General features: G+C 71.0%; 47 protein-coding genes (1 of these 47 cut by a window edge). 31 read left to right on the top strand and 16 right to left on the bottom strand.

The features are described 5' to 3' along the window. A protein-coding gene (gene rpsA / locus AAC944_RS10265) for a 30S ribosomal protein S1 (RefSeq protein ID WP_030624669.1) crosses the window boundary here: on the top strand, positions 1 to 675 show its 3' portion. Its footprint begins 837 nt before the window's first position; only the last 675 of its 1,512 coding nucleotides appear in the window; its start codon lies beyond the left edge, outside the window; it ends in the stop codon at positions 673 to 675. A gap of 159 nt (positions 676 to 834) precedes the next feature. Here the strand turns inward: rpsA and AAC944_RS10260 are convergent, their stop codons facing one another. Then, positions 835 to 1,878: a right-handed parallel beta-helix repeat-containing protein gene (locus AAC944_RS10260; RefSeq protein WP_030624666.1), complete on the bottom strand. Its 1,044-nt coding sequence runs from the start codon at positions 1,876 to 1,878 to the stop codon at positions 835 to 837. Positions 1,879 to 2,304: 426 nt separating this feature from the next. On the opposite strand from AAC944_RS10260, the gene AAC944_RS10255 reads away from it, so the two are divergent. The 4 genes from AAC944_RS10255 (at position 2,305) to AAC944_RS10240 (ending at position 5,168) form a co-directional block, all read left to right on the top strand. Next, a complete protein-coding gene (locus AAC944_RS10255) occupies positions 2,305 to 3,258 on the top strand; it encodes a PAC2 family protein (RefSeq protein ID WP_030624664.1) in 954 nt (317 codons plus the stop codon). Positions 3,259 to 3,316: 58 nt separating this feature from the next. After that, on the top strand, positions 3,317 to 3,907 hold the full coding sequence (coaE, locus tag AAC944_RS10250; protein ID WP_030624661.1) for a dephospho-CoA kinase: 591 nt from the start codon (positions 3,317 to 3,319) through the stop codon (positions 3,905 to 3,907). Between the two features lie 22 nt (positions 3,908 to 3,929). Beyond that, the gene (locus AAC944_RS10245; RefSeq protein ID WP_030624658.1) at positions 3,930 to 4,301 is read left to right on the top strand and encodes a cupin domain-containing protein; all 372 of its coding nucleotides are present in this window, start codon (positions 3,930 to 3,932) and stop codon (positions 4,299 to 4,301) included. Between the two features lie 483 nt (positions 4,302 to 4,784). Next, the gene (locus AAC944_RS10240; RefSeq protein WP_030624656.1) at positions 4,785 to 5,168 is read left to right on the top strand and encodes a tetratricopeptide repeat protein; all 384 of its coding nucleotides are present in this window, start codon (positions 4,785 to 4,787) and stop codon (positions 5,166 to 5,168) included. A 154-nt stretch (positions 5,169 to 5,322) separates the two neighbouring features. Here AAC944_RS10240 and AAC944_RS10235 read toward each other — a convergent pair whose 3' ends face one another. Continuing rightward, positions 5,323 to 5,625, bottom strand: a complete 303-nt coding sequence (locus AAC944_RS10235) for a DUF6343 family protein (RefSeq protein WP_037772788.1) — start codon at positions 5,623 to 5,625, stop codon at positions 5,323 to 5,325. Positions 5,626 to 5,865: 240 nt separating this feature from the next. Then, on the bottom strand, positions 5,866 to 7,350 hold the full coding sequence (locus AAC944_RS10230) for a UvrD-helicase domain-containing protein (protein WP_051872066.1): 1,485 nt from the start codon (positions 7,348 to 7,350) through the stop codon (positions 5,866 to 5,868). A 591-nt stretch (positions 7,351 to 7,941) separates the two neighbouring features. Between AAC944_RS10230 and AAC944_RS10225 the strand changes: the two genes are divergently transcribed. The 5 genes from AAC944_RS10225 to AAC944_RS10205 all read left to right on the top strand — a co-directional run bounded on the left by AAC944_RS10225 (position 7,942) and on the right by AAC944_RS10205 (position 16,859). Continuing rightward, positions 7,942 to 10,977: an SCO1167/SCO6262 family helicase gene (locus AAC944_RS10225; RefSeq protein ID WP_078888756.1), complete on the top strand. Its 3,036-nt coding sequence runs from the start codon at positions 7,942 to 7,944 to the stop codon at positions 10,975 to 10,977. 1,145 nt (positions 10,978 to 12,122) lie between these two features. Continuing rightward, positions 12,123 to 13,472, top strand: coding sequence for an SWIM zinc finger family protein (locus AAC944_RS10220; protein WP_051872064.1), 1,350 nt, complete (start codon positions 12,123 to 12,125; stop codon positions 13,470 to 13,472). Between the two features lie 9 nt (positions 13,473 to 13,481). Next, positions 13,482 to 15,404 (top strand): helicase-associated domain-containing protein, encoded by a 1,923-nt coding sequence (locus AAC944_RS10215; RefSeq protein ID WP_037772786.1) that lies wholly within the window; start codon positions 13,482 to 13,484, stop codon positions 15,402 to 15,404. A gap of 189 nt (positions 15,405 to 15,593) precedes the next feature. Then, positions 15,594 to 16,247 (top strand): nucleoside/nucleotide kinase family protein, encoded by a 654-nt coding sequence (locus AAC944_RS10210; protein ID WP_030619283.1) that lies wholly within the window; start codon positions 15,594 to 15,596, stop codon positions 16,245 to 16,247. Positions 16,248 to 16,406: 159 nt separating this feature from the next. Then, entirely contained in the window at positions 16,407 to 16,859 is a 453-nt protein-coding gene (locus tag AAC944_RS10205; RefSeq protein ID WP_030619280.1) for a type II toxin-antitoxin system PemK/MazF family toxin, read from the top strand. Between the two features lie 69 nt (positions 16,860 to 16,928). Here the strand turns inward: AAC944_RS10205 and AAC944_RS10200 are convergent, their stop codons facing one another. The 3 genes from AAC944_RS10200 to AAC944_RS10190 form a co-directional block, all read right to left on the bottom strand. After that, positions 16,929 to 17,477 (bottom strand): DUF1697 domain-containing protein, encoded by a 549-nt coding sequence (locus AAC944_RS10200; RefSeq protein WP_030619277.1) that lies wholly within the window; start codon positions 17,475 to 17,477, stop codon positions 16,929 to 16,931. A gap of 106 nt (positions 17,478 to 17,583) precedes the next feature. Then, positions 17,584 to 18,090 (bottom strand): methylated-DNA--[protein]-cysteine S-methyltransferase, encoded by a 507-nt coding sequence (locus AAC944_RS10195; RefSeq protein ID WP_030619274.1) that lies wholly within the window; start codon positions 18,088 to 18,090, stop codon positions 17,584 to 17,586. 229 nt (positions 18,091 to 18,319) lie between these two features. Then, complete coding sequence (locus AAC944_RS10190; RefSeq protein ID WP_030619271.1) at positions 18,320 to 19,216, bottom strand: glycerophosphodiester phosphodiesterase; 897 nt, start codon at positions 19,214 to 19,216, stop codon at positions 18,320 to 18,322. 429 nt (positions 19,217 to 19,645) lie between these two features. Between AAC944_RS10190 and uvrB the strand changes: the two genes are divergently transcribed. After that, positions 19,646 to 21,787 carry an excinuclease ABC subunit UvrB gene (gene uvrB, locus AAC944_RS10185; protein WP_030619264.1) on the top strand — a complete coding sequence of 714 codons (2,142 nt, stop codon included), beginning with the start codon at positions 19,646 to 19,648 and terminating at the stop codon, positions 21,785 to 21,787. 321 nt (positions 21,788 to 22,108) lie between these two features. Next, entirely contained in the window at positions 22,109 to 23,113 is a 1,005-nt protein-coding gene (locus AAC944_RS10180) for a TerC family protein (RefSeq protein ID WP_030619261.1), read from the top strand. Between the two features lie 99 nt (positions 23,114 to 23,212). On the opposite strand, the gene AAC944_RS10175 is transcribed toward AAC944_RS10180, so the two are convergent. Together AAC944_RS10175 and AAC944_RS10170 are read right to left on the bottom strand one after the other, a co-directional pair. After that, complete coding sequence (locus AAC944_RS10175; protein WP_030619259.1) at positions 23,213 to 23,869, bottom strand: MBL fold metallo-hydrolase; 657 nt, start codon at positions 23,867 to 23,869, stop codon at positions 23,213 to 23,215. Between the two features lie 88 nt (positions 23,870 to 23,957). Further along, complete coding sequence (locus AAC944_RS10170) at positions 23,958 to 24,686, bottom strand: maleylpyruvate isomerase family mycothiol-dependent enzyme (RefSeq protein WP_030619256.1); 729 nt, start codon at positions 24,684 to 24,686, stop codon at positions 23,958 to 23,960. 570 nt (positions 24,687 to 25,256) lie between these two features. On the opposite strand from AAC944_RS10170, the gene uvrA reads away from it, so the two are divergent. Next, positions 25,257 to 28,364 (top strand): excinuclease ABC subunit UvrA, encoded by a 3,108-nt coding sequence (gene uvrA, locus AAC944_RS10165; protein WP_030619252.1) that lies wholly within the window; start codon positions 25,257 to 25,259, stop codon positions 28,362 to 28,364. 701 nt (positions 28,365 to 29,065) lie between these two features. After that, entirely contained in the window at positions 29,066 to 29,335 is a 270-nt protein-coding gene (locus tag AAC944_RS10160) for a metal-sensitive transcriptional regulator (protein ID WP_438272818.1), read from the top strand. A gap of 105 nt (positions 29,336 to 29,440) precedes the next feature. On the opposite strand, the gene AAC944_RS10155 is transcribed toward AAC944_RS10160, so the two are convergent. Then, a complete protein-coding gene (locus tag AAC944_RS10155) occupies positions 29,441 to 30,424 on the bottom strand; it encodes a carbohydrate kinase family protein (RefSeq protein WP_030619248.1) in 984 nt (327 codons plus the stop codon). 434 nt (positions 30,425 to 30,858) lie between these two features. Then, positions 30,859 to 31,857, bottom strand: a complete 999-nt coding sequence (locus tag AAC944_RS10150) for a LacI family DNA-binding transcriptional regulator (RefSeq protein ID WP_030619246.1) — start codon at positions 31,855 to 31,857, stop codon at positions 30,859 to 30,861. A 397-nt stretch (positions 31,858 to 32,254) separates the two neighbouring features. Between AAC944_RS10150 and AAC944_RS10145 the strand changes: the two genes are divergently transcribed. The 3 genes from AAC944_RS10145 (at position 32,255) to AAC944_RS10135 (ending at position 35,185) form a co-directional block, all read left to right on the top strand. Beyond that, entirely contained in the window at positions 32,255 to 33,262 is a 1,008-nt protein-coding gene (locus AAC944_RS10145) for a zinc-dependent alcohol dehydrogenase family protein (RefSeq protein WP_030619244.1), read from the top strand. 5 nt (positions 33,263 to 33,267) lie between these two features. After that, the gene (locus tag AAC944_RS10140) at positions 33,268 to 34,683 is read left to right on the top strand and encodes a sugar porter family MFS transporter (protein ID WP_030619243.1); all 1,416 of its coding nucleotides are present in this window, start codon (positions 33,268 to 33,270) and stop codon (positions 34,681 to 34,683) included. A gap of 73 nt (positions 34,684 to 34,756) precedes the next feature. Continuing rightward, positions 34,757 to 35,185: a Rieske (2Fe-2S) protein gene (locus AAC944_RS10135; protein ID WP_030619241.1), complete on the top strand. Its 429-nt coding sequence runs from the start codon at positions 34,757 to 34,759 to the stop codon at positions 35,183 to 35,185. Between the two features lie 86 nt (positions 35,186 to 35,271). Here the strand turns inward: AAC944_RS10135 and AAC944_RS10130 are convergent, their stop codons facing one another. Then, positions 35,272 to 36,210, bottom strand: coding sequence for a hypothetical protein (locus AAC944_RS10130; protein WP_030619239.1), 939 nt, complete (start codon positions 36,208 to 36,210; stop codon positions 35,272 to 35,274). A gap of 238 nt (positions 36,211 to 36,448) precedes the next feature. Here AAC944_RS10130 and AAC944_RS10125 point away from each other — a divergent pair, with 238 nt between their 5' ends. The 14 genes from AAC944_RS10125 to AAC944_RS10060 all read left to right on the top strand — a co-directional run bounded on the left by AAC944_RS10125 (position 36,449) and on the right by AAC944_RS10060 (position 50,774). Continuing rightward, positions 36,449 to 37,066, top strand: coding sequence for a papain-like cysteine protease family protein (locus tag AAC944_RS10125; RefSeq protein ID WP_030619237.1), 618 nt, complete (start codon positions 36,449 to 36,451; stop codon positions 37,064 to 37,066). 4 nt (positions 37,067 to 37,070) lie between these two features. Then, the gene (locus AAC944_RS10120) at positions 37,071 to 37,919 is read left to right on the top strand and encodes a hypothetical protein (RefSeq protein WP_030619233.1); all 849 of its coding nucleotides are present in this window, start codon (positions 37,071 to 37,073) and stop codon (positions 37,917 to 37,919) included. A gap of 171 nt (positions 37,920 to 38,090) precedes the next feature. Further along, positions 38,091 to 40,187, top strand: coding sequence for an excinuclease ABC subunit UvrC (gene uvrC / locus AAC944_RS10115; RefSeq protein WP_030619229.1), 2,097 nt, complete (start codon positions 38,091 to 38,093; stop codon positions 40,185 to 40,187). Then, a complete protein-coding gene (gene rapZ / locus AAC944_RS10110; RefSeq protein WP_368397097.1) occupies positions 40,184 to 41,131 on the top strand; it encodes an RNase adapter RapZ in 948 nt (315 codons plus the stop codon). Before uvrC ends, rapZ begins: the two co-directional genes overlap by 4 nt. Beyond that, entirely contained in the window at positions 41,128 to 42,183 is a 1,056-nt protein-coding gene (locus tag AAC944_RS10105; protein ID WP_030619223.1) for a gluconeogenesis factor YvcK family protein, read from the top strand. Before rapZ ends, AAC944_RS10105 begins: the two co-directional genes overlap by 4 nt. Further along, complete coding sequence (whiA, locus tag AAC944_RS10100) at positions 42,174 to 43,163, top strand: DNA-binding protein WhiA (RefSeq protein ID WP_030264446.1); 990 nt, start codon at positions 42,174 to 42,176, stop codon at positions 43,161 to 43,163. Before AAC944_RS10105 ends, whiA begins: the two co-directional genes overlap by 10 nt. A gap of 325 nt (positions 43,164 to 43,488) precedes the next feature. Beyond that, positions 43,489 to 44,493 (top strand): type I glyceraldehyde-3-phosphate dehydrogenase, encoded by a 1,005-nt coding sequence (gap, locus tag AAC944_RS10095; protein WP_030619220.1) that lies wholly within the window; start codon positions 43,489 to 43,491, stop codon positions 44,491 to 44,493. Between the two features lie 122 nt (positions 44,494 to 44,615). Continuing rightward, entirely contained in the window at positions 44,616 to 45,827 is a 1,212-nt protein-coding gene (locus AAC944_RS10090; RefSeq protein ID WP_030619218.1) for a phosphoglycerate kinase, read from the top strand. 6 nt (positions 45,828 to 45,833) lie between these two features. Further along, the gene (tpiA, locus tag AAC944_RS10085) at positions 45,834 to 46,610 is read left to right on the top strand and encodes a triose-phosphate isomerase (protein WP_030619215.1); all 777 of its coding nucleotides are present in this window, start codon (positions 45,834 to 45,836) and stop codon (positions 46,608 to 46,610) included. Positions 46,611 to 46,783: 173 nt separating this feature from the next. Beyond that, positions 46,784 to 47,014, top strand: a complete 231-nt coding sequence (gene secG / locus AAC944_RS10080) for a preprotein translocase subunit SecG (RefSeq protein ID WP_196943149.1) — start codon at positions 46,784 to 46,786, stop codon at positions 47,012 to 47,014. Positions 47,015 to 47,218: 204 nt separating this feature from the next. Next, on the top strand, positions 47,219 to 47,554 hold the full coding sequence (locus AAC944_RS10075; protein ID WP_078600932.1) for an RNA polymerase-binding protein RbpA: 336 nt from the start codon (positions 47,219 to 47,221) through the stop codon (positions 47,552 to 47,554). Between the two features lie 276 nt (positions 47,555 to 47,830). Continuing rightward, a complete protein-coding gene (gene pgi / locus AAC944_RS10070; RefSeq protein ID WP_030619207.1) occupies positions 47,831 to 49,483 on the top strand; it encodes a glucose-6-phosphate isomerase in 1,653 nt (550 codons plus the stop codon). Positions 49,484 to 49,488: 5 nt separating this feature from the next. Further along, on the top strand, positions 49,489 to 49,746 hold the full coding sequence (locus AAC944_RS10065) for a hypothetical protein (protein ID WP_030619204.1): 258 nt from the start codon (positions 49,489 to 49,491) through the stop codon (positions 49,744 to 49,746). Positions 49,747 to 49,874: 128 nt separating this feature from the next. Beyond that, positions 49,875 to 50,774 carry a sulfur globule family protein gene (locus AAC944_RS10060; RefSeq protein WP_030619201.1) on the top strand — a complete coding sequence of 300 codons (900 nt, stop codon included), beginning with the start codon at positions 49,875 to 49,877 and terminating at the stop codon, positions 50,772 to 50,774. A 75-nt stretch (positions 50,775 to 50,849) separates the two neighbouring features. Here AAC944_RS10060 and pgl read toward each other — a convergent pair whose 3' ends face one another. Genes pgl through tkt form a run of 5 tightly spaced genes read right to left on the bottom strand, consistent with a single transcriptional unit; the run spans position 50,850 to position 57,459 of the window. Then, the gene (gene pgl / locus AAC944_RS10055; protein ID WP_030619197.1) at positions 50,850 to 51,632 is read right to left on the bottom strand and encodes a 6-phosphogluconolactonase; all 783 of its coding nucleotides are present in this window, start codon (positions 51,630 to 51,632) and stop codon (positions 50,850 to 50,852) included. After that, positions 51,629 to 52,693: a glucose-6-phosphate dehydrogenase assembly protein OpcA gene (gene opcA, locus AAC944_RS10050; RefSeq protein WP_030619194.1), complete on the bottom strand. Its 1,065-nt coding sequence runs from the start codon at positions 52,691 to 52,693 to the stop codon at positions 51,629 to 51,631. Before opcA ends, pgl begins: the two co-directional genes overlap by 4 nt. After that, positions 52,690 to 54,213 (bottom strand): glucose-6-phosphate dehydrogenase, encoded by a 1,524-nt coding sequence (zwf, locus tag AAC944_RS10045; protein ID WP_030619192.1) that lies wholly within the window; start codon positions 54,211 to 54,213, stop codon positions 52,690 to 52,692. Before zwf ends, opcA begins: the two co-directional genes overlap by 4 nt. Positions 54,214 to 54,218: 5 nt before the next feature. Beyond that, positions 54,219 to 55,337 (bottom strand): transaldolase, encoded by a 1,119-nt coding sequence (gene tal / locus AAC944_RS10040; RefSeq protein ID WP_030619191.1) that lies wholly within the window; start codon positions 55,335 to 55,337, stop codon positions 54,219 to 54,221. A 34-nt stretch (positions 55,338 to 55,371) separates the two neighbouring features. Continuing rightward, positions 55,372 to 57,459, bottom strand: coding sequence for a transketolase (gene tkt, locus AAC944_RS10035; RefSeq protein WP_030619189.1), 2,088 nt, complete (start codon positions 57,457 to 57,459; stop codon positions 55,372 to 55,374). Between the last annotated feature and the right edge of the window lie 212 nt (positions 57,460 to 57,671).

Genomic DNA, 57,671 nt, shown 5'->3' with positions numbered 1-57,671 from the left:
AAGGCGACCCAGGAAGACCCGTGGCAGCAGTTCGCCCGGACCCACCAGATCGGCCAGGTCGTCCCGGGTAAGGTCACCAAGCTCGTTCCGTTCGGTGCGTTCGTCCGCGTCGACGAGGGCATCGAGGGTCTGGTCCACATCTCCGAGCTGGCCGAGCGCCACGTGGAGATCCCGGAGCAGGTCGTCCAGGTCAACGACGAGATCTTCGTCAAGGTCATCGACATCGACCTCGAGCGCCGCCGCATCAGCCTCTCGCTGAAGCAGGCCAACGAGTCCTTCGGTGCCGACCCGACGGCGGTCGAGTTCGACCCGACCCTGTACGGCATGGCCGCGTCCTACGACGACCAGGGCAACTACATCTACCCCGAGGGCTTCGACCCGGAGACCAACGACTGGCTGGAGGGCTACGAGGCCCAGCGCGAGGCCTGGGAGAACCAGTACGCCGAGGCCCAGCAGCGCTTCGAGCAGCACCAGGCGCAGGTCATCAAGTCCCGCGAGGCCGACGAGCAGGCTGCGGCCGAGGGCGCTGCGGCGCCGGCGGCCGGTGGCCAGGGCGGCGGCGGCAACGTCTCCGGCGGCTCGTACAGCTCGGAGTCGGCGGACAACTCCGGCGCCCTGGCGTCGGACGAGGCGCTGGCCGCGCTCCGCGAGAAGCTCGCCGGCGGCCAGAGCTGACCAAGCTCACCGCTAGGCGCTAGCCGATAGCGACGAAGGCCCGCCCCCTTGGGGGCGGGCCTTCGGGCTGTGTGTAGGGGTCTTTTGCGACGGTTGCGGTTGCGCGGTTGCGGCTGTGGCTGGCAGCTGTTGTCCCGGCACGAAGGCGGGCGCGAGGGGTCAGCCCACGGGTACGCCCGGATTGGCGATTCCGCGGCCGTTCGTGACCGTGTTGTCGCCGGTGATCGTGACCGGGCAGTCCGCCGCGTCGTAGTTGGTGACGTTGAACCCGTAGCGGCCGGACCCCGAAGCACCGCTCAGGTCGGATTTATTGCCACGGAAGACCGTTCCGCAGCCCCATCCCGACTGCTGAGTGTGCGTCTCGTAGCCGTTGTTGGTCGTGTGCGTACCAGTGTTGTTCTCGACCACGACGTCGTTGCCCTTCACGTCGACCCACGAGTCGTCGTAATGGGCGCCGGTGAGTCCGCTTCCGTCGAACGTGTTGCCGATGATCTTCGCGCCCGTCGTGCCTTCCTTGATGTCGATGTTCTCGCCGCCGACACCGGGCCCGATCGTGTTGCCGCGGATCTCGACGTTGTCGCTGTTGTCGCCGAGATCACCCGCCCCGCCCACGTACACGCCCTCGCCCATGCCCCGGCCGTCCCTGCCGGTGTCGTAGATCCGGGAATTCCTGATCACACCGTCCCTGCTGGAGTGGCGGAAGTGGACGCCCTCCATGTCGAGGCCGTGCACGGTGACGGAGTCCAGGACGACGCCACGGGCGGCGTCCGTCATGATTCCTTTCTGCCCGCCGGTGACGGTGATCCCTTTGACCGTCCAGTACGACGCGCCGTCCAGGTGGAGCCCGTAGCCCCCGCTCGCGGTCAGTACCGCCTTCGAGGAGCCGGTCAGGGTGATGCGCGACGAGGCGCTGCCGGCGACGGAGGCCTTGAAGTTGCCCTGGTACGTACCGTCCGCGAGCTGAATCGTGTCCCCGGGGCGAGCGGCGCCCAGTGCGTCCTTGAGCTGGGCGGCCGTGGAGACGTCGATGACGGCGCGCGCGTGTCCGGCCGCCGGCATGGGCGCGGACGCGGGGGTGCGCGCCGGGGTGGCGTCCGCGGTGGCGGAGACGGCGAACAGCGTCCCTGCCGCGACCGCAGCGGCGACCGGCAGGCAGAGCAGCGGACGGGCATGAAGTGCCAGGAGAGGTCGGGGGGTGCGCATCCTGGAGCCTTCCTGTGAGTGGGGGAGGGAAGACGGAGCGATGTGCTGAGGCTGAGGTGCTGCACTGAGCTGGCCGATGCGTCAGCTGAACGTGTACGTGAACGCTGAGTGCCTACGTGAATGCCCTGAGCTGTCGTGAACGTAGAGGCGGATGTGACGACCGTCAACCCATCGGGACGCCTTCCCCGACGACCGAGTGCCCACCGTGGCGGCCCCGCAGCCCACCCGGCGGGTTTCTGCGCCGGAAGACGGGGCCGTCATCGGTAATTACCGGTCAGGTGAGGGACGTTCATCACCGTCCGGTCAACTGACGAGAACTTTTCCGGGCCTTCACCGCCCGCAAGCGCGGATGACGGGGCGCGGGCCGGGAATGCCCGCGCCCCGCACCGCGTTGTGCGGGGCGGACATCGAGGAGGAGCGGTCACTGTGTTGGATCCCCAGGGTTTGTACGAATGGGAGCCGAGCGGGCTCGCGGCGGTCGACGCGATCGCCTCCCGCGACTCCGCCGGGCTGGTGCTGCTGTACCACCTCGACGGCTACATCGACGCCGGCGAGACCGGCGACCAGATCGTCGAAACCCTTCTGGACGGACTGCCGCACCAGGTCGTCGCCCGCTTCGACCACGACCGTCTCGTGGACTACCGCGCCCGCCGCCCGATGCTCACCTTCGACCGCGGCCGCTGGACCTCCTACGAGACGCCCAGCATCGAACTGCGCCTGATCCGCGACGCCACCGGCGCGCCTTTCCTGCTGCTCTCCGGGCCCGAGCCGGACGTGGAGTGGGAACGCTTCACGGCAGCGGTACGCGAGATGGTCGAGCGGCTGAACGTACGCCTCTCGGTCAGCTTCCACGGCATCCCCATGGGCGTACCGCACACCCGCCCCGTCGGCATCACCCCGCACGGCAACCGCACCGACCTGACCCCGGGCCACCGCGACCTCTTCGAACAGGCGCAGGTCCCCGGCAGCGTCGAGGCACTGATCGAATACCGGCTCGCGGAAGCCGGACACGACGTACTGGGCGTCGCCGCGCACGTACCGCACTACATCGCACGCTCCGCCTACCCCGACGCCGCGCTCACCGCGCTGGAAGCGGTCACCGCCGCGACCGGACTGGTCCTCCCGGGCGCCGCGCACACGCTGCGTACCGAAGCGCTGCGCACCCAGGAAGAGATCGAACGGCAGATCTCGGAAGGCGACGAGGAACTGGTCGCGCTGGTCAGCGGGCTTGAGCACCAGTACGACGCGGTGGCCGGAGCCGAGACCCGCGGCAACCTCGTGGCCGAACCGGCCGAGCTCCCCTCCGCCGAAGAGATCGGCCGTGAACTGGAACGCTTCCTGGCCGACCGCGAGCGCGACCTGGGAGAGGGGAGCGCCTGAGCCCCGCGGGCCGACCCGGCTCTGTGCGGGGACCAGGCCGCCGTATAGCGTGGAACGCATGGTGAAGGTGGGCCTCACGGGCGGCATCGGTGCGGGGAAGAGCGAGGTGTCACGGCTGCTCGCGTCGTACGGCGCGGTGATCGTGGACGCGGACAAGATCGCACGAGAGGTCGTCGAGCCGGGCACACCCGGCCTCGCCGCCGTCGTCGAAGCCTTCGGTACGGACGTACTGACCCCGGACGGCACCCTGGACCGGCCCGCACTGGGTGCCCTAGTCTTCGCCGACCCCGACAAGCTCAAGGCGCTCAACGCCATCGTGCACCCCCTCGTCGGGACCCGCTCCGCCGAACTGGAAGCCGCGGCCGGTGAAGACGCGGTCGTCGTCCATGACGTGCCCCTGCTGACCGAGAACGGCCTCGCGCCTCTGTACGACGTGATCGTCGTGGTCGACGCCGCCCCTGAGACGCAGCTGCGCCGCCTGGTGGCACTGCGCGGCATGACCGAGGACGAGGCGAAGGCCCGGATGAGCGCCCAGGCCGACCGGGAGCAGCGCCTCGCGATCGCGGACCTCGTGATCGACAACGACGGCCCGCTCGAAGCCCTGGAGCCGCAAGTACGTGAGGTCTGGGAACGACTGCAGGCCCGCTGAAACCAGGCGGTAACCTCCCGCCATGACTGCTACCGATCTTGACCCCGGCTCGTTCGTCGTCAACATACCTGGCGTCCCGGACGCCGAACTGGAGCCCGAGCCGCTGGAACCGGACCAGATCGTCTCCGGCGACCCGGTCGTCACCGGCAAGGTGTACTGGGAGTCTCCGGACGGCAAGCAGATCCGCGGCATCTGGCAGATCACGCCGGGCGTCGTCACGGATGTCGAGGCCAACGAACTCTTCGTGGTCGTGTCCGGCCGCGCCACCATCGAGGTCGAGGGCGGTTCGGTCCTCGAGGTGGGCCCTGGCGACGCATGCTTTCTGCGCGAGGGCGACCGGACCCGGTGGACGGTGCACGAGACGCTTCGGAAGGCTTACCACATCAGTTCGTAGGGGTGGCTGGTAGGCCGAAGACCGGACGAGGGCGCCGGGCCGGGGAGCGGGAGCTGGGGGTGCCGGTGCCGGGACCAGTGCTGGGATGAGGACGCCGAGGCGGGCCCGGGGGGTGGGGGCGGGGTCGGCGCGAGGGCGCCGGGCCGGGGGGCGGGTGGAAGCCGGGGCATGCGGGAGTCGGAAAACCCAACCGTCGGGAGTCGGGGATACGGAAGCCGGAAAACCCGGCCATCGGGAGTCGGCGATATGGGGGCCGGAAACATGGCCTACGGGAGTCGGCGATGCGGGGGCCGGAAACATGGCCTACGGGAGTCGGGAATGCTGTGGCGACCGGGCTTGTTGGGATCGACGTAGCGACCGGGCGGTCGGCGCAGTGTGCTGCCTACAGGCGGCGAGCCGCCTGAACGGGGCAGTCGTCGGCACGAGGCGGGCTGCCCGTACGTATGAGGTGAGTTACCCGTACGTGTCGGAGAGGAGACGGCCGTGACCGAGCGCACCCCCGAGACGCATGTCATCGACTTCCGCGCAGCCGAACAACTGCTGGCCGCGCGCGACCCGAGGGGCGCGGTGCAGCTACTGGACCCGGTCATCGCCGCCCACCCGGAGAACACCGCGGCCCGGCTGCTCCGGGCCCGCGCCTTCTTCCTGGCCGCCCAACTGCGGTCTGCTGAAACGGAATTCCAGGTCGTACTGGAACGCGAGCCCGACAACGCCTTCGCTCACTTCGCCCTGGGCCGCACCCTCCAGCGCGCCGCCCGTCCGGACGAGGCGATGCGTCACTTCCGCCTGGCCGCGGCACTGGACCCCCGCCCGGACTTCATCGAAGCAGCACGGTTCCCACTGGCACCGGGCGACTTGGGGGAGTGAGGGCGGGGTGGGGGGTGGTGCTGGGCGGGGTAAGCGCGGGTACCTTGCCTCGCCTCCCCGGGGGCCGCCCCCCCGCCCCCGCCCCCTCCCCCTCTTGCCGGTTCGTCATTTGTCAGCTGCCGGTTCGCTGCCGGGTTGACTGCCGATTCGCGTCTCACCGGTCGTGGCCGCGTCCGACGTTCCGGCCGCCCCCGACGTTCCGGCCGCGGTCCGGTTCGTACGGTGGTACGTCCTTGCCCGGCTGATAGTGCGGACCCTGACGTATGTGCCGGCATACGATCGCAAGGTCCGTGGCGGCCACCGCTGCGACCACCGCGCATCCGGCAGCCCAGCCAGGACGATCGGCCATTGCGAAGAGGACGGCTCCGGCCGCGGCCCACACCAGCCCCCACAGGGCCAGCGCCCGACGCGTCCTCAGTGGACTCCTTGCCTCTGTGGGCTCACTGCCCGTACGCATCTGTACTCACCACTCACCCTGCCTCGGTCCATCGGCAGCCTTGGCTCGTCACCGCGCCGGCTCCTGACCGCTCAGGCTCGCTGATCTGGGATTACTCCTCCTCCGTTCTCTTCCTCTCCTCAAGGATCCTCCGGGCCGGTCTGTCCGTCACGCCTTCGGCTCAGCCTGTGGACAACTGAACCTGTGGACAACTGAAGAAGGGCGAGGGAGGGCGAAAAGGGGTGCCTCGCGGGCAGGCCGCTACTGTCCGTTGTGTGGTCGAAGGTGGTCGGCGATGATCCTGGCGTCGCCGGCCGGGTGGCTGTTGATCCAGGCCAGTCCGCCGAGGTCGAGCCGCTTCCGTGCCCGGGTGACCGCCACGTACGCCAGCCGTGCTTCGGAGAGGTCGACGGGGCCGGGGAGTGGTTCGCCGTCCTCGCCGGTCTCCTCCAGCTCGTCCGGCTCCGTGAAATCCGCAGCGATACGCACGCTCGGCCACTCGCGGCCCTTCGCGCGATGGGCGGTGGACACCGTGATCTCGGCTGTCTCCTCACTCGACAGGCAGCGCAGCGCACGGAGGACGTTCTCCGCGCTGTGCTCGTCGAGCAGTTCGACGAGTGGCAGCAGATCCCGCCCCGACGGATCGGCGGTGGCGTACTCCCGCAGCTCTTCCCAGGACTCGAACAGCATTAGCTCAGGGTGGGTCGTGCGGTTGCCGCTCTGGAGTTCGTGCGCAGCCCGGGCCAGCGCCGTCAGCGACTCACCGCCGCCTGCCAGTGCGACTCTGCGTCCGTCCGACAGCAGTCTTATGACCTCTGCCATCGCTCCGGCGTTGGAGCGGCAGAGCACGGCATCAGGACGGGGGACCGGGCCCAGTTCGGTGTCGAGCAGCGGCGAGCCGGTCAGTCGGACAGGGGCGTCGACGATCGCCAGCCAGCGGTTCGCTTCTGCCGCGAGCGCGGGCCCGAACCGGAACGAGCGGGAGAGCGTGAGCTGTCTGCCGCGGAAGCCGGTCATCACATCGCGTGCGCCCCGCCAGCCGTAGATGGCCTGTGCGGAGTCACCGACGAGCACGAGCTGCGCGTGGGCGCGCTGGGCACTGAAGACCTGCTCGATCACGGGGTTGGTGTCCTGGGCCTCGTCCAGGAGCAGGACGTCGGTCTCGATGACCGGGGCGCTCAGTGCCCACATCTTGAGGTAGTGATCGTGCTCGAAGCGGACGGTGCCGCGGTCGGGGTTCTGGAGATCGGCCCACGCCTTGCGGGCGTATGGGAGGGCGGCCTGGGCGAGCTGGTCGTGCAGCACGTCCGATTCGGCACCGCGCAGGCGAGGGACGTGGGCAGCGGTCAGCGCTGGATCGGCGGAGCGACAGAAACTGGTGACGGTGCCCAGGACGGTGTACGAGAGCGCTCTGCCGGTCACTGTCCGTGTGCCGATGCGGAGCCGGAAGCCCGCGTCGATGCCCAGGGCGGCCCCCGTCCGCCAGGCTGCCTGGCGAGGTGCGCTCATCCGTCGGCGAAATCGGTGGCCGACGGCCGCGTATGCCAAAGAGTGCGGCGTATTGCATGTCACGTTTGCGGGGAAGCGCCGGGCCGCGTCCTGGGCGATGGCCTTGTTGAAGGCGAGGTAGCGGCCGGGACGGCGGGTGCTGCGGGCCAGCATGGTCAGTGTTGTCGTCTTGCCTGTGCCGGCTCCGGCCTGGATCACGAGATGGCTGCCCGCGTGAAAGGCGTCGGCGGCGGCCAGCTGCTCCGTGGTGGGGGAGTGGTGAGTAGGCCGGTTCGGGCCGTGGGAGGGATGTGTGTCGGGTGGGCGGCTTCGGTTCCGCGGTGTGCGGGGCTCCGTCCTGGGCCTGGCTGAGGCAGCGAGGACGGAGGACGGGGCTGTGAGGGAGCAGGGCTGGTCGGACACGGAAATACCTCCCGAGGAAGTCCATGAGGGGCGAGCGCTGAGCAGCAGGCAGCAGGCAGCAGGCAGCAAGTACCGAGTGCCGGGGTGACGAGTGGCGAACGTGATCGGCGGGGGCTCGGCAGAGCCGTGGATGCTTCCCCGCCGCGTTCTGTGAACTACGGAGAGTTACTGACGGTCGAACATTAGCGGATCGCGAGAAGCTGCGGGCGATTATTCTTTGACCAGCGGTTATGCCTGTGGATAACTGTCCGGCCGGGCCGCTCGGCGGGCGATGTCAGTGCCGTCTGTTTCCATGAATCTCACGCTCGGTCGCGGCATTGCCGCTGTGATCGTCCGGCGGACGGGAAGGGGGGCCGGATGAGGGCGACCGTAGACTCACGAGTCGGAGCACGACATGAACGGAACGGCATGGCGAGACGGTGGGAGATGAGCGCGGGGGATGAGGCCGGGGAGTTCCGGTCCACCGGCGCCGCGCCGTCAGGTCCGTTCCTCGGCGCCCTGGCGAGCCGGCCCGTGGGGACGGCGGCAGTCGCTCGGCATGCAGCGGTGTTCCTGCCGGACGAGCTGCCGCGGGCCGGGACGATCGCTTTCTGGAGTCCGGACGGCTTGCCGTTGCCCGAGGCCGTCGGAGCGGTGGAAGCCACGGAGCTGAAGGTCGTGCGGCGGCACGGCAACTCCGTCCGCAGCCGTACGGTTCCCGCGCTGCGGATGTCCGTCGCCGACGCCTTGCCGTTGCTGGTGCAGGCCCGGCACGACCGGGCGGCGCACCCGGCCACCGCTTGCTGGGGAGCGGCCGCTTGGCAGGCGCTGCACCTCGTGGCGCGCGGTCGCATGCTTCCGGGGCTCACCGCCGGGGATCTGGATGCCTGGCGCGCCGGTCCGCTGGATGCCGAGGATGCCGCCCAGCTGCGGGCGATCGCTGCCGCCATGCCCGCGGAGGCTTACGCCGTCCCGGTACCCGGCAGTAAGCCCCTTCAGCTGCATGCGCCGAACGCACTGGTCCGCGCCTTCATCGACGCCGTCGTCGACGCCCTGCCGCGCACGCCGGCAGCAGCACATGTGGCGGGCGCGCCGTTCGCCGCAGCGGAGCCGCAGCGGTTGCCCGGCGCGCGGGACTGGGCGGCGGAGGTCGCCGTGGGCGTGGACAGCGGGGTGCGGATCTCGCTGCGGCTGGACCTGGCCGCGCACGAACTGTTCGACCTCTCGGTGGACGCGGAGAAAGAGACGGACGAGGGGACCACGGACGCGGACGGGTCCAAGGAGGCGGACGGGCCCACGGGCGCTGATGGCGCCACGGATGCTGACGACGGGACGGACGCGGAGAGGGAAGCGGAGAGCGGGACGAACGCCCACGGGGAGAGCGGCAGGGCCGGGGCCGCGGCGGCGGTGCTCCAGGTCAGCCATCTCACCGATCCGACGCTGGTCGCGGATGCGCGGCAGCTGTGGGACGGGGAGGCGCCCGACGGTTTCGGGCCGCGCGCCCAGGTGGACACGCTGCTCGCACTCCGCCGGGCGGCCCGGGTCTGGCCGCCGCTGGGCCGGCTCCTGGACCGGCCTGTCCCCGATGTGCTGTCACTGGACGAGGAAGAGCTGTACGAACTGCTGGGTGACGCGGCGCCGCGCCTGAAGGCAGCGGGTGTCGCCGTCCACTGGCCCAAGGAGCTGGCGCGGGGGCTGACCGCGAGCGCTGTCCTGCGGCCCGCGCCGGGGTCGGCGGCCGACGGGTTCGGGTTCTTCGATGCCGAACGGCTGCTGCGTTTCGAATGGCAGTTGGCGCTCGGCGGCTCCCCCTTGAGTGACGCGGAGATGAGCGTGCTCGCCGAGGCGCACCGGCCCCTCGTACGGCTGCGTGACCAGTGGGTACTGGTGGACCCCGCACTCGTACGCAAGGCCCGGAAACGGGAGCTGGGGTACCTCGACCCCACCGAAGCGCTCGCCGTGACGCTCGCCGGGGAGACCGAGGTCGACGGGGAGAGCGTCGAGGTCGTACCGCTCGGAGCGCTCGCCGCCCTCCGTACGCGCCTCACCTCCGATGCCGCGCCCCTGGAGAAGCCCGCCGCGCTGCAGGCCACCCTCCGCGACTACCAGCTGCGCGGTCTGGCCTGGCTGGACCGCATGACCGCACTTGGGCTCGGTGGCTGCCTCGCCGACGACATGGGCCTGGGCAAGACCGTCACCACCATCGCCCTGCACCTCCATCGGGACCGTCCCGACCCCACCCTCGTGGTCTGCCCGGCCTCGTTGCTCGGGAACTGGCAGCGGGAGATCGAGCGGTTCGCCCCCGGCGTGCACGTACGGCGCTTCCACGGCACCGGCCGCACTCTGGAGGACCTGCAGAAGGGCGGCTTCGTCCTCACCACGTACGGCACCATGCGCAGCAGCGCCAAGAGGCTGGCCGAGTGTTCCTGGGGGCTGGTCGTCGCCGACGAGGCGCAGCACGTGAAGAATCCGCAGTCGTCCACGGCCAAGGCGCTGCGCACGATCAAGGCACCCGCCCGGGTGGCGCTCACCGGCACGCCCGTGGAGAACAACCTCTCCGAGCTGTGGGCCCTGCTCGACTGGACGACCCCCGGACTGCTCGGGCCGCTCAAGACCTTCCGGGCACTGCACGCGCGCGACATCGAAGGCGGGGAGGTGCCCGGTGCAGCGGAGCGCCTCGCCCGGCTCGTCCGGCCCTTCATCCTCCGCCGGAAGAAGTCCGACCCCGGCATCGCCCCCGAACTGCCGCCGAAGACGGAGACCGACCATCCGGTGCCGCTCGGCCGGGAGCAGGTGGCGCTGTACGAAGCGGCCGTGCGCGAGACGCTCGCCCGTATCGAGGCGGCTGACGGCATGGCGCGGCGCGGCCTGGTGATGAAGCTGCTCACCGAGCTCAAGCAGATCTGCAACCACCCCGCGCAGTACCTCAAGGAGGCCGCGCCCGGTCTCACCGCGCGCTCCGGAAAGCTCGAACTGCTCGACGAACTGCTGGACACGATCCTCGCGGAGGACGGCGCGACGCTGATCTTCACGCAGTACGTGGAGATGGCGCGCCTTCTCGAAGAGCACCTCGGCGCGCGCGGCATCCCCACCCAGTTGCTGCACGGGGGGACACCCGTCGCCCAGCGGGAGGCGATGGTCGACCGCTTCCAGGCAGGGGAAGTGCCGGTGTTCCTGCTGTCGTTGAAGGCGGCGGGCACGGGGCTGAACCTCACCCGGGCCGGGCATGTGATCCATTACGACCGCTGGTGGAATCCGGCCGTCGAGGAGCAGGCGACGGACCGGGCCTACCGCATCGGACAGACGCAGCCCGTCCAGGTGCACCGGCTGGTCACGGAGGGGACGGTGGAGGACCGCATCGCCGAACTGCTCACCGCGAAGCGTTCCTTGGCCGAGGCCGTGCTCACCGGCGGCGAAGCGGCCCTGACCGAACTCACCGACGCGGAGCTCGCCGACCTGGTCACGCTGAGGAGGGCGGCATGACCGGCCACGCACACGATGGACAGGAGCAGCGCGGCCGGCACGACGAGGAGCAGGAGCCGGCGGCGATGGGCGACGGGCTGGAGAGGGTCCGTCGGGAACTGGAGCGCGGACGGGCCATGGCGCGGGCACGTGAGGCCGCAGTGGAGGCGAGCCGTGCCCGGGAGGCCGAGGGCGCGCCCGAGGGCGCTGACGGTACGGAGGAGGAAGGCACAGGGCGCAGTGCGGGCGAGGGTACGGAGGCGCGTACGGAGCGAGCCGATGTGGCCGAGGAGCGCGCGGCCGGCCGGGAACCCGGTGCGGGGCGGCGGAGCGAGGCCGCAGAGCGTGCGCGACGAGCAGTGCGACGTACGGGGCAGAGGCTGGCGAACGCCATCCGTGAGGGCGAGGAGACGGCGCCGTCGGAGGCCGCCGCAGCAAACGTCGAACGGCCGGCAGCGGCGACCGGTGGAGAGGGCGAAGGCCGGAGCCGGGGAGCGGAGCGGGCCCGGCAGGCGTTGAAACGGGCGGCTCCGGAAGCGAGGCGTGCCCGGGAGGAGGCGTCCCGGCCGCAGGCCCGGGAGGCGGAGCAGGGAACGGCCGGGGAGGGCGCGGAGCGATCGGCCGTGCGCCGAAGCGCAGCCGCGGAGCGAGCCCGCCAAGCGGTGGTCCGGACCGGACGGACCAAGACGCGCGCCGACGAGCACGGTGCTGGCGACAACCGTGCTGATGCTGACGAGAACTGTGCCGAAGAGCGTCCTACCGGCGGCAACCACGCCGATGAGGACCCCAGTACGAAGCATCCAGCCGCGCAGCATCCGGACGTGCAGCACCCAGATCGGCAGCGCCCGGACGCGCAGCACGCGGACGTGCAGCACCCAGATCGGCAGCACCTGGACGCGCAGCGCCCGGACGACAAGCACCCGGACGACCAACACCCCCATACGAAGCGCTCTCACGCGACACGTACCGGTGCGAATCACAGCGGCGGTCCGGTCGCGCCCGCTCCTGCCCCGGAGGACGCGTCGGCCGATACGGAAGGGCGCGGTGCCGCCCGTGAAGTGCGGCTGAGGCGGTCGTCGGCGCCGAAGCCTGCGGGGCCGAGGCCGGGACCGGGTCTCGGGCGTGTGGAGAACGCGTCGGAGGGGGCGCGAGGCGCCGGGCAGGCGGTGGACGACGGCGCTGCGGAGGCCGGCCGGGTCGCGGGGCGGGCCCGGGTGTTCCCCGCGGTGGCGGCCGGCGGCGGGAACGGCGAGGAGTTCGCGGAGACCTGGTGGGGACGGGCGTGGCTCGACGCCCTGGAGAGCACGGCGCTCGACACGGCGCGGCTCGCGCGCGGCCGGGACTACGCGAGCGGTGGCCACGTCGGCCGGATCACCGTGGCGCCGGGGCGCATCTCCGCACCCGTGACGGGCAGCCGGCCGTACCCCTACCGAGCCGAACTCCGCCTGCGGCCCTTCCCGGACGCCGTGTGGGAAACCTTCCTCGACGGCGTTGCCGCCCGGCCCGCCCACCTTGCCGCGCTGCTGGGCAGAACCCTGCCGCGGGCGCTGGCCGAGCGCAGGGACGCGGCGGGGGTACGGCTGCTGCCGGGCCCCGGGGACCTCGTACCGCGCTGTTCGTGCCCCGACCGCGGGCATCCCTGCAAGCATGCCGCGGCGCTCTGTTTCCAGGCTGCCCGTCTCCTGGACGCGGACCCGTTCGTCCTGCTCCTCATGCGCGGGCGCGACGAGCGTGAGCTGCTCGACGACCTTTCGCGCCGCAACGCCACGCACAGCGCCCACAGCGAGCGAGCGGCCCGCGCGGCGCTGCCCGTGGTACCGGCCCGCGCCGCGCTGCACGTACGGGAACTCCCACCGCTGCCGCCCCCGTTGCCCGTACCGGAGCACCCCGGCACGCCCCCGGTGCTGCCGACGGCCGACGATCCCGCCATCGACCCGGCCGCCGTCGAACTGCTGGCCGCCGACGCCGCCGCTCGGGCCCGGGCCTGCCTGGCCGCCGCCCAGGCAGCCGCCACCGCGGTCTCCGGCACGACGGCGGCCTCCGGCGCAGCGCCCACAGGGCACGTGCCTTCGCCGTTCCCCGCGCATACGCTCTGGGAGGACGCGATCCGGCTGGTCGCCGGGGCGCACCCCACCTCCGGGCTGACCGCCAGCACGCGGGAGATCTACCGCGGCGTCGCCGAGGCCACCGGCCGGCCGGTGAACGACGTCGCGCGGGCCGTGGCCGCCTGGCGGCAGGGCGGCCGTGAAGGTCTCAGCCTCCTGGAGACGACGTGGGACCCGCCGGCCGGTGACTTCGACCGTGCCCGCAGTGCCCTGTCGGCCGCGGACCTGCCCGCGATGCGTCCCCGGCACAACCACCTCACGGACGCCGACCGCGGCATACAGCTCCGCTTCGGCCACGACGGCCGCTGGTATCCGTACGAATCCGACCCCGGGGCGGAGGACTGGTGGCCCACCGGTCGCGCCGACGCCGACCCCGTGGGCGCCCTCACCCCACTGCTCGCGACTGAATAGAGTCACCCCGTGGAAGGCCTCGACACACTCACCAACGCCCTGGCGCGGCGTACGCCCGAAGAGCTCGCCGCGCTCCTCACCCGGCACGCCGAGCCGCTGTCGCGCCGTCCGGCTCCGGCACGACTTCGTGAACTGGCCGCTTCTCTGTGGTCGTACGAAACGCTCCACCAAGTGGTGCTCGGGCTCGACAAGCCGGGCCTTCAGGTGCTGGCCGTGACCGCCCGGCTCAGCCAGGAGCGTGCGCGGGAGGCCGCGCACGGGCCGGCGGCCCCCGACCCGGGAGCCGGCTACCAGTCCCTCATGGCCCATCGCCTGGCGTTCCCGGATCTCGCGGCGGAGCCGGTGCCGGTGGCGGACGTGCATGCCGCCCTGGAGGCGGCGGGGCACGGCGGCGCCGCGGATCAGGAGGCCGTCGGGGCGGCGCTGGAAGCGCTGTACGAGACGGGGCTCGCCGCGCCGACGGGGGACGGCCGGGTCGTCGTACCCCCACGGACGGCGCAGCTGATCGGCGGCCAAGACCTCGGTGCCTTCGCGCCCTCGCCCCGCACCGCGACGGACGCGTACGCCGATGCGGACGGGCGCTCCGCCCCTGCCGACGAGGACGCCCTGACCGCCGAGTCGCAGGCGGCGGCCGCCGCGCTCGCCGGGGCGCTGGAGCGGCTGCTCGGAGCGCTGGCCGTGCAGCCCGCGGCGCTGCGCAGGTCGGGCGGGCCCGCCGTACGGGAGATCAAGCGGCTGGCCAAGGCGGCCGGCATCTCCGAGCCGCGCACCCGGCTCCTCCTCGACCTGCTGCTCGCGGCCGACCTGATCGCCCTGACCCGCACGCCCACCGGCACCATCGCGTTGCCCACCAGCGGTTACGACGACTGGCTCGGGCTGCCGCCCGGTGAGCGGCTGCTGCCGGTCCTCACCGCGTGGGCCGGGCACTGGGCGATCGCGACGTGGACGCCGTTCGGGGAGACCCCGACGGCCCTGGAGCGCGGGGACGACCGCCGTGCGCCCGCCCTGCGCCAGGGAGTGCTCGCCGCGCTCGCCACCGCCACCGGGGCCGACACCGAGGGCGAGCCCGGCCCCGGTGTACCGATCCCGGCCCCGGACGCCCCTTCCCTGGAGGCGCTGCGCCCTCTGGTCGCGGTCGCCGCCTGGCACCGCCCGCTGGCCGTCGCCGACGAGCCGCTCATCCTGGAACGCACCGCCCACACGCTCGACGAGGCCGCCTTCCTCGGGCTCGTCGCGTACGGCACGCTCACGCCCCTCGGCCGGGCTTTCGTCCGCGCGGAGACGGCCGTCGACCCTGCTCCGCTACGCACGGCCCTGCGGTCGCTCCTCCCGCCACCGCTCGAACAGGCGCTGTTCCAGGGTGACCTGACGGCCATCGTGCCCGGCCCGCCGTCCACCGAGCTGTCCGCGCTGCTCGCCCTCGCCGCCGACCGCGAGTCCGACGACAACGCCACCGCATGGCGGTTCAGCGGCGCCTCCGTCCGCCGGGCACTGGACGCGGGCCGTACCGCGGACGCGCTGATCGACGACCTCACCGCGGTGTCCGCCACCGGCCCGCTGCCGCACCCGCTCACATACCTGATCAAGGACACGGCGCGTACGTACGGGCGCATACGGGTCGTACGCGCCGGCTGCTGCATCCGTTCCGACGACGCCGCGCTGCTGCACGAACTGACGGCGCACCGGGCGCTGCGGGATCTTGGATTGCGGGCGATCGCGCCGACCGTGCTCGTCAGCGCGCAGGAGCCCGGTCCTACGCTCGACGCCCTGCGTGCGGCCGGTTACGCCCCGGCGCTCGAAGCCGAGACCGGTACGACCGTCGTCGAACGCGCTCCCACCCACCGCAGTCAGGCGCCGCTGCGGAAGCCCACCGACCACCTCGCCGTGGCCCGGTCCCTCCTGGGCCACCAGCAGGAGCCGGCGCAGGGGTGAGCTGCGAGGGCAGCTGTCGGCAACAGTGACGGAGTGCGGGGAGGAAACCCTCCGGCCGGCTGTCCGTACGGCCGGAGAGCCTCCCGTCTCATGATCAACTACGTGTGGCGGGAGGTCAACGGCGGACGTCACCCGCCCCGTTCCCGCAGGTCGATGACGTAAGGAGTACCGCGGCGGCAGAATGGCGGGGTGCGGCTGGAAGCGATCACATGGGAACGGCTGACCGACGCGCTCGCCGAGGAGGCGGCGGGCAGGACGGCACAGGACGGCAGTCCGTGGCTGCGCGTGGGTATCGACGCGGCCCCGGCCGCGCGCCCCGGAGAGCTGGCCGGACGGCTCGCCGACGCGCTGCGGCTGCGCGGCCGGTCCGTGCAGAAGAGCGGCACCTACGGGTTCCTGCGGCCGGCGTCGCTGCGCCTGGAGTACGGGCGGCACGACCCGGACGCGTACTACGGCGAGTGGTTCGACCGGCAGGCACTGTGGCGGGAGGTCTTCAACCCGCTGGAGGCCGGGGGCAGCGGCCGCGTCCTCCCCGACCTGTGGGACCCCGAGCGGGACCGTGCGACGCGCAGCCCGTATGTCCAGCTGCCGCCCGGCGGCGTACTGCTGCTGCACGGGCCGCTGCTGCTCGGACAGTGGTTCCCGTTCGACCTGACCGTGCACCTCGCCCTCTCGCCGGGCGCGCTGGAGCGGCGGACGGACGCGAGCGAGCGGTGGACGCTGCCGGCGTTCGAGCGGTACGAGGCGGAGGTCGCGCCCCAGGAGACGGCCGACGTGGTCGTACGGGCCGACGATCCGCGGCGCCCCGCATGGAGCGGCATCGGGCGGCCCGGCGGCGCCTGACTTGTCGCGAACCTCAAGTGATCGCCTACCTCAGGTGATCGCCTACCTCAGGTGATCGCCTACCCCAATCGCCTACCTCACGGGATCGCCAACCTCAAGTGATCGCCCTGCCCGCCTCCCGCACTCATCCAAGATCCACTGCCCGATAGCGTGAGGGCCATGGCAATCGACGAGATGGGCGAGCCGGCGACGCTGCCGGGCAGGACCGGGGCGACGGCGACCGTGGAGGCGTGGCCGCGGTCGGTCGGTGCGGTCAGGACCGTGTACGCGCCGGACCACGACGGTGACCCCGACCCCGGCGAGATCGTGTGGACCTGGGTGCCGTACGAGGAGAACGACGGGCGCGGCAAGGACCGGCCCGTACTGGTCGTCGCCCGGGAACGGGCGGGCACGCTGCTCGCCGTGCAGCTGTCCAGCAAGCGGCACGACGACCGCGAGTGGGTGGCGATCGGCTCGGGGCCCTGGGACCGGGCCGGACGGCCGTCGTGGATCGATCTGGACCGGGTGCTGCGGGTGCATCCGGAGGGCATGCGGCGGGAGGCCTGCGCGCTGGACCGGGGCCGGTTCAACCTCGTCGTGAACAGGCTGCGGGAGCGGTACGGCTGGCGCTGAGCGGACGGCGCGGGGCGGACCGGCGAGGCCGGTCACCCGGTTCCGGACCGGTCACCCGGCCCCGGAGCGTCATGCGTCGGCCGCGGCCAGGATCTTGAGGACGGTGTTCCAGTTGCGGGCGGTGGCGGTGACGCCCAGCTTGACGGACGCCGCGGTGACGGCCGTGGCCAGCCGCGAGCGACCGACGCCGTCCGGACACCAGAGGTACAGGTCGCGGCCGAGCAGCCGGAAGACGTCGGGCTCGTACACGGCCGGGTCCAGGACGTCCAGCGGGGCCGTGTCGGCAGGCGGCTCCGACAGGAACGTGAGGTGCAGCGTCTTGGGCTCCGCCACCGCCTGCGGGAAAGGATTGGCCGCGACCGCGGCGGCGAGGTCGTCGCGGGTGCGGACCATGACCGGTACGGGAACGCCCAGCGCGGCCGCGAAGCCGGCCTCCAGAGTGCGTGCGGTCTCCTCCGGAGGCGTCCCCGGGTCGGCGAAGACGATGTTGCCGGTCTGGAGGAGGACGGTGACGTCCTGGAAGCCCAGCTCCGCCGTCAGCGCGCGCTGCTGCGCCATGGAGAACTTCTTGTGCCCTCCGACGTTGATTCCGCGGAGGAGGGCGACCTGGCGGGGCATGAGCGGGGCCTTTCGCTGGACGAACGTACGGACGTGACGGCGGCCGAGCGGCACATCCCGCCGCTTCACCGGGCGCCGGGCGACGGCGGAGGCGCGCAGCCGCGCCTCAGAACAGCGGCTGAGGGAGCACTCCTTCCAGCGCGAGGAGCTGCCGCTTCGTCTCCAGGCCGCCGCCGAAGCCGCCGAGTCCGCCGCCGCTCTCGACGACGCGGTGACACGGCACGACGACCGGCAGGGGATTGGAGCCCATGGCGGCGCCGACCGCACGAGCGGCCCCCGGCTCGCCGACCCGGTCCGCCAAATCCTGATAGCCGACGACCGTGCCGTACGGGACATGGGTGGCGAGCTCGCGGAGCACCCGCTCGTTGAACCCCGAGGACAGCGACCAGTCCAGCGGCACCGTGAAGTCCCGCAGTTCACCCGCGAAGTACGCGACGAGCTCCACGGCTGCCGTGTCCACCGCCGGTATCGCGGAAACCGGCTCGGGGCCGAACGCGCCGCGCAGCCGGGCGAGCGAGCGGGCCCGGGCCCGCTCGTCGGCGTGGAAGACGACCAGGGCCAGGCCGGTGCCGGTGCCCGCGAGCAGGAGCGGACCGATGGGGGAGTCCAGCATCCGCCAGGCCCAGTCGCGCGGCGGCCGGGCCGGCGCCTGCGGAACCTCGCCCGTGGTCGCCGGGGCCGTCCCGCCGCCCTCGGCGGCGGTCGCCGCGGGGATTTCGCGTTCCTCGGAAATCGTCACGGCTTCAGCCTAGGACCGCCCACTGACAATCGCCGTGGGGAGCGGAGAGTCCGGCTACCGCTCCCGACGGCAGGGCCCGTGGCCCCGATGAGACGGCTCGGCCTCACGCGGCCGGAACCGAGAATCCGGCGTCCTTCACGGCGTCCCGTACGACGTCCGGCTTGTTGGTGATGATGCCGTCCACGCCCCAGCCCGCGACCTTCTTCGCCGTGGCCGCGTCGTCGACGGTCCACGTGTAGACCTCCAGGGGGCGCCCGTGCGGCCCCTCGAAGGCGTGCACGGCGGCCACGTACGCCATGCTCAGCTTTTTGTGACTGGGGTTGATCTGGTCGGCGAACTTCGCGTACTCGGGCAGGTCGGCGACGGCCGGGTTGCCCAGGAAGCCCGTCTTGATGTCAGGGCGCAGCTCGTGGACCTTCTTGACCGAGTCAGCGTTGAAACTCTGGATGATCAGCCGGTGCTTCACGTGCTGCCGGTCCGTCCAGCCCTCGCGCCGCAGTTCCTTGATGGTCTGCGCTTCGATACCGGGGTAGAGCTCGGGGGCCTTCAGTTCCAGCAGCAGCTTCTGGTGGTTGTGGCGGACCGCGTCCATGTAGCGGTCGAGCGTGGGGACCCGCTGCCCCTTGAACTTCGCGCCGAACCAGCTGCCCGCGTCCAGCTTCCGGATCTCGCCGAGGGTGAAGTCGGAGACCTTCCACGGGGCGCGGTCCGGGTACAGCTCCTCGACGTTGGTGGTGCGGTTGAGCGTCGTGTCGTGCATGACGATCAACTTGCCGTCCTTGGTGCGCTGGACGTCGTTCTCCACCCAGTCGATGCCCATGCGGCGCGCCGCGTCGACCGCGGCAATGGTGTTCTCGGGGGCGTAGGCCGAGGCCCCTCGGTGCGCGACGGTGACCGGTCTGTTCGGGCGGTCCGCGGCCTGGGCGGCGGCAGCGGGGAGGCTGAACACCGTCAGCCCCATCAGCACGCCGGTAGCGGCGGCAACAGGCCGAATGTGCATACGGACTCCTCGGGATCGTCGTCGGCGGGGGTGGTCGGCGGCAGGTTCCCAGCGGCGGTGTACTGGAAGATAGGTCAGAGATAGACATAAATTGAACGAGAAGTGTCGTGTGTCCTGGGTTTGGGACCGTCCGGGGGCGTTTTGTGTGGTGTGCCCCGTGCAACGAAGGCCCTTGCCGGAGCCGGGAAACCGCCGCTTGACCAGCGTTCAAGGGCGCCTGGTGGCAGATCGTCGCCTCTTCGCCGAACGGCGGCTTTGGCTTGTTCATCCCTTACGTGCCGCCGCCGGCTCCCCTAGAGGTGACGGGAGTGGCGGACGGGAGGCTGTGGAGGGCGACGAGGCGTGACGCCGTGTGGCCGGACGTATCCGCCGCGTCGCTGTCGGCGTTACGGACCTCCGTTGTCAGTGGCGGGTCGTACGGTTGATGCCATGCGGCCCGTTTCCCAGATCGAACGCACGGTGGCGCCCTTCGAGGTCGTCAGCCCGTATCAGCCCAGCGGCGACCAGCCGGCGGCCATCGCCGAGCTGGAGCAGCGCATCCGCGGCGGTGAGAAGGACGTCGTCCTGCTGGGCGCGACCGGCACCGGCAAGTCGGCGACGACCGCGTGGATGATCGAGAAGCTGCAGCGCCCGACCCTCGTCATGGCGCCCAACAAGACCCTCGCGGCCCAGCTCGCCAACGAATTCCGCGAGCTGCTGCCGAACAACGCCGTCGAGTACTTCGTCTCGTACTACGACTACTACCAGCCCGAGGCGTACGTCCCGCAGTCCGACACGTACATCGAGAAGGACTCCTCGATCAACGAAGAGGTCGAGCGGCTGCGCCACTCCGCGACCAATTCGCTGCTCACCCGGCGGGACGTGGTCGTGGTCTCGTCCGTCTCCTGCATCTACGGCCTGGGCACGCCCCAGGAGTACGTCGACCGGATGGTCCCCCTGAAGGTCGGCGAGGAGATCGACCGCGACCAGCTGCTGCGCCGCTTCGTGGACATCCAGTACACACGGAACGACATGGCGTTCACCCGCGGCACCTTCCGGGTGCGCGGCGACACCATCGAGATCTTCCCGGTCTACGAAGAGCTGGCCGTCCGCATCGAGATGTTCGGCGACGAGATCGAGGCGCTGTCGACCCTCCACCCGCTCACCGGCGAGGTCATCAGCGACGACCAGCAGCTGTACGTCTTCCCCGCGAGCCACTACGTGGCGGGCCCCGAGCGCATGGAGAAGGCGATCGCCGGCATCGAGGCCGAGCTCGCCGACCAGCTCGCCACGATGGAGAAGCAGGGCAAGCTGCTGGAGGCGCAGCGGCTCCGGATGCGTACGACGTACGACATCGAGATGATGCGCCAGATCGGCACCTGCTCCGGCATCGAGAACTACTCGCTGCACATCGACGGCCGCGCGCCCGGCACGGCGCCGAACACCCTCCTCGACTACTTCCCCGAGGACTTTCTCCTGGTCATCGACGAGTCGCACGTCACCGTGCCGCAGATCGGCGCGATGTACGAGGGCGACGCCTCCCGTAAGCGGACCCTGGTCGACCACGGTTTCCGGCTGCCGTCGGCGCTGGACAACCGGCCGCTGAAGTGGGAGGAGTTCCAGGAGCGGATCGGACAGGCCGTCTACCTCTCCGCGACACCGGGTCAGTACGAGCTCTCGCGCGCCGACGGCCACGTCGAGCAGATCATCCGCCCGACCGGCCTGGTCGACCCGGAGGTCGTGGTCAAGCCCACCGACGGGCAGATCGACGACCTGGTCCACGAGATCCGTACGCGCACCGAGAAGGACGAGCGCGTCCTGGTGACGACGCTCACCAAGAAGATGGCCGAGGACCTCACGGACTACTTCCTGGAGCTCGGCATCCAGGTGCGCTACCTCCACAGCGACGTGGACACGCTGCGCCGCGTGGAGCTGCTGCGCGAGCTGCGGGCCGGCGAGTACGACGTCCTGGTCGGCATCAACCTCCTCCGGGAGGGCCTGGACCTCCCCGAGGTCTCCCTGGTGGCGATCCTCGACGCCGACAAGGAGGGCTTCCTGCGGTCCGGTACGTCCCTGATCCAGACGATCGGCCGCGCGGCGCGTAACGTCTCGGGCCAGGTGCACATGTACGCCGACAAGGTCACCCCGGCGATGGCCAAGGCCATCGACGAGACCAACCGGCGCCGCGAGAAGCAGCTCGCGTACAACAAGGAGCACGGCATCGACCCGCAGCCGCTCCGGAAGAAGATCAACGACATCGTCGCGACGATCGCGCGTGAAGAGGTCGACACGCAGGAGCTGCTGGGCACCGGGTACCGCAAGGCGGCCGACGGGAAGGACGCCAAGGGCAAGGCGCCGGTGCCCGCGCTGGGCGGCGCGGCGGAGAAGGCCGGCAAGGGGGCGAAGGGCAAGGGCGGCGCCGTGCCGACGGACCGGCCCGCCGCCGAGCTCGCCGAGATGATCGAGGAGATGACCGACCGCATGCGGGCGGCCGCCGCTGAGCTGCAGTTCGAGGTCGCCGCCCGGCTGCGCGACGAGGTCGGCGAGCTGAAGAAGGAGCTGCGCCAGATGAGGGAAGCAGGGCTGAAGTAGGCGGGGAAACGGGGAGAACGGTGGGCGTACGGGCGTTGCCCGTGCGCCCACCGGCATGTCGAGAGGAAGGCGGGTCAGCCCTTTGCATCTGCCCTGACCAGCGCTTTTGCCTAACTCTTTACTTTTTTATGGGGTTCCTTTACTCTCGATTGCGCGGAGGGGAGTATTCCCTGCTGCGGCGTACCCGTCATCACGGATCGGATGGAGATCCCGGGGCGTCGGCCCACTCAGCGTCGCGGAGCACAGCGCGCGATCTCGGGGCGGAAGAGACCTCCGGCAGCGACGACGCTGTTGTGTTGTTACGAACCTGCCGGAGGAGCAGTGGACGTTTCCCTGAACGTGTGGGTGCTGACCATTCTTGGTCTGTGCGCACTCATCGCCGCCGATTTCTTCATCGGCGGCCGCAAGCCGCACGATGTGTCGATCAAGGAAGCCGGTCTGTGGACCGGTGTATGGATCGCGCTCGCCGCCCTCTTCGGGCTCGGACTTCTCGTGTTCGGCGGCGGACAGCCGGCCGGTGAGTTCTTCGCCGGCTTCATCACCGAGAAGTCGCTGAGCGTCGACAACCTCTTCGTCTTCGTCCTGATCATGGCGAAGTTCTCGGTGCCGTCGATATACCAGCAGCGGGTGCTGATGGTCGGCGTGCTGATAGCGCTCGTGCTGCGGGCCGTCTTCATCGGTGCCGGCGCGGCGATCATCGCCAACTTCTCCTGGGTCTTCTACATCTTCGGCGCCTTCCTCATCTGGACGGCCTGGAAGCTCATCCAGGAGGCGCGGGCCGAGGAGCAGGACGAGGAGTTCGAGGAGAACCGCTTCCTGAAGATGGTCGAGCGGCGCTTCCCGTCGACCGACAAGTACCACGGCACGAAGCTGTTCATCGTGGAGAACGGCAAGCGCCTGATGACGCCGATGCTGATCGTCATGCTGGCGATCGGCACCACCGACGTCCTCTTCGCGCTGGACTCGATCCCCGCGATCTTCGGCCTCACCCAGGACCCGTACATCGTCTTCACCGCCAACGCCTTCGCCCTGATGGGCCTGCGGCAGCTGTACTTCCTCATCGGCGGACTGCTGAAGAAGCTGGTCCACCTCTCGTACGGCCTGTCGGTCATCCTCGGCTTCATCGGCGTGAAGCTGGTGCTGCACGCGCTGCACGAGTCGGGTGTGCACGTCCCGGAGATCAGCATCCCGGTCTCGCTGGGCGTCATCTGCGCCGTGCTGATCGTCACGACGATCACCAGCCTGCGCGCCTCGAAGAAGCAGGCGCAGGCCGAGGCGGCCGCCGGTGCCCCGGAAGGCAAGGACAAGAGCTCCATAGACGTCTGACCGCCGGACGGCGTCCGGGCTGCGCGGGCGCCTGAGGCATGAAGAGCGCGCGGTGTACGGGCCTCACCCGTACACCGCGCGCTCGTCGCTTCCCGCGGCCTACCAGCCGCGCTCGCGCCACTCCGCGAGGTGCGGGCGCTCGGCGCCGAGGGTGGTGTCCGCGCCGTGGCCCGGGTAGACCCAGGTCTCGTCCGGCAGCTGTGCGAAGAGCTTGCTCTCCACGTCGTCGATGAGGCTGGCGAAGTCCTTCGCGTTGCCGCGGGTGTTACCGACCCCGCCGGGGAAGAGGCAGTCGCCCGTGAAGAGATGCGGATGGCCGTGCGGGTCGTCGTAGACCAGGGCGATGCTGCCGGGAGTGTGGCCGACCAGGTGGCGGGCGGTGAGCGTGACCCGTCCGACGCTGATGGTGTCGCCGTCGTCGACCAGGACGTCCGTCGGTACGGGGATTCCCTCGGCGTCGTGGCGGCCGGCGAAGGTCCGTGCGCCGGTCGCTCCGACCACCTCCGCCAGTGCCCCCCAGTGGTCCTGGTGCCGGTGCGTGGTGACGACCGAGGAGATGCCGCTCTCGCCGATCAGCCCGAGGAGCGACTGCGGCTCGGCGGCGGCGTCGATCAGTACCTGCGTATCGGTCGCGCGACAGCGCAACAGGTAGGCGTTGTTGTCCATCGGACCGACCGCGATCTTGGAGATGATGAGGTCGGTCAGCTCGTGTACGTCGGCCGGTCCGCCGACCTTTACTGCTCCGGTGTACGCCATGCCCGCAGCCTACTGGCCGGGTTCCGGGAGGCACTCCGTGCGGGGCCACGTACCGTCCCGGTGCCCGGAAGGGGGCACGGTGTCGCGGTCAGCGGTCCGGCAGCTCCGGCAGACGGGCGCCGCCGCCGGTGACGAGGCCGGCACCTGCCGTGCGGCCGGTGAGCCAGCCCACGAGCGCGGTCGGAGAGCCGCTGACGGTGAGCGGGGTGCCGTCCGCGCGGCCCGTCCGCCAGCTCCGCCCGTCGTCGGTACGCAGCTCCAGCGCGGCGACCTCCGCGTCGTCCTTCAGCCGCCGCTCCGCCAGGAAGGCCAGCTCGGCGTCCACGTACTCCGGCGCCAGGTGGTCGACCGTGTAGCCGACGCCGAGGTCCACGTGGTGCAGCTCGACCTCGGCGAGGCGGCGGAAGGGCAGCCGGCCGGCCTGCTCGATGACGCCGTTCCGCATCTCGACCTCGTACGACAGGCCCTCGGGGCCCAGGGCCGAGCAGGCCGTCTCCCAGCGTTCGGCGCTGGACCGCAGGTCCTCGACGTGAGCGGCCAGCGGGCGGCCGGCATCGCGCTCGATGTCGGCGTCGCGGGCAGCGGGGGAGGCGTACATGGGCGTGCGGGTGCCCGTACGCGCCCACGTGAGCAGGTTGGCGAGGGCGTCGGCGTTGCGCGCGAGGTGGGCGAGCACATGGCCGCGGGTCCAGTCGGGCAGTAGGGAGGGCTCGCCGACGGCCTCGTCGTCGAGCTTGGCCACGGAGACCAGGAGACGGTCGGTGGCGGCGTGGACGGCTGCCGCGTCGTACGCGAATTCCTGTGCGATGTCGGTCATGGGACCGAAGCTAGCGCCGCCGACGTTGCAGCGGGAGTCGGCGCGCGTCGGCAGCCGGGAGCGCGCAGCGGTCCGGGCACGCGCCGAGGGGAAGGGACGGGCCGCCCGCGGTGTTGAGGGGGAGGACGTCGGAGCCGGGGGTCAGGCGTCCTCCAGGTCGGGACGTGCTCCAGGGGTCGGGAGCGTATGTGCAGGTCATCGGCGGTGCGAGCGGTTCGGGACCCGGCGTTGTCAGACCCCGGAGTTACGGTGAATGGCGCGGTGGGTTCCGGCGTCCGGCGCGGTCGTGACCGGGTGTTCGGCAGGGCGTCGCCAGGCGGCCGGATCCACTGTGCAGCAGGCCGCCCGGTGCCCGTGCGCCGGAGCCACCGACGCCTTCGCGTCAGTGGCGCGCCGTTCGGCCACACCTTCGGGTGAACCCGGTCGGCGGAGACCGTAAATCGAATGCACGTGCTATAGGCTCGTGTGTGGCATCGAAACGACATTGAACAGACATTGCCGCGGCGGCCCCCATACCCTGGGGCGGGGGTGCGCGGCACCCCGCCCCTCTCACGAAAGGTGCCGACCGGCGTGACAGACCGTCTCATCGTCCGTGGCGCTCGCGAGCACAACCTCCGCAACGTCTCGCTCGACCTCCCCCGCGACTCCCTCATCGTCTTCACGGGCCTTTCCGGGTCGGGCAAGTCCTCGCTCGCGTTCGACACGATCTTCGCCGAGGGCCAGCGGCGCTACGTCGAGTCGCTGTCCTCGTACGCCCGGCAGTTCCTCGGGCAGATGGACAAGCCCGACGTCGACTTCATCGAGGGCCTGTCCCCGGCGGTCTCGATCGACCAGAAGTCGACCTCTCGCAACCCCCGCTCGACGGTCGGCACGATCACCGAGGTCTACGACTACCTCCGCCTGCTCTTCGCCCGCATCGGCAAGCCGCACTGCCCCGAGTGCGGCCGCCCGATCGCCCGCCAGTCGCCGCAGGCCATCGTGGACAAGGTGCTGGAGCTCCCCGAGGGCAGCCGCTTCCAGGTGCTCTCGCCGCTCGTCCGCGAGCGCAAGGGCGAGTTCGTCGACCTCTTCTCCGACCTCCAGACCAAGGGGTACAGCCGGGCCCGGGTCGACGGCGAGACGGTCCAGCTCTCCGACCCGCCGAAGCTGAAGAAGCAGGAGAAGCACACCATCGAGGTGGTCGTCGACCGCCTCACGGTCAAGGACAGCGCCAAGCGCCGGCTGACCGACTCCGTCGAGACCGCGCTGGGCCTGTCCGGCGGCATGGTCATCCTCGACTTCGTGGACCTCGACGCCGACGATCCGCAGCGCGAGCGGATGTACTCGGAGCACCTCTACTGCCCGTACGACGACCTGTCGTTCGAGGAGCTGGAGCCGCGCTCCTTCTCCTTCAACTCGCCCTTCGGCGCCTGCCCCGAGTGCACGGGCATCGGTACGCGCATGGAGGTCGACCCCGAGCTGATCGTCCCGGACGAGGACAAGTCGCTCGACGAAGGCGCCATCCACCCCTGGTCGCACGGCCACAACAAGGAGTACTTCGGCCGGCTGATCGACGCGCTCGCCGACGCGCTCGGCTTCCGTACGGACATCCCGTGGGCCGGGCTGCCGCAGCGCGCCAAGAAGGCCCTGCTCAACGGCCACCGGACCCGCATCGAGGTGCGCTACCGCAACCGTTACGGGCGGGAGCGGGCGTACACCACGCCGTTCGAGGGTGCCCTGCCGTTCGTGCGGCGGCGGCACTCCGAGGCGGAGAGCGACTCCAGCCGCGAGCGCTTCGAGGGCTACATGCGCGAGGTGCCCTGCCCGGCCTGCGACGGCACGCGCCTGAAGCCGATCGTGCTGGCCGTCACCGTGCAGGACAAGTCCATCGCCGAGGTCGCGGCCATGTCGATCAGCGACTGTGCCGACTTCCTGCGGGACATGAAGCTGGACGCCCGGCAGAAGAAGATCGCCGAGCGGGTGCTCAAGGAGGTCAACGAGCGGCTGCGGTTCCTGGTCGACGTCGGCCTGGACTACCTGTCGCTGAACCGCGCGGCCGGCACCCTCTCCGGCGGCGAGGCGCAGCGCATCCGGCTCGCCACCCAGATCGGTTCCGGCCTGGTGGGCGTCCTCTACGTCCTCGACGAGCCGTCCATCGGCCTGCACCAGCGGGACAACCACCGCCTGATCGAGACCCTGGTCCGCCTCCGTGACCTGGGTAACACCCTCATCGTCGTCGAGCACGACGAGGACACCATCAAGACCTCGGACTGGGTGGTGGACATCGGCCCCGGCGCCGGTGAGCACGGCGGCAAGGTCGTGCACAGCGGCCCGTTGAAGGAGCTGCTGGCCAACGAGGATTCGATGACCGGGCAGTACCTGGCCGGCAAGAAGGTCATCCCGACGCCGGACGTGCGCCGGCCCGTCGACCCCGAGCGCCGCCTGACGGTGCACGGCGCGAAGGAGAACAACCTCCGCGACATCGACGTGTCCTTCCCGCTCGGCGTGCTGACCGCCGTCACCGGTGTCTCCGGTTCCGGCAAGTCGACGCTGGTCAACGACATCCTCTACACCCACCTGGCACGAGAGCTGAACGGCGCCAAGTCGGTGCCGGGCCGCCACACCCGGGTCGAGGGCGACGAGCTGGTCGACAAGGTCGTACACGTCGACCAGTCGCCCATCGGCCGTACCCCGCGGTCGAACCCGGCGACGTACACCGGCGTCTTCGACCACGTCCGCAAGCTGTTCGCGGAGACGATGGAGGCGAAGGTCCGCGGCTACCTGCCGGGACGCTTCTCCTTCAACGTCAAGGGCGGCCGCTGCGAGAACTGCTCCGGCGACGGCACCATCAAGATCGAGATGAACTTCCTGCCGGACGTCTACGTGCCGTGCGAGGTGTGCCACGGGGCGCGGTACAACCGCGAGACGCTGGAGGTGCACTACAAGGGCAAGTCCATCGCCGAGGTGCTGGACATGCCGATCGAGGAGGCGCTGGACTTCTTCGAGGCGGTGCCGACGATCTCGCGGCACCTGAAGACGCTCAACGAGGTCGGCCTCGGGTACGTCCGGCTCGGGCAGCCCGCGCCGACGCTCTCCGGCGGTGAGGCGCAGCGCGTGAAGCTGGCGTCGGAGCTGCAGAAGCGTTCGACGGGCCGCACGGTCTACGTCCTGGACGAGCCGACGACCGGTCTGCACTTCGAGGACATCAGCAAGCTGATCCGCGTGCTGTCCGGACTGGTCGACAAGGGCAACTCCGTGATCGTCATCGAGCACAACCTCGATGTGATCAAGACGGCCGACTGGCTCGTGGACATGGGCCCGGAGGGCGGCAGCGGCGGTGGCCTGGTCGTCGCCGAGGGCACACCCGAGCAGGTCGCGGCGGTCCCGGCCAGCCACACCGGCAAGTTCCTGCGGGACATCCTCGGCGACCGGGTCAGCGACGCGGCCTCGTCCGGGAAGGCACCGGCCAAGCGCTCAGCGGCGAAGAAGACCACGTCCGCCGCGGCGAAGACGCCGGCCAAGAAGACGGTCACGAAGAAGGCCGCGGCCGGAAAGACGGTGGCCGCGGAGACGGCACCCAAGAGGAAGGCGGTGACGAAGTCGGTGCCGGTGGAGGCGAAGGCCGCGGCGACGAAGGCCGCGAAGACGAAGCCCGCGAAGTCGAAGCCGGCTCGCGGCAAGGGGGCGGCTGCCGGGTAGCGGCCGGACAGCGGTTGGGGGGAGAAGTGAAGTGAGGTCGGGCCCGACGGGGCGGGCCCGACCGGCCCGCTCCGGTGGGGTGAGGGCCAACCTCAGCCTGAGGCAGTGCGCCGGTGAGGGCGCGCTCGGGCGGGGAGGGGCCCCGCCCGTCAAGGAGCGCGGCCCGTCAGAGAGCCCTGCCGTCAAGGAGCGCGGCCTGTCAGGGAGCCCGGCTCGTCAAGGAGTGCGGCCCGTCAGAGAGCCCTGCCCATTAGAGGGCCTGGCCCGTCAGGGAGCGCGGCCCGTAAAAAAAGCCCTGCTCGTCAGAGGGCCTGGCTCGTCAAGGAGGACGGCCCGTCAGAGGGCCTGGCCTGTCAGGGAGCGAGGCTCGTCAAGGAGTCCGGCTTGTTCTGGTGGGGCCCTCGGAGGCGGTGTCCGGGGGTGGGGCACAAGTGAGCTTCGTGGCTGAGCGGCCCGGGCGGCCTGGGGCTCCGGGTGTTGGGTCGGGACGGCGGACGATCTTGCGGCCCGGGCTTTCGGGACAGGGCCGGGCCGTTCACGTGTCGTAGCCGGGTGGCGCGGTCCCGGGCGTTGTGCGTGCGACCGACAGGGGGCGCTGGGCGACCGCGCGGAGGCCTTCGGCAGGCACGACGGGAATGCGGGTGGCAGGACGAGCGCTACCATACCCGCCGGGGTATTCGTGGAAAGGAAAGGCCGTGGAGCTGCCAGCAGAGGAACTGAAGGGCGCCGTCAACCGGCTGCGCCGGGCCCAGGGGCAGATCACCGGGGTCATCGGGATGATCGAGCAGGGCCGGTCCTGTGAAGAGGTCGTCACGCAGCTCGCCGCGGCCTCCCGAGCGTTGGACCGGGCCGGCTTCGCGATCATCGCCACCGGCCTGGAGCACTGCCTGACGGACGACGGCACGGGACCGGAGATGGAACGCGACGAGATGCGCGCCAAGCTGGAGAAGTTGTTCTTGTCGTTGGCGTGAGCCGCCGCCAGGACACCTCCGCCAGGACACCTCCGCCACGACACCTCCGCCGGGACGCCGTCGGCTGTACGTCCGAAGGCCCCGTCGGACGGGCGGCCCTCGGGCTCAGGCGAGTTCGGAGGCGTACGGGGGTTCCGCGCCCGGGCGGGAGCAGGTGAGGGCTGCGGCTCGGGCGGCGTAGGCGAGGATGTCGCGCCAGGCGTTCTCGTCCAGGGCCGCCAGTGCCGCGGGGGAGAGCGCCTGATGCGCGTCCAGGCGGTGCAGGAGCGCGGCGTTGACCGTGTCGCCCGCGCCGATGGTGTCCACGACCTCGACGCGTTCGCCCGGTACGGAGACCTCGCCGCCCGCGGTCGCGACGGTCAGGCCGTCGCCGCCCCGGGTGAGTACGACCGCCGCCGGGCCTGCTGCCAGCCACTCCTTCACGGCGCCGGCCACCGCGTCGGCTGCTGCCTCCTCCGGCAGGCCGTCCGCGTCGGCCAGCCAGCGGGCGTCCTCCTCCGAGAGCTTGAGCAGGGCGACGTGCGGGAGCCAGGAGTGGAAGCGGGCGCGGTAGGCGTCCGGGTCGGGGATCAGACCGGCGCGGATGTTCGGGTCGAGCGCCGTGAAGACGCCGCGGGCCGCCTCGCGCCGCATCAGCGCCTCGTACGCGCTCGCGCCCGGTTCCAGGACCAGGGAGCAGGTGCCCAGGGAGAGGGCGCGTACGCCGTCGGGGAGGGCGGGCGGCAGGGTGAAGAGGCGGTCGGCGGTGCCCTCGACGTAGAAGCCGTAGCCGGCCGAGCCGTCGGGGCTGATGTCCGCCAGGGCGAGAGTGGTGGGCTCCGCGCCCCGCTGGACCAGAGAGGTGTCGACGCCTGCCGTCCGCAGGCCGTCCAGCAGGGACGCGCCGAAGGAGTCGGTCGAGACCCGCGAGCAGAAGGCAGCCGGCGAGCCGAGCCGTCCGAGCGCGACCGCGGTGTTGTACGGCCCGCCGCCCCGCCGTGGTGACAGCGCGGGCAGCGGCGGCGCCGCGCTGTCGGCGGAGGCGCGCTCGCCGTCCGCTGCGCTCGCGGGAACGAGGTCGATGAGGGCTTCGCCGGCGACGACGATCACGAGGGGTCCTTTCCGGGGCCGGTCCGGTGTACGGGGGGTGGGATGCGCGGGAGCGGTACGGGCGAGACGGGTGAGGCAGTCGAGTCGGGCGATATGGGCGGTACGGGCGGTACGGGCGAGTGTCATACGGCAGGCCGCTCCCGCGTCACGGGGAGCGCGTCATGCGGAGGCCTGCCCTCGCATGAGACACGCCGCCCCATGAGAGGGGAGAGGCGGCGTGCTCCGAGGCCCCGACGCGCTCCCGCGCCCCGGCGCCCCGACGCGCTCCCGCGCCCCGGCGCCCCGACGCGCTCCCGCGCCCCGGCGCCCCGACGCGCTCCCGCGCCCCGGCGCCCCGACGCGCTCCCGCACCCCGGTACCGCAACGCGCCCCGGTACCGCACCGCGCCCCGGCATCCCGCCGCCCGTCGCTCCCCGCATCTCATCCTCCGCATCTCATTCCCCGCACCCGCAGGACGTGCGGTGGATGAAAGTGCAGGGGAGGCGGATGGTGCGTGGGGGACGGGCGGGGGTTTCGAGGCGGTCCAGGAGGAGCTGGACGGCCGCGGCGCCGATCTCGCGGCTGGGCTGGGAGATCACGGTGAGGCGGGGGGAGAAGAGATCCGCCCAGGAGAAGTCGTCGAAGCAGGCGAGGGCGATGTCGCCCGGTACCCGGAGGCCCAGTTCGCCGAGGGCCTTCAGGGCGCCGATGGTCATGGCGTTGTTAGCGGTGATCACAGCGGTGGGCGGTTCGGGCGCCGCGAGGAGGTGCCGGGTGGCGTCCTCGGCGCCCTCGGCCTCGGAGTTGCCGCCCGCGAGCAGCTCCGGCGCGAACGGCAGGCCACGGGAGCGCAGCCCCTCGCGGTAGCCCGCGACGCGTTCGGTGGTCGTGCTGAGGCCGGGGAGGCCGGCGATCAGACCGATGCGGGTGTGGCCCAGGTCGGCCAGGTGCTCGACCAGTTGCCGTACGGGGGCCGTGTTCTCGGCGCACACCTGGTCGTGCGCGTCGCCGACCAGGCGGTCCAGGAAGACGGTGGGGACCTCGCGCTTGGTGACGTACTCGACGAGCTCGGCGGGTTCGGCGGAGGGGGCGACGATCATGCCGTCCACGCGGCGTTCGTGCAGCAGCTGGACGACCTTGCGCTCGTGCGCCGGGTCGTCGTGCGGGTCGGCGATCAGCAGGCTGTACCCGGCCTCCAGCGCGCCCGCCTCGACGCCCTGGAGGATCTCGGTGAAGTACGGGTTGCTGATGGCGGAGACCGCGAGGCCGATGGAGCGGGTGCGCGCGGTCACCAGGGAGCGGGCGAGGGTGTTGTGGGTGTAACCCAGCTCGTCGATCGCATCCAGGACGGACTTGCGGGTGTCGGGGCGTACGGGGCGGGTCTCGTTCAGGACGTGCGAGACCGTCGCGACGGAAACCCCCGCGCGACGTGCGACATCCACCATCGTCGCCATGCGATGCCGTCCTCCCCGACGTGGCCGACGTGTCCGACGGCGTGCGTGATTGTGGGGAAACCGTAACGCATGAGAAGCGTGGCGTAAACGCTTGCGTAAGCGTTTACGTGCGGGCTAGCCTCCCGGCAACCGAGGTGCGACGAAGCTCCCCGCAACCGAGGTGCGACGAAGTACCCGCCCGCGAGCCGAGGCGCGAGGGGACTCTCCGTCACCGGGGGCGACGGAGCTCCCGATGACCGGGTGCGACGGAGCCCTGGTACGGAGCCCCGGCTGAAAGCCTTGGTACGGAGCCCCGGCAGGGGTTCCGGTACGGGCCCTCGGGCGGGACGCGGCGCAGCCGCAGCACCGGGGGCCCGCAGCACCCAGAAGCCGCAGCACAACGAAGTGGAGGCGCGATATGCGCGCTGTCGTGGTCACCGAGCCGGGCCGAGCCGCCCCGGCCGACGTGCCGGACCCCCGGCCTGAACCCGGCGAGGTCGTCGTCCGCGTCTCCTCGTGCGGCCTGTGCGGGACGGACATGCACATCCTCGGCGGTGAGCTGCCGCCCGTGACGTACCCGGTGATCCCCGGCCACGAGCTGACCGGTGAGGTCGTCGCGGTCGGCGAGGGCGTCGCCGTGCCGGCCGTCGGTGACCGGGTCGCGGTGGACCCGAACATGCCCTGTGGCGCCTGTCATTACTGCCGCATCGGCCGCGGCAACCTCTGCGAGGACTACCGGGCGATCGGTGTCACCCAGGCCGGCGGCTTCGCCGAGCGGGTGGCCGTCCCGGCGCGCTGCTGCTACGTGATCCCGGCGTCCTTCTCCGAGGCGGCGGCGGGTCTGATCGAGCCGCTCTCCTGCGCGGTGCACGGGCTGAACCGGCTGCCGCGCCGCCCCGGTGAGCACTACCTGATCTACGGTGCGGGCACGATGGGCCTGATGATGGCCGCGCTCGTACGGACCGCGGGCGCCGCCTCCGTCTCGGTGGTGGACCTGAACGAGGAGCGGCTGGCGTTCGCCGAGTCGTTCGGCCTGGACGCGGCTGTGACCAGCGCGGACAAGCTCGCGCTGGGCAAGGGGCCGGGCTTCGAGGTGGTGGTCGACGCCACGGGGGCGGTGCCCGCCATCGAGGACGGGCTGGGACGCGTCCGCAAGGGCGGAACGTTCCTGCAGTTTGGTGTGACGGACCCGTCCCGTAAGGCCGCGTTCTCGCCGTACCTCGTCTACAACAGCGAGATCGACATCATCGGGTCGATGGCCGTGCACAACAGCTTCCAGCCCGCCATCGACGTACTCGCCTCCGGGCTCGACCTCGACCCGCTGGTCAGCGACGTCTTCGGGCTGGAGGACTTCGACGAGGCCGTCGCCCGCTTCAAGGCCGGTACCGGCCGCAAGATCCACATCGCTCCGCAGAAGAAGGGGTGAGCGCCGTGTCGACCCGCCTCAAGAACGCGCTGATCTGGGTCTTCGGCGCGCTCGGCGGCATCCTGTGGGGTTACGACACGGGCGTGATCTCCGGGGCGCTGCTCTACATCAAGCGTGACATCCCCATGACCCCGCTGCTGGAGGGCATGGTCGTCTCCGGGCTGCTGGTCGGCGCGATGCTGGGCGCGGGCCTGTCCGGGCGGCTGTCGGACTCCTGGGGCCGCCGGCGGCTGATCCTCGCGGCCTCCGGGGTCTTCATCCTCGGCACGCTCGGCGCGGCGCTCGCCACGCACGTCTGGGCGCTGATCGTCTTCCGGTTCGTCCTCGGCATCGGCGTCGGCATCGCGTCCGTCGTCGTCCCGCTGTACCTGACCGAGCTGGCGCCCAAGCACGTACGCGGCGGGCTGGCCTCGCTGATGCAGCTGCTGGTCACGGTCGGCATCTTCCTCGCGTACCTCACCGACTACCTCTTCCACGACTCCGGCGCCTGGCGCTGGATGATCGGGCTCGGCGTCGTGCCGGCGGCGGTGCTGGCGGTCGGCATCATCACGCAGCCGGAGAGCCCGCGCTGGCTGGTCGGCAAGGGACGCGGCGACGAGGCGCGGCGGGTGCTGTTCCAGCTGCGCGGGGAGGGCGATGCGGCCCGGGCCGAACTGGCGGAGATCGAGGAGACCGTACGGACCGAGCGCGAGCAGACCGAGAGCCTCACCTTCAGGCATCTGCTGTCGCCGAGGCTGCGGCCGGTGTTCGTGGTCGGGATGCTGCTGGTGTTCTTCCAGAACTTCGTCGGCATCAACACGATCATCTACTACGCGCCGCGGCTGCTGACCAACGTCGGCTTCGGGGACAGCGGCGCGATCATCGCCACCATGGGGGTGGGCGCGCTGAACATGCTGATGACGCTGCCCGCCATGCGGCTGATCGACCACAGGGGGCGCAAGCCGCTGCTCCTCTGGGGCGCGCTGGGCATGTGTGCCGCGATGGTGCTGCTGGCCGTCACCAACCTGAGCGGGCTGGGCTACGGTGCGCTGCTGTCCACCCTCACGCTCTTCGGCATCGGCCTCTACATCGCGTCGTTCGCCGTCTCCTGGGGGCCGGTGCAGTGGGTGATGCTGCCCGAGCTGTTCCCCATGCGGCTGCGGGCCGCGGCGGTCAGCCTGTGCGTGATCTTCAACTGGCTGTTCAACATGGTGGTCGCGCTGGCGTTCCCCTCGCTCCTGGACACCTTCGGGGCGGGCGCCAACTTCCTCTTCTTCGCGGTGATGACCTTCCTCGCCTTCGTGTTCGTGCGGAAGCTGCTCCCGGAGACCAAGGGGCGCAGTCTGGAGGCGATCGAGCAGGACCTGCTGCGGGGTAAGGCGGACCTGGCCGGGGGCGCGGATTCCGTCCCGGTATCGTCGGGAAGCAGCGCCGGCCCCTGAGAGCGCGCGCGTCCCGTGAGGGGCGCGCACCCCGGGGGAGGCATCCCGCCTTCGGAACGCAGGAGTCATGACCATGAGTGAGCCCCTCCACCGCCGTACCGTGCTGCGAGGGGCCGCGCTCGCGGGCATCGCGTGCGTCGGCGCCGCCGCGTGCTCCACGGGCGGCTCGGGGTCGGGGTCGGGGTCGGGCTCGGTCCCGAAGGCGCCCACCCAGGAGACGGAGCTGGGCGCCGCCGCCGACGTACCGGTGGGCGGCGCCAAGCTCTACCCCGAGGAGAAGCTGGTCGTCTCGCAGCCTGCGAAGGGCGAGTTCAAGTGCTTCAGCTCGGTGTGCACGCACGCGGGCGCGGTCCTGAACGCGCTCGACAAGGAAGTGGCGACCTGCCCGTTGCACGGGAGCCGGTTCGACGTGGCCACCGGCAAGCCGGTGCACGGCCCGGCGACCACGCCGCTGGAAGAGGTGCCGGTGAAGGTCGAGGGCGGCAAGCTGATCGCGGGTTGAGCCCGCGCCCGCCCCGAAGGGCTGAGCCGCACGCGTCCCGAAGGCGTGGCCCGCAGCACCCGAAGGCCGCGCCCGCCCCGAAGGGCTCAGCCCCAGTCCCATTCGATGCCGAGCAGGCCCGGGCGTACCGACTGGTCGACCAGGTGGACGGCGCGGTGCTGACCCGTGAGGGTCAGGTCCTGGCGGGCCGTACGGGGCGCGGCCGTCGTCGCCTGGGCGAAGCGGCCGCAGCGTACGGGGAGCGCCGCCTCGTCGAAGCGGACCTGGAGGACGTACTGCCCGCCGGGGAAGGGGAAGCCGCGCAGGTACTCCGTGCTCTCGCCGGCGGTGCCGTCGCGGAACCCGTAGGAGAAGACGTACGTGTCGCCGGCCCGCAGCCGGGTGTCGAAGAGCAGCTCGGCGACCACGAGCGGCGCTTCGGGGACGTACCGCACCCGGCCCACCCGGCAGTTCTCCGTGGCCCGGACGGCCATCCGGGCCGGGTCGGCGCCCTCGTCGCCGCAGTGGATGGCGACGTACCGGTCGATGCCGTCCCGGTGCGCGCGCACCACGTGCTGCGACTCGCGGTCCAGCAGCTCGCGCCGCGCGCCGATGCGTACCCGCTCCGACTGCCCCACGGTGTGCAGCCCGCCGTCCGTGGGGGCGCCCAGGTCGGCGAGGAGTTTGCGCACCACCTCGGAGTCCTCGGTCAGGGTGCGGTACGACCGGCCCGTGGGGCGCTCCACGTCCGGGTACACCGGGGTCTGCGACTCCAGCAGCCGGGTCAGCGCGCCGTCCGGCAGCTCCAGCACCTCTTCCAGCGCGGTCACCGCGCGCAGCGACTCGGGGCGCTGCGGGCGGCGGGCGCCCTGCTGCCAGTAACTGAGGCTGGTGACGCCGACCTTGATGCCGCGCTGCGCGAGCTTGTACTGCACGCGGTGCAGGGCGAGCCCGCGTTCGGCGAGCGCGACCCGGAGGGCCAGGTGGAACGGCCCGGTGCGCAGCACCTGCGCCAGCCCGTCCGATGCGGCGGTGTCCTGTGCCATTGCCAACCCTCCGGTGCGCGGGGTGAACGTTCACAACCGGAGTTCACACGTCCCGCTGGCGCTGTCCGTTCCTCGCAGATCGCCGGGCAGGGGACGTTCACATCAGGGCCCGTCCGTCCACACCCCCGCGTCATCTCGCATTGAAGCGTGTTGACCTGCCCCGGACAACACCTGATGCTCCTCAGCATCATCCGGATGCGTTCCTCTCCCTCTTCCCACCCCCCTCGGGAGGACCGCCATGCACCGCCCGTCCCGCCGCACACGCTCGTGCCGTACCCGCGCAACGCGCCGCAGATGGCCCCTGATCGCGGCCGTCGCCGCCGTCCTCACCGGCTTCCCCGCCGCGACGGCGACGGCCGCCCCCGACACCGCGCTCGGCAGCAAGAAGCTGAACATCACGATGCAGGCCCAGCAGAACAGCAACTGGTGCTGGGCGGCCTCCGGCAACACCATCGCCGCCTGGTTCGGCCGGAACTACAGCCAGAACCAGTTCTGCAACGCCTCCTTCGGGCGGCAGCAAGGCACCACCTGTCCCAACAGCCAGGCCACGCTGGGAGACGTGCAGAACGGCCTCGACTGGGCCGGCATCAACCCCGGCAGCTACGTCAGCGGCTACCTGAAGTACAGCACCGTACAGAGCGAGATCAACGCCAACAGGCCCGTGGAGACCCGCATCCGGTGGTCCTCCGGGGGCGGCCACATGCACGTCCTGTACGGCTTCGACACCGCGGACAACTGGGTGTACTGGGGCGACCCCTGGCCCGACAACAACCGCTACAACTGGGGCGATTACCGCTACTACGTCAACGGCAGCGAGTTCTCCTGGACGCACTCCCTCTACCGGATCGGAGCCTGAGGCGATGACGCACCGGAACGTGAAGCGGGGCGCCGTCACCGCGGCGCTGGCCACCGCACTCGCCGCCCTCGCGCCGCAGGCCGCCCTGGCCGCCGACACCCCCGCACCGCCCAGGGCGCCGGCCGCGGCGAGCGTGGCCGCGGCCCACGAGGCGGCTACCGCGCCGGACACGCTGGAGACCCTCGCGCGCTTCTTCGCCCGCGACGGCAAGGCGGGCGTCAAGGCGGCAGCGCCGCGCATCGAAGGCGCCACCGTACCCGTCTACGTGCTGTCGCCGGACTTCGTGCGCGGCCGCTCCGGCGCCCCGGTCGCGAAGCTCGGCTTCCTCGCCAGCAAGGCCGTCTCCACCGACGGCCGGGAGGCGTCGGTGTGGACCGTACGGCCGCGGGGCGCGGACGCCTGGCGGGTGGTGAACATCGCCACCGGCGCCGACGAGACGGCGTACGCGGCCAAGGCCAGGGCCGTGGGCGGCACGCTCTTCCGCGAGCCGCAGATCGACGCCTGGTACGCCCAGCGCGGGGACCGCGTCCTGCCGCTGGACGCGGACGCGAAGCGGGCGGTCGGCGCGTCCGGGACGACGGTCGCCGCGTACCAGAAGCGGGTGCACGCCGCGTACGGCGACAAGCTCCCCGGCTCGGCGTACGACCGGCGCGGGGAGGCCGGCGGCTACGGGAAGACCACCGGGGCCTCCGGCGCCGCTGCGGACCGTCCGGCCGCGGCGCCGGCAGCCCAGCCGGTCGCGGCGGCCACCACCGGGGACAGCGGGCCGCTCGTCGCGGTGCTGACCGCGCTGGGCACCGTGGTCGTGCTGGCCGTCGGCGGCGCGCTCGTCTCCCGCAGTCTGCGCCGCTGACCGCGCCCGGCAGCCGCCCGTACCGGCTTCCGTGAGCGGCTCCGGCGCCACCCCCGTACCGGCCCCGGCCCCCTGCGACGCATCCCGCCGCGGGCCGGGGCCCTCCACATGCGCCGGCCGGTGTGCTCACCTGTGCCCGGGTTGTCAGTGGTCACCAGTAGGGTGGCGGACATGGCAGACCCCAGCAGCTATCGACCCAAGCCGGGACAGATCCCCGACTCGCCGGGGGTCTACAAGTTCCGGGACGAGCACCGACGGGTGATCTACGTCGGCAAGGCCAAGAGCCTGCGCCAGCGCCTGTCGAACTACTTCCAGGACCTGGCCAACCTCCATCCGCGTACGCGCACGATGGTCACCACCGCGGCGGCCGTGGAGTGGACCGTCGTCTCCACCGAGGTCGAGGCGCTCCAGCTGGAGTACAGCTGGATCAAGGAGTTCGACCCGCGGTTCAACGTCAAGTACCGCGACGACAAGAGCTACCCGTACCTCGCGGTCACCCTCGACGAGGAGTTCCCGCGGGTCCAGGTCATGCGCGGCGCCAAGAAGAAGGGCGTGCGCTACTTCGGTCCGTACGCGCACGCCTGGGCCATCCGCGAGACCGTCGACCTGATGCTGCGGGTCTTCCCCGTCCGCACCTGCTCCGCCGGGGTCTTCAAGCGCTCCCGCCAGATCGGCCGCCCCTGCCTGCTGGGCTACATCGGCAAGTGCTCGGCGCCCTGCGTCGACCGGGTCTCGGCCGAGGAGCACCGCGAACTGGCCGAGGAGTTCTGCGACTTCATGGCGGGCCGCACGGGCGCGTACATCCGCCGCCTGGAGCGGCTGATGGCCGAGGCCGCCGAGGAGATGGAGTACGAGAGAGCGGCCCGGCTGCGCGACGACATAGAGGCGCTCAAGCGCGCCATGGAGAAGAACGCCGTGGTGCTCGCCGACGCCACGGACGCCGACCTCATCGCGCTCGCCGAGGACGAGCTGGAGGCCGCGGTCCAGATCTTCCACGTGCGCGGCGGCCGGGTGCGCGGCCAGCGCGGCTGGGTCACCGACAAGGTCGAGAACGTCGACACCGCGGCCCTCGTGGAGCACGCCCTCCAGCAGCTCTACGGCGAGGAGCGCGGCGACGCCGTGCCCAAGGAGGTCCTGGTCCCGGCGCTGCCCGACCCCGTCGAGCCGGTCCAGCAGTGGCTGTCCGAGCGCCGCGGGGCGAACGTCTCGCTGCGCATCCCGCAGCGCGGCGACAAGAAGGACCTGATGGCCACGGTCCAGCGCAACGCCCAGCAGGCCCTCGCGCTGCACAAGACCAAGCGCGCCTCGGACCTGACGACCCGCTCCCGGGCGCTGGAGGAGATCGCCGAGGCGCTGGACCTGGACTCGGTGCCGCTGCGCATCGAGTGCTTCGACATCTCCCACCTCCAGGGCGACGACGTGGTGGCGTCCATGGTCGTCTTCGAGGACGGGCTGGCCCGCAAGAGCGAGTACCGGCGCTTCCAGATCAAGTCCTTCGCCGGCCAGGACGACGTCCGGTCGATGCACGAGGTGATCTCCCGCCGCTTCAAGCGGTACCTGGCGGAGAAGCAGCGGACCGGCGAGTGGGAGGAGGCCGGACCGGACACCGGCGGACCGGTCTCCGGGCCCGCGCCGGGTCCCGCGGACCTCTCCGGGCCCGTACCGGAGCCGGGCGACCTCTCCGGGCCCGCGCCGGGCCCGAAGGACGAGGAGGGCCGCCCCAAGCGCTTCGCGTACCCGCCGCAGCTGGTGGTCGTCGACGGCGGCCGGCCGCAGGTCGCCGCGGCGCAGCGGGCCCTGGACGAGCTGGGCATCGACGACGTCGCGGTCTGCGGGCTGGCCAAGCGCCTGGAGGAGGTCTGGCTGCCCGGCGAGGAGGACCCGGTCGTACTGCCCCGGACGAGCGAGGGGCTGTACATCCTCCAGCGCGTCCGTGACGAGGCGCACCGCTTCGCCATCGCCTACCAGCGCAACAAGCGCGGCAAGCGGCTGACGGCCGGCCCCCTGGACACCGTGCCGGGCCTCGGCGAGAGTCGCCGCCAGGCCCTCCTGAAGCACTTCGGGTCCCTGAAGAAACTCAGGGCCGCGACGATCGAGGAGATCTGCGAGGTGCCCGGCGTCGGCCGCAAGACCGCCGAGACCGTCGCGGCGACCCTGGCCCAGGCCGCTCCGGCCGCCCCGGCGGTGAACACCGCCACCGGAGAGATCATTGAAGATGAGGGGGCACCGCAAGCTGCGCTGCCTTCGGAACAGGGACAGGAACGATGAGCGACAGCAGCCCCGAGCAGCAGACCGAGAGAGAAGGCGCGCCGAGTGCGGCGCCGATCCGCGACGACCAGGACCGCAGCCCCGCGATCCCCGAGCTGGTGATCATCTCCGGGATGTCGGGGGCCGGGCGGAGCACGGCCGCGAAGTGCCTGGAGGACCTGGGCTGGTTCGTGGTCGACAACATCCCGCCCGAGCTCATCCCGCCGATGGTCGACCTCGGCGCCCGCTCCCAGGGCAACGTCGCCCGTATCGCGGTGGTCGTCGACGTCCGCGGCCGCCGCTTCTTCGACAACCTCAAGGAGTCCCTGGCCGCGCTGGACGCCGCGCACGTCAAGCGCCGGATCGTCTTCCTGGAGTCCTCCGACGAGGCCCTGGTCCGCCGCTTCGAGTCGGTGCGCCGCCCGCATCCGCTGCAGGGCGACGGCCGGATCGTCGACGGCATCGCCGCCGAGCGCGACCTGCTGCGCGAGCTGCGCGGCGATGCCGACCTGGTGATCGACACCTCCAGCCTGAACGTCCACGAGCTGCGCGCCAAGATGGACGCCCAGTTCGCCGGCGAGGAGGTTCCCGAGCTGCGGGCCACGGTGATGTCCTTCGGCTTCAAGTACGGCCTGCCGGTCGACGCCGACCTCGTGGTGGACTGCCGCTTCATCCCGAACCCGCACTGGGTCCCGGAGCTGCGCCCGTACACGGGGCTGAACGAAGAGGTGTCCAACTACGTCTTCAGCCAGCCCGGGTCCAAGGAGTTCCTGGACGGCTACGCCGAGCTGCTGCGCATCGTCGCCGAGGGGTACCGCCGCGAGGGCAAGCGGTACGTGACCATCGCGGTCGGCTGTACGGGCGGCAAGCACCGCAGCGTCGCCATGTCGGAGAAGCTCGCCCGCCGCCTGGTCTCCGAAGGAGTCGAGACGGTCGTCGTCCACCGGGACATGGGGCGCGAGTGACCAGCCGCACGCCCCGGATGCGCCGCGTACGCCGGCTCGTACGGGGCAGCACGAAGGGTGCCACCCCGAAGGTCGTCGCTCTGGGCGGCGGCATGGGCCTGTCCGCCTCGCTCGCCGCGCTGCGCCGCATCACGCGCGACCTGACCGCCGTGGTCACCGTCGCCGACGACGGCGGCTCCAGCGGCCGGCTCCGCGACGAGCTGGGCGTCCTGCCCCCCGGCGACCTGCGCAAGGCCCTCGCGGCGCTGTGCGGCGACGACGACTGGGGCCAGACCTGGGCCCGGGTCATCCAGCACCGCTTCATCAGCGGCGGCGAGCTGCACGACCACGCCGTGGGAAATCTCCTGATCGTCGCCCTGTGGGAACAGCTGGGTGACCACGTCCAGGCGCTCGACCTGGTCGGCAAGCTGCTGGGCGCACACGGCCGGGTGCTCCCGATGTCCGCCGTACCGCTGGAGCTCCAGGCCCTGGTCAAGGGCCACGACACGGACCGGCCGGACGAGATCTCCACCGTCCGTGGCCAGGCCACGGTCGCGCTCACCCCCGGCGAGGTGCAGTCCGTGCACGTCGTCCCCGAGGCCCCGCCGGCCGTCCCGGAGGCCGTCGAGGCGGTCCGGGACGCCGACTGGGTGGTGCTCGGCCCCGGGTCCTGGTTCTCCTCCGTGATCCCGCATCTGCTGGTGCCACAGCTGTGCGAGGCGCTGGAGGAGACCAAGGCACGTAAGGTTCTCTCGTTGAACCTCGCACCCCAGCCGGGGGAGACGGACGGGTTTTCCCCGCAGCGTCATTTGGAGGTTTTGGCCCGACACGCCCCTAAACTCGCCTTCGACGTGGTGCTGGCCGATCAGGACGCCGTGCCCGACCGGGACGGTCTGACCGGAGTGGCCAAGGAGCTGTTCGGCAGCGAGGTCGAGCTGGCGGCCGTGGCCGCTCAAGGGGGAGCCACCCAGGCGAAGCCCGGGGGCGGCTCCCCTCGGCACGACCCCGAGCTGCTGGCCGCCGCGTACGACCGTATTTTTCGGATGCATGGAAGGATCGGCCCATGGCGATGACGGCAGCGGTGAAGGACGAAATCTCCCGGCTCCCCGTCACCCGGACCTGCTGCCGGAAGTCGGAGGTCTCGTCGATCCTTCGGTTCGCGGGCGGGTTGCACCTGGTCAGCGGGCGGATCGTGATCGAGGCCGAGCTGGACACGGGCATCGCGGCCCGGCGGCTCCGCAAGGACATCCTGGAGATCTTCGGACACTCCTCGGACCTGGTGGTGATGGCCCCGGGCGGACTGCGCCGCGGCAGCCGGTACGTCGTCCGGGTGGTGGCCGGCGGCGACCAGCTCGCGCGCCAGACCGGCCTGGTCGACGGCCGTGGCCGGCCCATCCGCGGCCTGCCTCCGCAGGTGGTCTCGGGGGCCACCTGCGACGCGGAGGCCGCCTGGCGCGGCGCCTTCCTGGCGCACGGCTCGCTCACCGAGCCCGGCCGCTCCTCCTCGCTGGAGGTGACCTGCCCGGGCCCGGAGGCGGCGCTCGCGCTGGTCGGCGCGGCCCGTCGGCTCGGCATCGCGGCGAAGGCCCGCGAGGTGCGCGGCGTGGACCGGGTGGTGGTCCGTGACGGTGACGCGATCGGCGCGCTGTTGACCCGGCTCGGCGCGCACGAGTCGGTGCTGGCCTGGGAGGAGCGCAGAATGCGCCGCGAGGTGCGGGCCACCGCCAACCGCCTCGCCAACTTCGACGACGCCAACCTCCGCCGCTCGGCGCGGGCCGCGGTCGCCGCGGGCGCCCGTGTGCAGCGCGCGCTGGAGATCCTCGGCGAGGAGGTGCCGGAGCACCTCGCGGCGGCCGGTCGGCTGCGGATGGAGCACAAGCAGGCCTCCCTGGAGGAGCTGGGCGCGCTCGCCGACCCGCCGCTGACCAAGGACGCGGTCGCGGGCCGGATCCGCCGGCTGCTCGCGATGGCCGACAAGCGTGCGCAGGATCTCGGCATCCCCGGTACCGAATCCAATCTCGCCGATGACCTCGCCGAGGGCATGGTCGGCTGAAACGGTCAGAAACGGGCACGATACGGTCGCGGACGTCCTTCGCTGGGTTCGGCGCGGGCCGCCCCGCCGAGGGTCGTCCGCAGACCCGCGAAGGCTCCCCCGACCGGCCCCGCCGCAGACCCCCGTACGGCACTGCTCACCTGAGCTCCCCGGCGCTCCATTTTTCCTTGGGGCGTAAGGGAAGACGCGTATTTCAGGGGAGGGCTCCGAGCACCCCTGTCAATGTCACGTACGTTACGTATTGGGGGTAGGGTCGGAGGCGGTCGGGGACATCCCATACAGCTCGCCGGGTGCAGATCCGGCGTACCAACGAGGAGATCGGTTCGTGACGATCCGCGTAGGCATCAACGGCTTTGGCCGCATCGGTCGTAACTACTTCCGCGCGCTGCTGGAGCAGGGTGCGGACATCGAGATCGTGGCTGTCAACGACCTGGGTGACACCGCGACCACCGCGCACCTGCTGAAGTACGACACCATCCTGGGCCGCCTCAAGGCCGAGGTGTCGCACACCGAGGACACCATCACCGTCGACGGCCACACCATCAAGGTGCTGTCCGAGCGCAACCCGGCGGACATCCCCTGGGGCGACCTGGGCGTCGACATCGTGATCGAGTCGACCGGCATCTTCACCAAGAAGGCCGACGCCGAGAAGCACATCGCCGGTGGCGCCAAGAAGGTCCTCATCTCGGCTCCGGCCAAGGACGAGGACATCACCATCGTGATGGGCGTCAACCAGGACAAGTACGACGCGGCCAACCACCACGTCATCTCGAACGCCTCCTGCACCACCAACTGTGTGGCGCCGATGGCCAAGGTTCTCGACGAGAACTTCGGCATCGTCAAGGGCATGATGACGACGGTCCACGCGTACACCAACGACCAGCGCATCCTGGACTTCCCGCACAAGGACCTGCGCCGCGCCCGCGCCGCCGCGGAGAACATCATCCCGACCTCCACCGGTGCCGCCAAGGCCACCGCGCTGGTCCTCCCGCAGCTCAAGGGCAAGCTGGACGGCATCGCCATGCGCGTGCCCGTGCCCACCGGCTCGGTCACCGACCTCGTCCTGGAGCTCGACCGCGAGGTCACCACCGACGAGATCAACGCCGCCTTCCAGAAGGCCGCCGAGGGCCAGCTCAAGGGCGTCCTGGAGTACACCGAGGACCCGATCGTCTCCTCGGACATCGTGAACACCCCGGCCTCCTGCACCTTCGACTCCGGCCTCACCATGGCCCAGGGCAAGCAGGTCAAGGTCGTCGGCTGGTACGACAACGAGTGGGGCTACTCCAACCGCCTGGTCGACCTGACCGTCTTCGTCGGCGGCCAGCTCTGAGCCCTGCCTGACCCGCAGGGCAGCACCACGCGTGATGTGAGGACGGGGCTCGTACGACGCGATGAAGCGTCGTACGGGCCCCGTGCTATGACTGACGTTCCGAACAGAGCCACGGAGTCACCATGAAGACGATCGACGACCTCGTCCAGGACGGCGTAGCGGGCAAGCGGATCTTCGTCCGTGCCGACCTGAACGTGCCGCTGGACGGCACCACCATCACCGACGACGGCCGTATCCGCGCCGTCGCGCCGACCATCGCCAAGCTCGCCGAGGCCGGCGCCAAGGTGATCGTCGCCTCGCACCTGGGCCGTCCCAAGGGCGCACCGGACCCGGCCTTCTCGCTCGCCCCGGCGGCGCGGCGGCTGGGTGAACTGCTCGGCAAGGACGTGGCGTTCGCCACCGACACGGTCGGCGCGTCCGCGCAGGAGACCGTCGCGGGCCTCACCGACGGCCAGGTGGCCGTCCTGGAGAACCTCCGCTTCAACGCGGGCGAGACCAGCAAGGACGACGCCGAGCGCGGCGCGTTCGCCGACCAGCTGGCCGCCCTCGCCGACCTGTACGTCGGTGACGGCTTTGGTGCCGTGCACCGCAAGCACGCCTCGGTGTACGACCTGCCGGCCCGCCTGCCGCACGCCGCCGGCGACCTGATCGCCGCCGAGGTCACCGTCCTGAAGAAGCTCACCGAGGACGTCAAGCGTCCGTACGCGGTCGTGCTCGGCGGTGCCAAGGTCTCCGACAAGCTCGGCGTCATCGACCACCTGCTGGAGAAGGCCGACCGCATCCTCATCGGCGGCGGCATGGCGTACACCTTCCTCAAGGCCCAGGGCCACGAGGTCGGCATCTCGCTCCTCCAGGAGGACCAGATCCCGGCGGTCAAGGACTACATGAAGCGCGCCGAGGAGCGTGGCGTGGAGTTCGTGCTCCCCGTCGACGTGCTGGTCTCCGCCGACTTCCCGGACCTGAAGACCAAGGCCCCGGCCAACCCCACCGTGGTCGCCGCCGACGCGATCCCGGCGGACCAGGAGGGCCTGGACATCGGCCCGAAGACCCGCGAGCTGTACGCGGCGAAGCTGAAGGACGCGGCCACCGTCTTCTGGAACGGCCCGATGGGCGTCTTCGAGCACCCCGACTACGCGAACGGCACCAAGGCCGTCGCGCAGGGCCTGCTCGACTCCGCGGCGTTCACCGTCGTCGGCGGCGGTGACTCGGCCGCTGCCGTACGCCTGCTCGGTTTCGACGAGAATGCTTTCGGCCACATCTCGACCGGTGGCGGCGCCAGCCTCGAATACCTCGAAGGCAAGACGCTCCCCGGCCTCGCCGCTCTGGAGGACTGAAGAACCGTGACGGTACGCACCCCGCTGATGGCGGGCAACTGGAAGATGAACCTCAACCACCTCGAGGCCATCGCGCACGTCCAGAAGCTCGCCTTCGCACTCGCCGACAAGGACTACGAGGCCGTCGAGGTCGCGGTCCTGCCGCCCTTCACCGACCTGCGGTCGGTGCAGTCGCTGGTCGACGGCGACAAGCTGAAGATCAAGTACGGCGCCCAGGACATCTCGGCGCACGACTCCGGCGCCTTCACCGGTGAGATCTCCGGCCCCATGCTCGCCAAGCTGAAGTGCGCGTACGTGGCCATCGGCCACAGCGAGCGCCGCCAGTACCACGGCGAGGACGAGGCGACCTGCAACGCCAAGGTCAAGGCCGCCTTCAAGCACGGCATCACCCCGATCCTCTGCGTCGGCGAGGGCCTGGACGTCCGCAAGGCCGGCAACCAGGTCGCGCACACCCTCGCCCAGGTCGACGGCGCGCTGAAGGACGTCCCGGCCGAGCAGGCCGAGACGATCGTCATCGCGTACGAGCCGGTGTGGGCCATCGGCACCGGTGAGGTCGCCACCCCCGAGGACGCGCAGGAGGTCTGCGGTGCGATCCGCCGCCGCCTCGCGGAGCTGTACAGCCAGGAGCTCGCCGACAAGGTGCGGATCCAGTACGGCGGCTCGGTGAAGTCCGGTAACGTCGCCGCGATCATGGCGCAGCCGGACGTCGACGGCGCCCTGATCGGTGGCGCCGCGCTGGACGCCGACGAGTTCGTCAAGATCGTTCGGTTCCGCGACCAGTAGCGGTCACGGCCGCGCTCCGTACCACCGTGAGCAGCGGCTATGACGGCGGGCCCGGCCCGTCGTAGGCTGTCGGGGCCGGGCCCGGTGTCACACGACGCCGCCCCGGCCCCACCCGCATCAGATCCGCTTGTCCTCCCGTCCGTCAGTCCTAGAGAGTTGGTCCAGCCGTGGTCATGGGATTCTCGATCGCCCTCATCGTCTTCAGCGTGCTGCTGATGATGCTGGTGCTCATGCACAAGGGGAAGGGCGGCGGTCTGTCCGACATGTTCGGTGGCGGTATGCAGTCCTCGGTCGGCGGCTCCTCCGTCGCGGAGCGGAACCTCGACCGCATCACCATCGTCGTCGGCCTGATGTGGTTCGCGTGCATCGTCGTCCTCGGCATCCTGATGAAGCTGGACAACTAGAGAGCTCCGGACGAGCGGAGAGCTGGGGACTGGTCCCAAGCTCTGACATACCGTCGGGGACGCGGCTTATCATGAGTGCGGCGTCCTTCCGTGACCGGGTAACTCCTGTCACTGGACGCGCGTTGGGCCTTACGTAGACTGGGGCGCCCGCAGCGGAGGCTCCCATCGAGGCTTCGCAGCACCATGACGCAGGGAGTTACGACCGTGGCAAGTGGCAACGCGATCCGAGGAAGTCGGGTCGGGGCGGGGCCGATGGGGGAGGCCGAGCGGGGCGAGTCCGCGCCGCGCATCCGCATCTCCTTCTGGTGCTCCAACGGGCACGAGACGCAGCCCAGCTTCGCCGGCGACGCGCAGATTCCTGACACCTGGGACTGCCCGCGCTGTGGCTTCCCCGCAGGCAAGGACCGGGACAACCCGCCGGACCCGCCGCGCACCGAGCCGTACAAGACGCACCTGGCGTACGTACGGGAGCGCCGGACGGACGCGGACGGCGAGGCGATTCTCGCGGAGGCGCTCGCCAAGCTCCGCGGCGAGATCTGACGACTCCTCCTCCGCAGCGCTACTGACGGAACATGAAGAGTGCACCGGCCCGGCCGGAAGGTTTCGGCCTTCCTGCCGGGCCGGCCGCGTTGCGCTGTTCGAGTGGCCTCGCAGGTGAATCCGGTACGGACACACGGGTGTCAGCCGTTCGACGGCGGGCGACATCTCTCCCCACTCTCGGCTTCGCTCGAGTGGGAGGTGCCCCCATCGCCCCCTGATCAATTAGGTTGGAGGGTGGCGGGGCCGATACGAGACCAAAGAAGGCTGATGTCCGAGATGAACGCAGATGGCCGCAGCAGGCTCGACCAGACGTCCGAGTGGGCGGCCCTGGGGAAGCACCGCGAACAACTCGCGAGCACGCATCTGCGCGAGCTGTTCGAGCAGGACCCCGGCCGGGCGGAGCGGTACACGCTCCAGGTCGGCGACCTGCACCTGGACTACTCCAAGCACCTGGTGACCGACGAGACGCTGCGCCTGCTGCGCGAGCTGGCCGCGGCGACGAAGGTCACCGAGCTGCGGGACGCGATGTTCCGCGGCGAGAAGATCAATATCACGGAGAACCGCGCGGTGCTGCACACCGCGCTGCGTGCGCCGGAGTCGGCGGTCGTCAAGGTCGACGGCGAGAACGTCGTCCCCGCCGTGCACGCCGTCCTGCGCAAGATGCAGGTGTTCACCGACCGGATCCGCTCCGGCGACTGGAAGGGCCACACCGGCAAGCGCATCAAGAACGTCGTCAACGTCGGCATCGGCGGCTCCGACCTGGGCCCGGCGATGGCGTACGAGGCGCTGCGCTCCTACACCGACCGCGACATGCAGTTCCGGTTCGTCTCCAACGTCGACGGCGCGGACCTGCACGAGGCCGTGCGCGACCTGGACCCGGCCGAGACGCTCTTCATCATCGCCTCGAAGACCTTCACCACCATCGAGACGATCACCAACGCGAAGTCGGCCCGCGACTGGCTGCTGAGCGGCCTGGGCGCCGGTGACGAGGCGGTGGCCAAGCACTTCGTGGCGCTGTCCACCAACGCCGAGAAGGTCGCCGAGTTCGGCATCGACACGGCCAACATGTTCGAGTTCTGGGACTGGGTCGGCGGCCGTTACTCCTACGACTCCGCCATCGGCCTGTCGCTGATGATCGCGATCGGCCCGGCGCACTTCCGCGAGATGCTGGCCGGCTTCCACCTGGTCGACGAGCACTTCCGGTGCGCGCCGCCCGAGGAGAACGCGCCGCTGCTGCTCGGCCTGCTGGGCGTCTGGTACGGCAACTTCTGGGACGCGCAGTCGCACGCGGTGCTGCCGTACAGCCACTACCTCTCGAAGTTCACGGCCTACCTCCAGCAGCTGGACATGGAGTCCAACGGCAAGTACGTGGGCCGCGACGGCCAGGAGGTCAGCTGGCAGACGGGCCCGGTGGTGTGGGGCACGCCCGGCACCAACGGCCAGCACGCGTACTACCAGCTGCTGCACCAGGGCACGAAGATGATCCCGGCCGACTTCATCGGCTTCGCGAACCCGGTGGAGGACCTCCAGTCCGGCCTGGTCGCCCAGCACGACCTGCTGATGGCCAACCTCTTCGCGCAGGGCCAGGCGCTGGCCTTCGGCAAGACGCCGGAGGAGGTGCGTGCCGAGGGCGTGCCGGAGGAGCTGGTGACGCACAAGACCTTCAAGGGCAACCGCCCCTCCACGACCATCCTGGCCAAGGAGCTCACCCCCTCCGTGCTGGGCCAGCTGATCGCCCTCTACGAGCACAAGGTGTTCGTCCAGGGCGCCGTCTGGAACATCGACTCCTTCGACCAGTGGGGCGTCGAGCTGGGCAAGGTGCTCGCCAAGCGCGTCGAGCCGGCGCTGACCGAGGGCGCCGAGGTCGAAGGGCTGGACGCCTCGACGAAGTCGCTGGTGGCCACCTACCGCACGATGCGGGGGCGCTGATCCCGGTGCACGAGGACGCGCTCACGAGCTTTCTGAACCTGCTGACCCCGGAGAACCGCCAGTGGCTGGTGGACCAGCCGGCGGCCAAGCAGCAGGAGGTGGCCGCCCGGCACCTCGAAGCGGAGCAAGGCGACAAGGAGGCCGGCCTCGGCCCGTACAACACCCTCGACGAGGACGTCGACGGTGTGGCCGTGGGTGACCTCCAGGACCCGGCGCGCCTGGCCAACGCCATGGTGCGCCAGGAGCGGGAGCGGCAGTCGTGACCCGCTGAGCGCGGCCCGGCTAGGATCCCCTGGACGATCATTGATACCGCGTTCGTCCGGGGGATGCGCTTATGCTGTGGCGTTGGCTGTGGGGCTGGGAGAGCGGAAGATACCGGTCCCGGTGGGGGATGCTCGATCCCAAGCACGCGGCATGGCGGCTCTTCCACCCCGAGTGGGTCCCGGAGGCGGACGACCCGGCCGTGGAGCGGCTCAAGCGCGTCCGCGTCCTCGCCGGCATGGTCGTGTCGTTCGGGGTCTACACGTTCGTGGCCCACGACTTCGACGTCAGCCAGGTCCTGGAGAACATCGCGGTCGCCGGTCTGGTCCTGCTCGTCAGCACTCCGTTGACGGTCGGCGTGATGCTGCTCGTCTGGCGCCGCGGCGGACCGTTGCGGCCCTTGCGGCGCACTCTCCTCGGCTGCCTGAAGCTGCTGGTGGGGTTCGTCGGGACGCTGGTCGGAACGGCCCTGCTGTTCTGGTACTTCACGAGGCAGGGCGGGGTGCTGGTGCTCCTTCCGGTGGTGCTCTGGCTGTGGGGCTTCGTCGTCCAGGCCGCCCTGCGGGTCAACGGCAACTTCTTCGGCACCGGTGCCGTCCACCGGTGCCTGCCGCCGGTCCTGGCTGCCGTCACCTCCTGGCTGATGGCGCTTCCCGACCTGGCCACCGGCGATCTGCACGGTCTCGGAGCCCGGCTGGGCACCGTCTTCATCCTGGGCGCCCCCGTCCTGGTCACCGCGATTGCCCTGCTGGAAATGCGCCGGGTGCGGCGCTTCCACGGCATCCGGCTGCGGGACCATCCCGGAGTGCGGCACCGCGCCGCCCATCCGCCGCCGCGGCAGGATCCCGCCGCGAACCCGTACGGCAACGGGTACGGACAGCCGTACGGGAACGGGTACGGACAGCCGTACGGGAGCGGGTACGGACAGCCGTACGGAAACCCGTATGCGGGCGGGAACCACCCGTACCCGGGCGGGAACCACCCGTACCCGGGCGGACATCCGCATGACGGTGGGAATCCCTACGCGTAGCCGCGTCCCGCGACGCGAGGGGCCCCGCACCGTCGTCCGGTGCGGGGCCCCTCGCGCAGATACGGCCGTGCGGGCTCAGGCCGAGGCCGGCGGGTACAGCCCGCGCGGCAGCTGGGAGGCGGCCGCCTCGTCCAGCAGCCAGAGCGTACGGCTGCGGCCGTACGCGCCCGCCGCCGGTGCCTGTATCTCACCGGCACCGGACAGGGCCATCGCGGCCGCGTTCGCCTTGTCCTCGCCCGCCGCGAGCAGCCAGACCTCCCGCGCCGCCCGGATGGCGGGCAGGGTCAGCGAGATCCGGGTGGGCGGCGGCTTGGGCGCGCCGTGCACGCCGACCACCGTCCGCTCGGTCTCCCGCGCCGCCGGGTGCTCGGGGAAGAGCGAGGCGACGTGGGTGTCCGGGCCGACGCCCAGGAGGAGGACGTCGAAGGACGGGACCGGGCCGTGGTCCTCAGGCCCGGCAGCGGCGGCCAGGTCGGCGGCGTACGCCTCGGCCGCGGCGTCCGCGTCGTTGCCGTACCCGCCGTCGGACGGCGGCATCACGTGCACCCGCGCCGGGTCCAGCGGGACGCCGTCCAGCAGCGCCTCGCGGGCCTGGGTGTGGTTGCGCTCCGGGTCGCCCTCGGGCAGGAACCGCTCGTCGCCCCACCACAGGTCCAGCCGGGACCAGTCCACCGCGTCCCGGGCCGGCGCCTCGGCGAGGGCCGCGAGCAGCCCGTTGCCGTTGCGGCCGCCCGTCAGGACGACGGAGGCCGAGCCACGCGCGGCCTGGGCGTCCACGATCTTCGTGATCAGCCGGGCCGCCGCCGCCTTGGCCATCAGCTCCTTGTCGCGGTGGACGACGACCTGCGGCGCGCTCACTTGGCGGCCGCCTTCTTCGCCGGCGTCTTCTTCGCCGCGGCCTTGCCCTTGGGGGCGTCCTCGGCGGACTGCGCCTCGGCCTCCCGCTCGGCGTCCTCGGCGGTCTTCGCCGATTCGCCCGGGAGCCCTTCCTTGTACTCGCCCAGCCGCTCCACGCCGAACTTCAGCGCGGACGCGTAGGTGTCGTCCGGGTCCAGCCGGCGCAGCTCCTCGGCGAGCAGCTCGGCGGTCTCCCGCCGCTGCAGCGCCACCGAGCGGTCCGGCTGGCCGGTCATGCACAGGGTGGCCATCGCGCCGTCCGCACGGTCCAGCACGATCGGACCGTTCTTGGTCTCCATCCGGACGGCCGTCAGGCCGGGGCCCGCGGAGAGCGTCCGCTGGACGGGGACGTGCAGCCGGTCGGCGAGCCACATGGCGAGCAGCTCGCAGCTGGGGTTGTACTCCTCGCCCTCGACCGTGACCGAGGTGACCTCGCTCGGCTGCTGGTCGAGCGCGGCGGCCAGCATCGAACGCCAGGGCGTGATGCGGGTCCAGGCCAGGTCGGTGTCGCCGGGGGTGTAGGCCTCGGCGCGCGCGGTCAGCTCCTGGACGGGCTGCTCGGCGGCGTAGGTGTCGGTGACGCGGCGCTGGGCCAGCGCGCCGAGCGGGTCGGCCGCCGGGTTCGTCGGGCCGCCGACGGGCCACCAGACCACCACGGGGGCGTCCGGCAGCAGCAGCGGCAGCACGACCGACTGGGCGTGGTTGATGGCCTCGCCGTACAGCCGCAGCACGACCGTCTCGCCGGTGCCGGCGTCCGCGCCGACCCGTACCTCGGCGTCGAGGCGGGCCTGGGCGCGGCCCCGCGGCGAGCGGCTGACGCGCTTGATGACGACCAGGGTGCGCGAGGGGTGCTCGCGGGAGGCCTCGTTGGCGGCCTTGAGGGCGTCGTAGGCGTTCTCCTCGTCGGTGACGATGACGAGGGTGAGCACCATGCCCACGGCCGGGGTGCCGATGGCACGGCGGCCCTGGACCAGCGCCTTGTTGATCTTGCTGGCCGTGGTTTCGGTGAGGTCGATCTTCATGGCCGACGCCAGCTCCGTCCGTCTCGTGCGAGCATTTCGTCCGCCTCGACGGGTCCCCAGGTACCCGCCGGGTACTGCGCGGGCTTGCCGTGCGTGTCCCAGTACTGCTCGATCGGGTCGAGGATCTTCCAGGACAGCTCGACCTCCTCCGTGCGCGGGAAGAGGTTGGCGTCTCCGAGGAGGACGTCCAGGATCAGGCGCTCGTACGCCTCGGGGCTGGACTCCGTGAAGGACTCGCCGTACGCGAAGTCCATCGAGACGTCCCGTACCTCCATCGAGGTGCCCGGGACCTTCGAGCCGAACCGCACCGTCACGCCTTCGTCCGGCTGCACCCGGATGACCAGGGCGTTCTGCCCCAGCTCCTCGGTGGCCGTGTGGTCGAAGGGGGAGTGCGGGGCGCGCTGGAAGACGACCGCGATCTCGGTGACGCGGCGGCCCAGGCGCTTGCCGGTGCGCAGGTAGAAGGGCACGCCCGCCCAGCGGCGGTTGTCGATGCCCAGCTTGACCGCGGCGTAGGTGTCGGTCTTCGACTTGGGGTCGATGCCCTCTTCCTGGAGGTAGCCGACGGCCTTCTCGCCGCCCTGCCAGCCTTCCGCGTACTGCGCGCGGACCGTCTCCTTGCCCAGGTCCTTGGGCAGCCGGACCGCGCCGAGGACCTTGGCCTTCTCCGCGACCAGCGCGTCCGCGTCGAAGGAGGCGGGCTCCTCCATGGCGGTCAGCGCGAGCAGCTGGAGCAGGTGGTTCTGGATCACGTCACGGGCCGCGCCGATGCCGTCGTAGTAGCCGGCCCGGCCGCCGATGCCGATGTCCTCGGCCATCGTGATCTGTACGTGGTCCACGTAGGAGCGGTTCCACAGCGGCTCGAACATCGTGTTGGCGAAGCGCAGCGCCAGGATGTTCTGGACCGTCTCCTTGCCGAGGTAGTGGTCGATCCGGAAGACCGAATCGGGCGGGAAGACCTCGTGGACGATGCGGTTGAGATCGCGAGCGCTCTCCAGGTCGTGGCCGAAGGGCTTCTCGATGACCGCACGGCGCCAGGAGCCTTCCTTCTGGTCGGCCAGCCCGTGGTTCTTGAGCTGCTGGACCACGGTGGGGAAGAACTTGGGGGGCACGGACAGGTAGAAGGCGAAGTTGCCGCCGGTGCCCTGGGCCTTGTCCAGGTCCTGGATCGTGCTCTTGAGCGTCTCGAAGGCCTGGTCGTCGTCGAAGTTGCCCTGGACGAAGCGCATGCCCTGGCTGAGCTGCTGCCAGACCTCCTCGCGGAACGGGGTCCGCGAGTGCTCCTTGACCGCGTCGTGGACGACCTGGGCGAAGTCCTCGTTCTCCCAGTCGCGGCGGGCGAAGCCGATGAGCGAGAAGCCCGGCGGCAGCAGGCCGCGATTGGCCAGGTCGTAAACGGCAGGCATCAGCTTTTTACGTGACAAATCGCCCGTGACGCCGAAGATGACGAGGCCCGACGGCCCCGCGATACGCGGGAGCCGTCGGTCCGCGGCGTCACGCAGCGGATTGCTGCTTGACAAGAGTCTCAGCCCTCCGAAGGAGCGAGGCGCTTCAGCTCCGCCTCGGTCGACTTGAGCAGGTCGTTCCAGGCCGACTCGAACTTGTCGACGCCCTCGTCCTCCAGGAGCTGGACGACCTCGTCGTACGAGACGCCCAGCTTCGCGAGCGCGTCGATGTCGGCCTGCGCCTCCTGGTACCCGCCGCTCACGGTGTCACCCGTGATCTCGCCGTGGTCGGCGGTGGCCTCCAGGGTGGCCTCCGGCATGGTGTTGACCGTGTTCGGCGCGACCAGCTGCTCGACGTACAGCGTGTCCTTGAGCTCGGGGTCCTTCACACCGGTGGAGGCCCACAGCGGACGCTGCTTGTTGGCGCCGGCCTTCTCCAGGGCGGCCCAGCGGTCCGAGGAGAAGACCTCCTCGTACGCCTGGTAGGCCAGCCGGGCGTTGGCGAGGGCCGACTTGCCCTTGAGGGCCTTGGCCTCGTCGGTGCCGATGCCGTCCAGGCGCTTGTCGATCTCGGTGTCCACGCGGGACACGAAGAAGGACGCCACGGAGTGGATCTTGTCCAGCTCCAGGCCCATGGCCTTGGCCTTCTCCAGGCCGGCCAGGTAGGCGTCCATGACCTCGCGGTAGCGCTCCAGCGAGAAGATCAGCGTGACGTTGACGCTGATGCCCTTGCCGATGACCTCGGTGATCGCGGGCAGACCGGCCTTGGTCGCCGGGATCTTGATGAGGGTGTTCGGGCGGTCCACCAGCCAGGCGAGCTGCTTGGCCTCGGCGACGGTCGCCTTCGTGTGGTGCGCCAGACGGGGGTCGACCTCGATGGAGACCCGGCCGTCCTGGCCGTCGGTGGCGTCGAAGACCGGACGGAGGATGTCGGCCGCGTCCCGCACGTCCGCGGTGGTGATCATGCGGATGGCTTCCTCGACGGTGACCTTGCGGGCCGCGAGGTCGGAGACCTGCTGCTCGTAGCCCTCACCGGAGGAGATCGCCTTCTGGAAGATCGACGGGTTGGTGGTGACACCCACCACGTGGCTCTGGTCGATCAGCTCGGCGAGGTTGCCGGACGTGATGCGCTTGCGCGACAGGTCGTCCAGCCAGATCGCAACGCCTTCGTCGGAAAGGCGCTTGAGTGCGTCTGTCATGGGAATTGCATCTCCTACTTGTCGTCTATGGACGTCAGCGCGCGGCGGCGTCGATCGATTCCCGCGCGGCGGCGGCCACGTTCTCGGGCGTGAAGCCGAACTCGCGGAAGAGGACCTTGCCGTCGGCGGAGGCGCCGAAGTGCTCCAGCGACACGATGCGGCCGGCGTCACCCACGTACTTGTGCCAGGTCAGGCCGATGCCCGCCTCGACGGCGACGCGAGCCTTGACGGCCGGCGGCAGCACGCTGTCCTTGTACGCCTGGTCCTGCTCCTCGAACCACTCCACGCACGGCATCGACACGACGCGCGTCGGAACGCCCGCGGCCTGCAGCTGCTCACGCGCCTCGACCGCGAGGTGCACCTCGGAGCCGGTGGCGATCAGCACGACCTCGGGCTCGCCGCCCTCGGCGTCGAACAGGACGTAACCGCCCTTGGCCACGTTCTCGTTCGCCTCGTACGTCGGCACGCCCTGACGGGTCAGCGCGAAGCCGGTCGGGGCGCCCTTGCCGAACTCCTTGGTCCAGCGCTTGAGGACCTCGCGCCAGGCCAGCGCGGTCTCGTTGGCGTCCGCCGGACGGACCACGTTCAGGCCCGGGATGGCGCGCAGCGAGGCCAGGTGCTCCACCGGCTGGTGGGTCGGGCCGTCCTCACCCAGACCGATCGAGTCGTGCGTCCACACGTACGTGACCGGCAGGTGCATCAGGGCCGACAGGCGTACGGCGTTGCGCATGTAGTCGGAGAACACCAGGAAGGTGCCGCCGTAGATGCGGGTGTTGCCGTGCAGCGCGATGCCGTTCATCTCCGCGGCCATGGAGTGCTCGCGGATACCGAAGTGAATCGTACGCCCGTACGGGTCGGCCTCGGGCAGGGTGTTGCCCACCGGCAGGAACGAGGAGTTCTTGTCGATGGTGGTGTTGTTCGAGCCCGCGAGGTCGGCGGAGCCGCCCCACAGCTCGGGGATCACACCGCCCAGCGCCTGCAGGATCTTGCCGGACGCGGCACGGGTGGCCACGGCCTTGCCGGTCTCGAAGGAGGGCAGGTGCTCCTCCCAGCCGGCCGGCAGCTCGCCCGCGCGGATGCGGTCGAACTCGGCCGCACGCTCGGGGTTGGCGGTGCGCCACTCGCCGAAGGACTTCTCCCACTCGGCCTTGGCGTCACGGCCGCGGTCCAGCGCCGCACGGGTGTGCGCCAGGACCTCGTCGGCGACCTCGAAGTCCTTCTCGGGGTCGAAGCCGAGGACGCGCTTGGTGGCGGCGACCTCGTCGGCGCCCAGCGCCGAGCCGTGCGCGGCCTCGGTGTTCTGGGCGTTCGGGGCCGGCCAGGCGATGATCGAGCGCATCGCGATGAAGGACGGGCGGTCGGTCACGGCCTTGGCCGCCTCGATCGCCGCGTACAGCGCCTCGGGGTCGAGGTCGCCGTTCTCCTTGGGCTCGACGCGCTGGACGTGCCAGCCGTACGCCTCGTACCGCTTCTCGGTGTCCTCGGAGATCGCGGTCTCGGTGTCGCCCTCGATCGAGATGTGGTTGTCGTCCCACAGCATGATCAGGTTGCCGAGCTTCTGGTGCCCGGCCATGGAGGACGCCTCGGCCGAGATGCCCTCCTGGAGGCAGCCGTCGCCGGCGATCACGTAGATGTGGTGGTCGAACGGCGAGGTGCCGGCGGCCGCCTCGGGGTCGAACAGGCCACGCTCGTACCGGGCGGCCATCGCCATGCCCACCGCGTTGGCCACGCCCTGGCCCAGCGGGCCGGTGGTGGTCTCCACACCCACGGTGTGGCCGTACTCCGGGTGGCCGGGGGTCTTCGAGCCCCAGGTGCGGAAGGCCTTCAGGTCGTCCAGCTCCAGGCCGAAACCGGCCAGGTACAGCTGGATGTACAGGGTCAGGGACGAGTGGCCGGCGGACAGCACGAACCGGTCACGGCCGGTCCAGTCCGCGTCGGCGGGGTCGTGCCGCATGACCTTCTGAAAGAGGGTGTAGGCGGCAGGAGCGAGGCTCATGGCCGTGCCCGGGTGGCCGTTACCGACCTTCTGCACGGCGTCTGCGGCCAGAACGCGGACGGTATCGACGGCCCGCTGGTCCATTTCGGTCCACTCAAGACCTGTGGTGGTCGGCTTGGTGCTCACCCTGGGTCAGGGCTCCTCTCCACATGTCGAATGCCGGGGGTCGGAAATGCCCTCGGACGTTGTCGAGCCTACCTTCGCGGGAGCCGCATTTTTCCGCCGGAACCCCGCTCGGCGCCCCCTGCAACACATGAGTTTTCAAGGCACCGAACGAGCGCCCGAATGAGCAGGTGAACGCCCAGGAGACAGGGGGTGTCGGCCCCAGGATCAGACTG

The organism is Streptomyces sclerotialus (assembly GCF_040907265.1).
Taxonomy (GTDB): Bacteria; Actinomycetota; Actinomycetes; order Streptomycetales; family Streptomycetaceae; genus Streptomyces; species Streptomyces sclerotialus.
This window is presented reverse-complemented; position numbering and strand designations above follow the sequence as displayed.

Bases quoted from the DNA above. Each gene is read 5' to 3' on its own strand.
- AAC944_RS10260 (WP_030624666.1), bottom strand. From the start codon at position 1,878: ATGCGCACCCCCCGACCTCTCCTGGCACTTCATGCCCGTCCGCTGCTC.
- coaE (WP_030624661.1), top strand. From the start codon at position 3,317: ATGGTGAAGGTGGGCCTCACGGGCGGCATCGGTGCGGGGAAGAGCGAG.
- AAC944_RS10245 (WP_030624658.1), top strand. From the start codon at position 3,930: ATGACTGCTACCGATCTTGACCCCGGCTCGTTCGTCGTCAACATACCT.
- AAC944_RS10235 (WP_037772788.1), bottom strand. From the start codon at position 5,625: ATGCGTACGGGCAGTGAGCCCACAGAGGCAAGGAGTCCACTGAGGACG.
- AAC944_RS10225 (WP_078888756.1), top strand. From the start codon at position 7,942: ATGAGCGCGGGGGATGAGGCCGGGGAGTTCCGGTCCACCGGCGCCGCG.
- AAC944_RS10205 (WP_030619280.1), top strand. From the start codon at position 16,407: ATGGCAATCGACGAGATGGGCGAGCCGGCGACGCTGCCGGGCAGGACC.
- AAC944_RS10200 (WP_030619277.1), bottom strand. From the start codon at position 17,477: ATGCCCCGCCAGGTCGCCCTCCTCCGCGGAATCAACGTCGGAGGGCAC.
- AAC944_RS10195 (WP_030619274.1), bottom strand. From the start codon at position 18,090: ATGCTGGACTCCCCCATCGGTCCGCTCCTGCTCGCGGGCACCGGCACC.
- AAC944_RS10190 (WP_030619271.1), bottom strand. From the start codon at position 19,216: ATGCACATTCGGCCTGTTGCCGCCGCTACCGGCGTGCTGATGGGGCTG.
- uvrB (WP_030619264.1), top strand. From the start codon at position 19,646: ATGCGGCCCGTTTCCCAGATCGAACGCACGGTGGCGCCCTTCGAGGTC.
- AAC944_RS10175 (WP_030619259.1), bottom strand. From the start codon at position 23,869: ATGGCGTACACCGGAGCAGTAAAGGTCGGCGGACCGGCCGACGTACAC.
- AAC944_RS10170 (WP_030619256.1), bottom strand. From the start codon at position 24,686: ATGACCGACATCGCACAGGAATTCGCGTACGACGCGGCAGCCGTCCAC.
- AAC944_RS10150 (WP_030619246.1), bottom strand. From the start codon at position 31,857: ATGGCGACGATGGTGGATGTCGCACGTCGCGCGGGGGTTTCCGTCGCG.
- AAC944_RS10145 (WP_030619244.1), top strand. From the start codon at position 32,255: ATGCGCGCTGTCGTGGTCACCGAGCCGGGCCGAGCCGCCCCGGCCGAC.
- AAC944_RS10135 (WP_030619241.1), top strand. From the start codon at position 34,757: ATGAGTGAGCCCCTCCACCGCCGTACCGTGCTGCGAGGGGCCGCGCTC.
- AAC944_RS10130 (WP_030619239.1), bottom strand. From the start codon at position 36,210: ATGGCACAGGACACCGCCGCATCGGACGGGCTGGCGCAGGTGCTGCGC.
- AAC944_RS10125 (WP_030619237.1), top strand. From the start codon at position 36,449: ATGCACCGCCCGTCCCGCCGCACACGCTCGTGCCGTACCCGCGCAACG.
- AAC944_RS10120 (WP_030619233.1), top strand. From the start codon at position 37,071: ATGACGCACCGGAACGTGAAGCGGGGCGCCGTCACCGCGGCGCTGGCC.
- uvrC (WP_030619229.1), top strand. From the start codon at position 38,091: ATGGCAGACCCCAGCAGCTATCGACCCAAGCCGGGACAGATCCCCGAC.
- rapZ (WP_368397097.1), top strand. From the start codon at position 40,184: ATGAGCGACAGCAGCCCCGAGCAGCAGACCGAGAGAGAAGGCGCGCCG.
- whiA (WP_030264446.1), top strand. From the start codon at position 42,174: ATGGCGATGACGGCAGCGGTGAAGGACGAAATCTCCCGGCTCCCCGTC.
- AAC944_RS10090 (WP_030619218.1), top strand. From the start codon at position 44,616: ATGAAGACGATCGACGACCTCGTCCAGGACGGCGTAGCGGGCAAGCGG.
- secG (WP_196943149.1), top strand. From the start codon at position 46,784: ATGGGATTCTCGATCGCCCTCATCGTCTTCAGCGTGCTGCTGATGATG.
- pgi (WP_030619207.1), top strand. From the start codon at position 47,831: ATGAACGCAGATGGCCGCAGCAGGCTCGACCAGACGTCCGAGTGGGCG.
- AAC944_RS10060 (WP_030619201.1), top strand. From the start codon at position 49,875: ATGCTCGATCCCAAGCACGCGGCATGGCGGCTCTTCCACCCCGAGTGG.
- opcA (WP_030619194.1), bottom strand. From the start codon at position 52,693: ATGAAGATCGACCTCACCGAAACCACGGCCAGCAAGATCAACAAGGCG.
- tal (WP_030619191.1), bottom strand. From the start codon at position 55,337: ATGACAGACGCACTCAAGCGCCTTTCCGACGAAGGCGTTGCGATCTGG.